Below are 53856 nucleotides of genomic sequence, written 5' to 3' on the forward strand. Positions count from 1 at the left end.
CCGCGGGGCGGGCGCGCAAGACCCAGACGCAACCCGGTGCGCATTCTTTCGGTGAAACTCTGACCGCTCATCCAAACACGCCCGACTGCGGACCTGTCCCGGTCCTTCGGCAGCAGATTACGCGTTCGGATCTCATCTGTCACGCAAGGCCGGACGCGCCCCGGTCACGCGCGTTTCAGAACCGACATGAAGAACCCGTCCATCCCGCCACGGTCGGGCCAGAGATCGGGCAGCAGGCGCAGACCCAAGGCCGATGCGGCGATTTCCGGCAGGCCAAAGGCCGCGGGATCCAGAGGTTCAACCGTCAGCCCGTCGTGGCGCTTGAGCGCGGCGGCGACCTGGTTTTCGCCTTCGACCGGCAACAGAGAACAGGTGCAATAGACGACCCGCCCGCCGGGGCGCACAAACGCCAGGGCGCGGTCCAGAAGCTGATATTGCAGCTTGGTCAAAGCCTCCACGTCGCGGCTGGTCCGAAGGTGGGGCAGGTCGGGATGCCGACGGATGGTGCCGGTGGCGGTGCAGGGCGCATCTAGAAGCACGGCATCGAACGGCTCCTCGGGCGACCATTCCAGCGCATCTGCCTCGATCACCTCGGCCTGCAGGCCCGTCCGCTCGAGGTTTTGGTGAACACGGCGCAACCGCTTGCCCGATACGTCGAGCGCGGTGACATTTGCCCCGCCGGCGGCCAGTTGCATCGTCTTGCCGCCCGGTGCCGCGCACAGATCCAGCACCCGCAAACCGGTCACATCGCCCAGAAGGCGCGCGGGCATGGCGGCGGCGGCGTCCTGCACCCACCAATCCCCCGACTCAAACCCCGGCAGGGTCGAGACCTGACCGCCCGACAGACGCAACGACCCGGTCGGCAGCACCGTAGCGCCGTCGATCTCGGTCGGGCGCTGCGGCGTCAGGTCCAGCGGGGCACCGGCCAGATGCGCCGCTTCGATCCCGACGATCCGATCCTTGCCGAAGGCCTTGGCCACCGGCCCGCGCAGCCATCCCGGCAGGGCGGGGGCCGGCAGCGCGTCCCAAGCGCTGCGGTCGTCCACCATCTTGCGCAGCACGGCGTTGACCAGACCTGATTGCTTGACCGTGCGCGGCGACATCCGCGCCATGGCGACGGCATCGTTCACGACGCCATGCGCGGCGGCCCCGTCCACGAACACCTCCACCAGCGCCAGCCGCAGGATATCGCGCACCTTGGCGGCGGGCTGGCGGTCCATGTGGACCTTCATCATCGCGTCGGCCTGTCCCATGTGGCGCAGCACCAGACCCGCCAGCCGAAGCGCGCGGGCCGCCGCCGGGCCGGTCAGACCGCTGGCCCCGTCGCCCAGCATCCGACCGTCGCGCAGGACGTGGGACAGCAGGCGGATCGCCCCCATCCGCGCCGACAGGCTTTCGGGTATTTCGCGTCTGGCGGCGGGCGGCTGCGACATCGGGCTTCCTTGCAGATAAGGATCCGGGGGGTATATCCATTCCCTGTCCCCGGCAAGGAGAGCCCGATGACCCAGCCGACCCGCATGTCCGTCGACGCCGACGCCATTCCGCAAGCCGCCGATGATGCGCCAGCCTGTCCGACAACGCCGCGCGATCGCGGTATCGACCTGACCCCACTTGACGCCACCGCCGAAGCCGCACGTCGCGCCGCCCTGCCGGACGTCGCACGGCGCGCGTTGGAGGAGGCGGAGGCCCGCAAGCAAGCGGACCTTGACCTGCCCGTCGAACTTGGCGGGCGCAAAGGGCCAGAGCCGGTGCGCTATGGCGATTGGGAACTTAAGGGCATCGCAATCGATTTCTGACGCGACGCGCGCCTCAACGCAGCGTCAGGTCCGCCACATCGCCCGTGCCCTGGTCGGCCTGAAACCGGACCACGTCGCCCTGCACGGCGACGGTCTGGCAATTGCGCGGAAAGCTCCGGATCGCCGAATCCAAGGTGCGGCAAAAGAACGGCCCTTCCCACGTCCAGCCGCCGGTCACCTTGAAGCCAAAGGCCCGACCGGTGATCGCGCCGCCATCGCTGACGATCAGGCCCACGCCGTTGCCGGTCAGGCGCTTGCCGGTCACGATGGCAAGAAACGTGTCGCGGTCGGTGACCGGTTCAAATGCGAAGGCGGCGGTGGGAAAGAACAGGGCGAGAAGCAGGGCGCGCATCATGGGAACTCCGATTGGGTTAGTCGAGGACCTAGCCCGGTGTCACTTCAGGCCCAGCACATCCAGCATGTCATAGGCCCCCGGTGGGCGGCCCGCCGCCCAGCTTGCGGCCTTGAGCGCGCCACGCGCGAAGACGCTGCGATCGGACGCCTGATGGCGCAGGGTGATCCGCTCCCCGTCGGCTATGAACATCACGTCGTGGTCGCCGATCACATCGCCGCCACGGATCGCATGAAAGCCGATGGTGCCGCGCCCGCGCGCGCCCGTGATGCCGTCGCGGCCCCGGTCGGCCACGGCGTCCAGCGTCACACCCCGCCCAGCCGCGGCCGCTTCGCCCAGCATCAGTGCCGTGCCCGAGGGCGCGTCGACTTTGTGCCGGTGATGCGCCTCGACGATTTCGATGTCGTAATCGGCGTCAAGGCTGGCGGCGACCCGTTCCACCAGTTGCGTCAGAAGGTTCACGCCCAGCGACATGTTGCCCGCCCGCACGATGGCCGTCCGGTCGGCGCAGGCGTCAATCGCGTCGATGTCGTCGCCCGTCAGGCCGGTCGTTCCGATGACATGGGCCGTGCCGTGATCCGCACACAGCCGCGCCATGGCGACCGTGGCGGCGGGCGTGGTGAAGTCGATCACCGCATCCGTAGTTGGCAGCACACTTGCCGCATCGTCGGTCACCGGCACACCCGATGGCGCGCCGCCCATGGCTGCGCCAAGATCCTGACCGACCCAATCGTGGCCCGGCGCTTCGGTCACGGCGACGAGGTGCAGGTCATCGGATCCTTCGATCAGCGAACACAGCATCCGGCCCATGCGCCCTGACCCGCCCATCACCACCAGTCCCGTGCCCATCGCGCGTCTCCTTGCCGTTTCGTCCGGTTTGCGGGAACCCGCGTCCCCATGCAACGCTTGCACTCGGGCGATGGCGCAAATATCTGCCACCCCCTTGAGGAGATCGATCCATGGCACGACACCCCAGAGAGAACCGCGGCCCGTCGCAGCGCCAGCTGCGCGTCGGCGAATTGATCCGGCGCAAGCTTTCCGAGATCCTGATGCGCGGCGAGGTGCATGACGAGGAGCTCAATAGTCTGATGATCACCGTGAACGAGGTAACGGTCAGTGCCGACCTGAAGATCGCGACCGCCTGGGTCCTGCCGTTGGGCGGCGACCGCAAGGAGGAGGCGATTGCCGCGCTCAAGCGGTGCAAGGGGCAATTGCGCCACCTGACGGGCAAGGACATGACCCTGCGCCATTCGCCCGACCTGCGGTTCCGCATCGACGAGACGTTCGACCGGATGGACGCCACACGCGCGCTCTTCGCCGACGAGACCGTCGCACGGGACGTCGCCGCCACGGACGATGGCGAGGGGGACGCGGACGGGGACGGCGGGGAATGATCCGCCTTTCGGCCCTGATCCTGATGCTTGCGACCGGGGCCGCGGCCGCCTGCGAGGCGGTGCGCCACCGCGACCGCGCTTTCACCGTCTGCACCGCCGATCTTGCCTCGCAATCGATCGAGTTGGAGCTGTTGGGCGACGACGGCGCACCGCTGGGCAGTTTCGTGGCGCTGGACCGTGCCGTCGACGCTCCGATCGCCTTTGCCATGAATGCCGGGATGTACCACGCCGACCGCCGCCCCGTCGGCCTGTATATTCAGGACGGCGTGCAATCGAAATCCATCGTGACACGCGAGGGGCCGGGCAACTTCGGCCTGCTGCCGAATGGCGTGTTCTGCGTGCGCGGCGACCGCGCCGACGTCATCGAGAGCCGCACCTTCGCCGCCGATCCGCCCGCCTGCGATCAGGCCACGCAATCCGGCCCCATGTTGGTCATCGACGGCGCGCTGCACCCGCGCTTCCTGCCCGAGTCCCCATCGGCCAAAGTGCGCAACGGGGTCGGCGCGACGCCGGACGGACGGACGGTGCATTTCGTCATCTCGGACCAACTGGTGACATTTCACGAGATGGCGACCCTATACCGCGACGTGCTTGGGGTCCGAAATGCGCTGTTCCTCGATGGCTCCGTCTCGCGCCTGTTCCACCCGGCCAGCGGACGCAGCGATGGCGGTCGGCAGATGGGCCCGATCGTCGTCGTGACGGGGCGCTGACATGGGGCGTCGCAAGAAGGGAAACCCGGTCCACGGTTGGATGATCGTGGACAAGCCGGCGGGCGTGACCTCGACCCAGGTCGTGGGCAAGGTCCGCTGGGCGCTGGACGCGCAGAAGGCGGGCCATGCCGGAACCCTGGACCCGGACGCGACGGGCGTGCTGGCGGTCGCGCTGGGCGAGGCGACGAAGACGGTGCCCTTCGTGACCGATGCGCTCAAATGCTACCGCTTCCGCGTGGTCTGGGGGGCGGAAACTTCTACCGACGACGCCTCTGGGACGGTGACGACGACATCGGACGTCCGCCCCGACGCGGACGCGTTGAGCGCCGCGCTGCCCGCGTTCCGCGGTGACATCCGGCAGGTGCCGCCGCAGGTGTCCGCCGTGAAGGTGGAGGGAGAGCGCGCCTACGATCTGGCCCGCGAGGGGGTGGAAATGGACCTGGCCGCGCGCGACCTGTTTGTCGAACGGCTGGAGCTGATCTCGCAGGACGGCACGGGGGTCGAGTTGGAGATGGTCTGCGGCAAGGGCGGCTATGTCCGCGCCATCGCCCGCGATCTGGGTCGCGCGCTGGGCTGTCTGGGCCACGTCGCCTGGCTGCGTCGCACCTGGTCCGGCCCGTTCGAAGCCGACGCCGGTCTGTCGTTGGAGGAGGTGGAGGCCATGGCCCGCACGCCCGATCTGCACGCCCGGCTGTTGCCGCTGGAACTGGGCCTGCACGGCCTGACTGAAATTGCCGTGAACGAGATATCTGCCACGCGCCTGCGCCACGGCAACCCCGGCGATGCGTTGCAAGGTGCGAACTACGGCGAGACCTGTTGGGCGTCGCATCAGGGTCGCGCCGTGGCCGTCGGAACGTACCGCGCCGGGGCGGTGCATCCGTCGAAGGTCTTCCAGACCTGAAACATCCGGCGCGTCGTCGGCGGGCCTTTTGCCATGATTGTTTCAGCGGATCACGCGATTTGGGGTGTGGCGGTCGCGGCGGGTGAAGTGCGCGTGAGGGGGGCTGCCACCAATGGGGTTTGGGGGGCTAGACCGAGTCCAACCCTGCGTCGGCGAACCGCCGATGCGCCGACAGCCAAAAGGAAAAACCCCATGACATCCGCCCGCTCCTTATCCGACACCGCCTGGACGATCCTGATCGCCGGGGCGCTTGCCACGATCGCCTTCGACTTCTTCGGCAAGGGTCTCTCGCCGCTTCTGGGGTTCGCCAAGCTGGCCCCGGTGCCGCTGGCGCAATCGACGCTTAAGGTGGTCTTCGGATCCGTTCCCGCCGGGGCCGCCGATGCGCTGCACATCATCACCGGTTTGATCTTCTATCCTTTGGGATACCTCCTCGTGGCGCGCCCCGTCGCCGCCAAAGTGACGCCCTGGCTGCATTGGTCGGTCGTCGCGACGGCCTATGGCATCGGCCTGTGGATCTTCGCACTCTACGTCATGGCGCATCTGGTCGCCGGTAATCCAGCGTTCCTGGGCTTCACCGGGATCACCTGGGTCGCTTTGTGGGGCCATGTCCTGTTCGGTCTGGTTGCCGCCGCGGTGATCGAACGCCGCCTGCCGAAACCCGGCGCCGCCCCGGCGCTGGCCTGATCCACGCGGCCAGCCCCTTGCCACCGGGGGCACGGGGCTGGCACATCCGGTGAATGATTACCCGAACCCACACAAAGGGGGACGCCCCCTCCACCGCGACCTATTCGGACGATGAGAGTTATCGCTACGTCCTGACCCGAACCTGGGACGGTGCGGGGGACAGGGTCGCCTTCGTCATGCTGAACCCCTCCACCGCGACCGAATTTCAGAATGATCCCACGGTCGAGCGGTGCGAGCGGCGCGCCCGCGCCCTGGGGTTCGGGGCCTTCCGCGTCGTGAATATCTTCGCCTATCGCGCCACCGATCCGCGCGACATGCGGGCGCAGTCCGATCCCGTCGGCGGGCCGGCGAACGACGACGCCATCCGCGAGGCGGCGCTTTGGGCGGATACGACCATCTGTGCCTGGGGCACCCACGGGGCCTATCTGGATCGGGGGCCACGGGTCGAGGCACTGCTGCGCGCGACGGGCAAGCCGCTTGCCACGCTGGGCCTGTCCAAGGATGGCCACCCAAAACATCCGCTCTATATCGCCTATTCCGTGCAGCCGACTCCCTGGGAGGTTGCATGGATCTGACGCGCCACAGCGTCACCGTCGATGACGGCACGACCCTCGCCGTGTACGAGGCGGGGCAGGGCGCACCGCTGATCCTGTTGCATGGGTTTCCGCAGAACCATCGCTGCTGGTTGCCGGTCCTTCCCGAGTTGGCGCGCACCCATCGGTGCATCCTGATCGATCTGCGCGGCTACGGCGACAGCGATGCGCCTGCGGATGATGCGGGCCACACGACGTATTCCAAACGACGGATGGGGCGTGATGTTCTTGCCGTCCTCGATGCGCTTGGCATCGACCGGGCCGATGTGGCTGGCCACGACCGGGGCGCGCGGGTGGCATACCGTTTCGCGCTGGACCATCCCAACCGCCTGCACCGCCTTGCCATTCTGGAGGTCATTCCCACGGTCGCCTTCTGGGATGCGTGGAATGCGGATCTGGCGCAGACGGCCTATCATTGGAATTTCCTCGCGCAGCCCGCGCCATTTCCAGAACGTCTTATCGCCGCCGACCCAAAGTTCTGGGTGGATTGGACGCTCTCGGCCTGGACGCTGGCGAAATCTCTTGCCCCCTTTTCGGATGACGCCCTCCAAAGTTATCGGTCGCAGGCCGCCGATCCGATGCGCGTCGCCGCGATGTGTGCCGACTATCGCGCGGGCTTTCACACCGACCGTGCGATCGACGCAGCCGACCGCGCCGCCGGTCGTCGGATCGCCGCGCCGCTTCACTTCATCTGGGGGGAGCATGGTTTTCCGGCCTCCACCGGCGATCCGGCCGCCGTCTGGCGCGACTGGGCCGACACGGTTACGGACACATCCGTCCCGTCAGGCCATTTCGCCATGGAGGAGGTTCCACGCGCCGTCGGCCGCGCGCTGGCCAGGTTCTTCGCTGATTGACCGATGGCCCTTGGCCAAGTGGACGCGGGCACCGCGTCAAAAACTGATATTGATGTCCCCGTGATCACGCCTGTCGGATCAGTAGGATGTCCGTAGGCTCGATCCCGGTGCTGTCCGCCAGTCTGATGACGGTCACGCCATCGAGCGCGATATCGGTTCCGCCATCACGCTCGAATATGCCGAGTTGCGGTACATCCTGGCCGCTGTAGTCAATCTCGATCGCGTCTTCGGTCGGATCGAAATCTTCGATCACGGAGATATCGTATGCTTGGGTGTTCGCCTGATATGCAGCGGCGGACGGGGCCCGAAACAGAAAAAGGTCCGACCCGTCGCCACCGACAAGGGTATCCGCGGCACCGCCTGCAAGCGTGTCGTCCCCCATGCCTCCGATCAGGCTGTCGCCGTCGTCACGATCCTGTCCACCATCGTCCATAACCGTCCCATCGAGCAGGTCGTCACCCTCGCCGCCAACACCGATATCCCGGCCCTCGCCGCCGATCAGCCGGTCTGCACCATTGCCGCCCGTCAGTGTGTCATCGCCATCGCCACCCGAAATCAGATCGTCGCCGTCATCACCGGTCAGACGATCGTTTCCGGCGTCGCCGTGAAGCATGTCGTCATCGCCGCCGCCCGAAACGCTGTCGTCACCATCACCGCCCATCAGAACGTCGCGGCCGGCGAGGCCCGACAGGGTGTCGTCGCCGCCGTTTCCGATCATCAGATCGCTCGATCCCGTGCCCTCGATCCGGTCCGCGTCGTCGTTCCCCAGGATCGCATCGTTTGGCAAGGCGACGGGGGCGGCGGACGTGTCCACAATCCGATCCGTCAAATGATCGCCACCGATTTGATCGCGAACGGGAAGGTCCGAACGATCGCCGTGGTCTTCGGGACGGGTTGCGTCGGACGCGGCTGGGACCTCGTCAGCACTCGTCGTGGCCCGGTCGTCGGCCGGCACAAGCGACGATATTGGGTCATCGCCCATATCGTGCCGGTCGATACTGGCTTCGGTCCTGGCGGTATCGTCCAGCTCCCCATCCAGCAGATCACCTGACGGCGTGTCGGCTTCGGGGGGGCGCTCCGTCTCCTCGGTCAAGGGATCGGTTTCGTCGTCTTCATCGCCCATGGGAAGCGCGACCATCAGCCCGGACACGAACAACCCTGCAAGACCCGCGATCAACAGCATTGGACACGCCACACGATGCGAAGCAGAGAAGCGTTCATGGTTTGTTCGACCCAACGGTTGCGCGCCAAAATCGTTGAAGAGGACAAGGTCATTCCAATCCGGTAGCACGTCCGGCCGATTCCGCCCAAATGGCAAACGTTTAAAAGGCGCGCGATCTTGCTCGTGTGCTTTCGCGTCAGGGCTTTTCAACGGGATGGAATCGTTGTACGCGCAGCGCTCTCCAAGGGCCTTGCTGGACGACATCCCGGCCTGCGCCATCACACCAACTCTCAAGGAGCCCCCGATGTCGATTACCGTCGAAGAGAAGAACCGCCTGATGAAGGAATTCGCGACCAAGGAAGGCGACACCGGTTCGCCCGAGGTGCAGATCGCGATCCTGACCAGCCGGATCACCACCCTGACCGAGCATTTCAAGACCCACAAGAAGGACAACCACTCCCGTCGTGGCCTTCTGATGATGGTTGCGCAGCGTCGCAAGCTGCTGGATTACGCCCGCGGCAAGAGCGAGGAGCGCTATCAGGATCTGATCAAGCGCCTGGGCATCCGCCGCTGATATCGCGCAGACGATCGAACGCAAAAAAGGGGCCTCGCGGGCCCCTTTTCCTTGTTCTGGACGCGCCGGTCAAAGCCCGATTGTCGCCTCCACCAGCGCCATCCAAAGCGGTATCGCCAAAATCGCCACAGGCGTTCCCAGACCGGTTGACGTGCCGACGTAAGCCGAGGGGTTCGCCTCGGGTAGGGCACCGCGCATGGTCGGCGGCCCGGAAATGTCCGAACTGGACGCCGCCATCACCGACAGAAGAACCACCCCGCCGGCCGAGAAGCCGGTCATCTGGTGGATCACCAGGCCCGCGCCTAAACCGATAAGGCCGTGGACGAGGGGCCCCGCCAATCCATACAAAATATAGGCGTGCGCGACCTTGCGCATCTCGGACAGCCGGGCCCAGGCCTCCATCCCCATGATGAGCATGAGGATCGACAGCAGACCCCGGAACAGCGGCTCGTAGAAGCTCTCGAAGATGGCGTCTGGCCGTGCAAATGTCCCGAGGGCCAGACCGAGGCACAGGGCCGAGATCGCGGGGCTGCGGAATGTATCGCCGATGATTTCGGAAATCATCCCCCCGTTCAGGACAGGGCCGCCGCCGGTGCCGCCGCCCATCGCTATCGTGCCGTCGTGCACGAACGGTGCGGTCCGCCGCTGATCCGCCAGTTTGGCCAGCACGATTGCAGTGACCAGGGCCGCGATGTCCATAAACGGATAGAGCGCGCCGATGAAGCCTTCGTAGGCCACGCCGGCCCCGTCCAGCATCGCCATTCCCGCGGCGAGGGTGGATGCAGAGACCGCCCCGAACAGCCCCGCTGTCGCCAAGCCGTCGACCGGCGCGACACCCTTCCACCGCGCCAGCGTGACCGTGCCGAGGAGGACGATGGCGACGCCGACGAGGGCCGCACCGATGGCCGGAACGGCCAGTTCCACCAGATCGGCCTGTCGCACCGAAATGCCGGCTGACATGCCGACCTTCAGCAAGAGCAACAGCACGATGAACTTGTAGACCGGGGCCGGCACCTCCAATTTGGAGCCCATCGCGGCAAGGACCATGCCGCCGATCAGGAAGGCGAGGGTCGGTTTTTGGGCTTGGGCGACCATCGTGGTCAGAATGTCGATGATGATGTCCATTGCGGGATCCTCGGGTTGCGGTTCCGCTGATCTATTCCGGCACTAGATTCTTTAAAAATACATGTTCGAGAAGGTTTCGTTCGTTATTATAGAACGATGAAAAGTCTCAACTACCATCACCTGCGTTATTTCCATGCGGTTGCGCACCACGGGACGCTCACGCAGGCGGCCGCACATCTCAATGTGTCCCAATCCGCCCTCTCCACTCAGATCGCGGCGCTGGAGGCGCGGTTGGGTCACCCGCTCTTCGATCGGATCGGGCGCGGCCTGAAACTGACCGAAGTGGGTCGGATCGTTCTGGATCATGCCGACCGGATCTTCCGTATCGGCGATGATCTGGCCGTCCTTCTGAACCGCAGCGGCGACGATGCCCCGCCTTTGCGGGTTGGCGCGGCCTCCACCCTGTCTCGCAATTTCCAGTTGCGGTTCCTCGCCCCCCTTCTGGATGGCGAGACCGATCTGGTCCTGCGGTCGGGGGATGAACTTGCCCTGCTCGACGATCTGCGAACCCATGCGCTCGACGTCGTGCTGACCTCCGCGCCGCCCAGCCTGTCTGGCCAGACCGACCTTGCCGCCCATTTGCTGGCCAGCGACCCGGTCGGTATCCACGGTGCCCCGGCTCTGCTGACCGCAGCCACGTTGCGGGACCTGCTGGAGACGGTGCCCTTCATCGTCCCGTCCGAGAGCGGGATCCGCGCGGGGTTCCTCGCGGTTGCGGAACGCCTTGGCGTGCGGCCGAGGATACTGGCCGATGTCGATGATATGGCGATGGTGCGCCTGCTGGTCCGCGAAGGCATCGGGCTGGCCGTGGCACCCGCCGTCGTGATCGCCGACGAATTGTCGGACGGGCGGCTGGCCACCGCGGCGTTTCCCCTGGACATTGCGCTGCGCTTCTATGCCGTCACCCTGCGCCGCGATTTTCCACACCCCGCCCTTGCCGGTCTGCTGACGGGGTGAGGGCCACGGGCCGGGACGCTTCCCTTCCGGTGTCAAACCAAGTAGGAGGCCGCATCTGAGACGTGACGCCCTGACCCCGGCGCATGGCATGATGTAGGGGGTCGGCGGCAATGGGGCCGCCATTCAACGACGCACTGGCAGGGGCCAGCGGGCGTCAGACAGGATACGAAATGTTCAACATCGTCAAAAAAGAGATCGAATGGGGTCACGACACCCTTTCGCTCGAAACCGGAAAAGTCGCGCGTCAGGCCGACGGATGCGTCATCGCCACATACGGCGAAACCTCCGTCATGGCCGCTGTGACTTATGCCAAGCAGCCCAAGCCGGGTCAGGATTTCTTCCCCCTGACCGTGCACTACAACGAAAAATATTATGCGGCCGGTAAGGTTCCGGGTGGCTTCTTCAAGCGTGAAGCCCGCCCGACCGAGAAAGAGACGCTGACGTCGCGTCTCATCGACCGTCCGATCCGCCCGCTGTTCGTCGAAGGCTTCAAGAACGAAGTCCTCGTGATCTGCACCGTGCTGAGCCACGACTTGGAAAACGACCCCGATATGGTCGCCATGATCGCCGCCTCGGCCGCGCTTACGATTTCCGGTGCGCCCTTCATGGGTCCGATCGCCGGTGCGCGCGTCGGCTTCGTCGATGGCGACTACATCCTGAACCCGTCGGTCGACGACATGCAGGACCTCAAGAACAACCCCGAGCAGCGTCTCGACTTGGTCGTCGCCGGCACCAAGGACGCCGTGATGATGGTCGAATCGGAAGCCTACGAGCTGACCGAGTCCGAGATGCTGGGCGCCGTGAAGTTCGGTCATGAGCAGATGCAGCCGGTTCTGGACCTGATCATCGATCTGGCCGAAGCCGCCGCGAAGGAGCCGATGGATTTCCAGGCCCCCGACTATTCCGCCATTCTGGCCCGCGTGAGCGAGCTGGGCGAGCAGAAGATGCGCGACGCCTACGCCATCACCGACAAGCAGGAGCGGACGCATGCCGTCTCCGCCGCCAAGGACGCCATCAAGGCCGAATTGTCCGAAGACGAATTGGGCGATAGCAATCTGGGCACCGCGCTGAAAAAGCTCGAGTCCAAGGTTCTGCGCGGCGATGTCGTCAAGAACGGCAAGCGGATCGATGGGCGTGCCCTCGACACCGTGCGGCCCATCGTCTCCGAAGTCGGCCTTCTGCCGCGGACCCACGGGTCGGCCCTGTTCACCCGTGGTGAAACCCAGGGCCTGGTCGTGACCACGCTGGGCACGGGCGACGACGAGCAGTTCATCGACGCGTTGCACGGCAATTTCAAATCCAACTTCCTGCTGCACTACAACTTCCCGCCCTATTCGGTAGGTGAAGTCGGTCGCTTCGGTCCTCCGGGTCGCCGCGAAATCGGTCACGGCAAGCTGGCGTGGCGTGCGTTGCAGGCGGTCCTGCCGTCGGCGACGGATTTCCCCTACACCATCCGTCTGGTATCCGAGATCACGGAATCGAACGGCTCTTCCTCGATGGCGTCGGTTTGCGGCGGCTCGCTGTCGATGATGGATGCGGGCGTGCCGCTCAAGGCGCCGGTCGCCGGTGTGGCCATGGGCCTCGTGATGGAATCGGACGGGGAATATGCCGTTCTGACCGATATCCTGGGCGATGAGGATCACCTCGGCGACATGGACTTCAAGGTCGCGGGCACCGAAGCCGGTATCACCTCGCTCCAGATGGACATCAAGATCGCGGGCATCACCCCCGACATCATGGAGAAGGCGCTGGATCAGGCCAAGGCCGGTCGTATCCACATCTTGGCCGAGATGGCCAAGGCGTTGACCGAAGCCTCCTCCTTCTCGGAGCATGCGCCCAAGATCGAGACGATGCAGATCCCGACCGACAAGATCCGGGAAGTCATCGGATCGGGCGGCAAGGTCATCCGCGAGATCGTGGAGATGTCCGGTGCCAAGGTCGACATCAACGACGAGGGCATCATCAAGATCGCATCCAACGTGCAGGAGTCGATCCAGAAGGCCTATGACATGATCCATTCGATCGTGGCGGAGCCCGAGGAAGGCAAGGTCTACAAAGGCAAGGTCGTGAAGATCGTCGATTTCGGTGCCTTCGTGAACTTCTTCGGCAAACGCGATGGCCTGGTGCACGTCAGCCAGATCGAGAACCGTCGCCTGAACCATCCGTCCGACGTGCTCAAGGAAGGGCAGGACGTCTGGGTCAAGCTGTTGGGCTTCGACGATCGCGGCAAGGTCCGGTTGGCCATGAAGATGGTCAATCAGGAAACCGGCGAAGAAGAGGCCGCGTCCGAAGACGCCGAGTGATCCGATCCTTTGAATGACGAAGGCCCCGGCAGCGATGCCGGGGCCTTTTCATTTTGCGGATCACCCGTTTACGGGGTCTTGGCAGTTCGCGGCCCTGGTGATGGGGCATTCCGGTGGAGGTTTCCGCTCCAACCGACGCCGTCCCGGCATTGCCCGGGTGGCATACGGTTCGAGACCTCTCGACACCGCAGAAATCTGGTCAAAGCCGGACATCCCGAAAACAACGGTCAACTCCGCATCTCGAACCGACTGACAGGCGAGGCGGCGGCAAATCTGCGGAGTGATCGGGGGAATGGACTGAATACCGCCTCGCCCTGCCTCGAGGCCCGTGATTATTCGCGCCCCGTTTCCAGATCTGCCGACGGGAAAGAAGATCCGGGATGATCTGAAATATCATCCATTCTGCCGGACGTCAGGCCGCTTGCCCGACATCATTTGCGTCGCCGTCGTGGGTGCCGAAATTCTGGATCGCTTTGGACAGGCCATGCGCGCTGGTCCGCAAAGTTTGGCAGGCGGCGGTCGTTTCCTCGAACATGGTGGCATTTTGTTGGGAGACCCGGTCCAGGTCGCGCAACGCTGCGTTGATCCCGTTGACCCCGGTCGCCTGTTCGTCGGAGGTGGCGGCGATCTTGCTGATCCGCGTGGTCACCGTCTCGACCGTTCCGATGATCTTCTCCAAAGCGCCGCCCGTGTCGTGCACCAACGCGACGCCCCGCTCGATCTGGTCGCCGGATTGCGCGATCAGGGCGTTGATCCGGTTCGCCGCTTCGGAGGAACGCTGGGCCAGGGCCCGCACTTCCGACGCGACGACGGCGAAACCGCGCCCTGCGTCGCCGGCCCGCGCCGCTTCCACCCCGGCGTTCAAAGCCAGCAGGTTGGTCTGGAACGCGATGTCCTCGATCATCGACGTGATCTTGCGCACTTCCCCGGCAGATTTTTCGATTTCGCCCATCGCGGCGATCGCCTGGTTCATGACTTCCGCGCCCGTCTGCGCTTCGGTTCCGGTCATGACCATCACCTCTTCCGCCTTGCCCGCATCTTCTGCGGTCGCGCGGATTAACTTGGTCAACTGCTCGGTCGAGCCGGTGATCTCCTCGAGTGTTGCGGCCTGACGTTCCGTGCGGTGCGACAGATCCACGGCTGCTGCCGCGATGTCGTCCGTCTCGCCAGTGATCGTGCCTGAGACGAGCCGGATTTCGCGCAACGCGTTGTCCAAAATCTCCAGCGTGGTGTCGAACCGGTCGCCGAGATCTTCGTAGGTTTGCGGCAATGTGCCGGCAATGCGGGTCTGAAGCTCGCCGCAGGCCAGCCTTTCGAGCGCCTCGCGCAGCACGTCCATCGCCTCTCCCTGCCGGGCCTGATCCTCGGCTTTCCGCCGTTCCTCTCTCAGCTTCAGTTCGGCTGCGACAGCATCCAGTTCTTCGGCGCGTCGGGTTTTCTCCAACCCGGTGGCCAGCGCGTCTTCGGCGTCCCTTCGGGCGCTTTCGGCGGCTGACCTTGCCATTTCCGTCTCGGCCAAGGCCTCGGCCGCGCGTTGCTCGGCGGCCAGCGCGGCTTCCTTGGCGGCATGGGTCGCTTTCTGCTCGCGCGCGGCGGCTGTGACCAGACGAACGCGGGTGTGGATCGTCGCGCCCAAGGCCGCGGCAAGAAGGATCACCGCAGCCCCATGCAATGCCGTCCGCTCCACCAAGGCGAGCGCCGTCGCGTCGGAGACGCCGTAGACCAAGCCGGGCATCGCGACCGTCAGAATGGCATGATGCAGGATGATCGCGACGGCGGCGACGATAAGCGCCCGAAGGTCCACCATCGCCGCGATCGCGCCGAGCGCCACGAAGAAATACATGTGGATATCCAGCTGCCACGGATGCTGTTGCATGGCGGCGGTCAGGAGCATGATCTGACCGGTCAGCGCCAACGCGATCGCGACCCGGCCCAGCCCGACGTCCAGCCGCCGGATCAAGAGGGCCAACGCCGAAAGCGCCACCGACAGGACGACGAGCGGCAGGGGAGCCGTACCGGTTATGAACGCCGCCAGAAGGACCGGGAACACGCACAGGGAGGAGGTGACGAGAAGCAGGTAGGCGGCCTTTTCGCGGCTTTGCGCAAGGAAGAGATCAGGCATTTCGACCACACATGAAGTTGGAAAGCTTGTCGGCATTCAGCAGAAGATATGGCCATTGGGCCCGCAGATCGGACAGGAAGTCCGGGTCTTGCGAATGCACCAGCAGGCCGAGCGGCGGGCGCGTCGGCCCGATGGGATATCCGCCGGCCCGTGACACCATCGCCTCGACGTTCGACAAACCCGGCACACCCACCACCAAGATGGGCTGCGAGGGGACAGCGCGGGGCAGCGACAAAACGAGCGCCGCCAGCCCGACCAGAGGGAAGGCGGTGAACAACAGGCACGCGGCGCAGGTACGGAGACTCATCATTTCTCCGACCTAGCAGCCGAGTCTTTCCGAAGCCTTAAGCGGTGTGTCTAGCCTTCGCGCGGCGGGACATTCAGCCCCGCCTGGACGCCGGGTCGGGCCATGAACCGATCGACATAGGCCTGAAGTCCGGGATGGTCCGACCATCCGACGGCGTCGCGCGCACCGTAGAATTCCAGGGCGTTGAGCCACGGCACGATCGCGATATCGGCGATCGAAAAATCCCCCGCGATCCAGTCCCGATCACCAAGCGCGTCGGCCAGGACACCCAGCAGGCGACGACCTTCGGTAACATATCGTTCCTTGGGGCGTGGGTCCTCGATCTCGGCACCTGCGAACTTCGTGAAATATCCAAGTTGACCGAACATTGGGCCAAGGCCGCCCATCTGCCACATGACCCATTGCGTGATCCGCGCCCGTTCCGCGGCGTCTCCACCGCCCAGCCGGCCTGTCTTATCCGCAAGATACAGAAGGATCGCCCCGCTTTCCCACAGGCCGATCGGCTTGCCGTCGGGGCCGTCCGGGTCGATGATCGCCGGGATCTTGTTGTTGGGATTGAGCGACAGGAATTCCGGCGATTTGACGTCCGCATCCGACAGGGTGACGCGATGCGCCTCATAGGTCAGACCCATCTCCTCCAATGCGATCGACACCTTCAGGCCGTTCGGCGTCGGAAAGCTGAACAGCTGAAGGATGTCGGGAGAGTTCGGTTTCCAACGTTGCGTGATCGGAAAGGCGGACAGGTCGGCCATGATAATCTCCTTTGCAAGTCGGTCACACCTAATGCTGCCGTAAGGGAAGAAAACGGGTGACACGCGGCTTCAAACCGACAAGGTGCTGGGCGCGGTATGTCAAAAAATGTCGCCCGCAACCGGGAATGGAAGATCGAGGGAACACATGATTAACGAATTCAAGGATTTCATCGCCAAGGGCAATGTCATGGACATGGCCGTCGGCATCATCATCGGCGCGGCCTTTACCGCGATCGTCACGTCTCTGGTGGGCGATCTGATCAATCCGATTATCGCGCTCTTCACCGGCGGGATCGACTTCTCGGGCTGGTTTTACGTGCTGGGCGACGGCGAATTCGCCTCGGTCGAGGCCGCGACGGAGGCAGGCGTGGCGGTCTTTGCGATCGGCAAGTTCATCATGGCGGTGATCAATTTCCTGATCGTCGCCTTCGTGGTGTTCATGCTGGTCAAGATGGTGAACCGCATCAAGGCGGCGGCCGAGCGGCCCGACGATGCGGCCCCCGACGTGAAGACCGGCCCGTCGGAACTGGACGTCCTGCTGGAGATCCGCGACGCGCTCAAGCGCAGCGCATGACAGACCTTGCCGATCCGAAGGGCCCGCGCGTGCGGGCCCTTTCTCGTCGCACGACCCTCAGGTCAGCAGCGTGTCGGGGTTGACCGACTTCATCCCCAAGGCCTCGCCCACGGCGGCATAGGTCAGCTGACCTGCATGGACGTTCAATCCGTTCTTCAGATTGACGTCGTCCGCACAGGCCTTTTTCCAGCCCTTGTTGGCCAGATCCAGCAAGAACGGCAGCGTCGCGTTGCCCAGCGCCAGCGTGGACGTGCGCGCCACGGCCCCCGGCATGTTCGCCACGCAGTAATGCATGATGCCGTCGACCTCATAGATCGGGTCCTGGTGCGTGGTCGCCTTCGACGTCTCGAAACATCCGCCCTGGTCGATGGCGACGTCCACGATGGCGGCCCCCGGCTTCATGTGCGCAAGATCCGCCCGCTTGACCAGCTTGGGCGCAGCCGCGCCGGGGATCAGCACGGCGCCGATCACCATATCCGCCTGCATCACCAGCTCGGCGGTATTGCCTGCACTGGCATAGCGCGTCTTGAAAACCGACCCGAAGGCATCATCCAGATACCGCAGCCGCGTCAGCGACCGGTCCAGCACCGTGACGCTGGCCCCCATGCCGGCGGCGATGCGCGCGGCATGGGTGCCGACGACACCGCCGCCGATCACGACGATATCGGCCGGCCCGACACCGGGCACGCCGCCCATCAGGGTGCCCCGGCCGCCATTGGCCTTTTGCAGGGTCCAGGCCCCGACCTGCGGGGCAAGCCGACCGGCCACCTCCGACATCGGGGCCAGCAGGGGCAGGCCGCCCATGCGATCGGTGACCGTCTCATAGGCGATGCAGGTCGCGCCCGACGCCAGCAGGTCCTGCGTCTGGTCGGGGTCGGGGGCCAGGTGCAGATAGGTGAACAGGATCTGCCCCTCGCGCAGCATCTTGCGCTCGCCTGCCTGCGGCTCCTTCACCTTCACGATCATGTCGGCCTTGGCGAAGACCTCCTCGGCGGTGTCGATGATGGTGGCCCCGACCGCTTCGTATTGCGCATCGGCGAAACCGGACCCTTCGCCGGCGCTGGTCTCCACGATGACGGAATGGCCGTGGGCGATCGCCTCCAGCGCGGCCATCGGCGTCATGCCGACGCGAAATTCCTGCGGTTTGATTTCCTTGGGGCAGCCGATGAGCATGTCGTTTCTCCCTGAACAAGCTTTGCGCCAGAATAGGAGCGCCGATCCGAGAATTCATCTCGATGACCGGCGCGTGATCAGGTAAGTCCGCGAGATTACCGCGCCATAAAGCGGAATAAAGGGAAAATATCGCATGCAGGTACAGATCGACGACACGGACGCCCGCCTTCTGCGCCTCGTACAGCGGGATGCGCGACTCACCGCGACGCAATTGTCGGACCGGCTCAACCTCTCACCCTCTGCCTGCCACCGTCGTCTGCAACGGCTGGAGGCGGCGGGCGTGATCGAACGGACGGTCGCGCTGCTCAACGCCCGCGCCGTGGCCCGGCCCACGACCGTCTTCGTGGAAATCAGCCTCGCCACGCAGGCCGATGACGTCCTCGACGCGTTCGAAGCGGCGGTCGCCCGCATACCGGACGTGCTGGAATGTCACCTGATGACCGGATCCTACGATTACCTGCTCAAGGTCGTGGCGCGCGATTCCGAAGATTTCGCGCAAATCCACCGCCGCCACCTTGCCCGCCTGCCCGGCGTGGCCAAGCTGCAATCGTCCTTCGCGCTCAAGACCGTTTTCGCAACGACCGCCTTGCCGGTCTAACCCATTAGACCGTTAAGCACGGCGAAGGTCGCGCCCCCGGCGATCACCGCCTGAATGACATCCTTGCGCCACATGCCCACCGCCAGCGTCACGCCCGCCGCAATCAGGCGCGCGGCGTCCGGCTCCCCCCCTGTCGCGGCGGGCCACAGGATCAGCGGCGCGACCAGCCCCGGCAAAACGGCAACGCCCGTGAACCGCAAATGTCGCAACAGCCACGGCGGCATTTCCCGATCGCCGATCAAACCCAGGAAGACGAAACGCGTCATATAGGTCAGCACGCCAAGGGCCGCGATGATCAGCCAGACGTTGGTATCGCTCATGCCGCCGCCTCCGCCCGTCGGTCCACCTCGGCCCCGACGACCATGCCCAGAACCGCCGCCGCGATCAGCCCCAGGTTCCACGGCACCCACCACAGCGATAGCGCGGCCACCACCGACACGAATGCCGCCGCGACATGCGCCCGGCTTTTCAGCATCGGCCCGACAAGTGCCACGAACGCCAGCGGCATCGCGAAATCCAGCTGCCAGGCATCGGGCACTTGCGCCCCCAGGACCGCGCCGGCCCAGGTCGCCCCGACCCAAGCGGGGAACACCGGCAGGGCGACGCCGGCGAAATACGCGACCTTGTCGGACACGCTCCAACGCGGCTGCGTGTCGAAGGCCGTCTGCGCCAGCGCATAGGTCTGATCCACCAGCAGATAGGCGATCAACCCGCGCTGCCACAGCGGGGCGGCCCCCAGATGCGGTGCCATGCTGGCCGAATACATCACCATCCGCAGATTCACCGCCAGCGCCGAAAGCACCACGATCGCCGCGGGCACCCCGTCGACCATCAGTTGCACGGCCGTGAACTGCGACGCGCCCGCAATCACCAGCACCGAAAACGCCATCACCTGATCCAGCGGCAAACCCGCCTCGACCCCCAGCACGCCGAACAGCGCGCCGAACGGCACCATGATCACGATGAACGGCAGGCCCTCGGCCACGCCGCGCCGAAACGGCGTTCTGTCGGAAGGGGGTCTCATCTTGCATCCGGGGATTGGGGGCGACACGATGGGCCTAGCCCTCGCAACGCCCGGTCTCAAGTGTCCACGCTCACGCCGCCCACCCTGCGGGTCGTTCCCGATCCGACCGACCCGCGTCTCACCCGGCCCGTCACCGGCGTCGACCAGTCGGGGCAGGCCGTCGATCTGCACGTGGTGGAGGAACGTCCGCTGACGATCTACCTCAATTCCCGCGAAATCGTGACCGCCATGACCATCGGCGATCACCCGCGCTGGCTGGCGTTGGGGTTCCTTGCCAATCAGGGAATGGTGTCGGCTGCGGACGAGGTGACGGCCATCGACTACGACGACGAACTGCAAACCGTCGTGGTGCGCACGGCGGTGGAAACCGATCACGAGGCCAAGCTGGCCCGCGCCACGCGCACCTCCGGCTGCGCGGTCGGCACCGTGTTCGGCGACATGATGGAGGGGCTCGACGGTTTGACCCTGCCGGCCACGCCGCTGCGCGTCTCAGACCTGCACGCCCTGTCGAACGCCATCAACCGCACCCCGTCGCTTTATCTTCAGGCGGGCGCGATCCACGGCACCTGCCTGTGCGCAGGCCCCGACCCGATTGCCTATTTCGAGGATGTGGGCCGCCACAATGCCGTCGACAAACTGGCCGGCTGGATGCGCGCCACCGGCACCGATGCCGGTGACAAGACCCTTTATACCACCGGCCGCCTGACGTCCGAGATGGTCATCAAATGCGCCCTGATGGGCATCCCCTGCCTCGTCTCGCGGTCCGGCTTTACCGCGTGGGGTGTGGAGATCGCGCGCCAGGTCGGCCTGACGGTAATCGGCCGGATGAAAGGCAACCGCTTCGTCTGCCTGAGCGGAGAGGAGCGGGTCGTATGGGACGGTTGATCCTGCAGGCGATCTGCGCCGTGGGCATCCTGCTGGCGGGATACGCCGTCTTCGTGTCGATGACGGCGGCCGTCGTTCTGCAAGGCTCGCCCGCCGAACCTCGGGCCGATCCCGGTTTTCCGGACGATTGCCTGCCGGTCGAGGGATGTGGCGTGTCGGTCGATCCGCTCGATCCCGCAACCCGGATCGCCTGGTCCAGGAGCTTGGAGGGGTGCGGGCTCGCCGTTACCGACGGCACATTCAATCCCACCGCCTATCCGTTCTGGAAACCGCGAAAACTGGCCGAGCAGGACATCTGCCTGTCCACCGTGGCCGGGATGCTGGGCGACTGGCGCAGCGTCGCTGCATGGATGCGCGCGACAGGCTTCACAGCGGACGGCGGCGTGAGACTCGTTCCGATAGGTTCTGATCGGCGCTATCACGTGTCGGGACATTTGATTGGCACCCGTGCGCAGACGGGTCTCCCCCAGATCCGCGGCACCCTGCGCAACCGCGCGCGCGACGAGCATCATGGGCCGGTCAAGATGACCGTCTCCCTTGATCCCGACGGCAAGGTGGGCGTGGTGACGCTCCATCCGGTCAGGTGATGATCCGCGCGCTTTGCCTCGTCTCGTTCTCCATGGCACCGGCCCCCTCCTACGCCGATCTGACCCGCAGCTTGGCCGAGGTGGAGGCCGCGCGAACTCCGGTCGTGACCACCAGCTATGGCGCGATGCGCGTGACCGATGCCATTGCCCGCACGCATCCCGCGCCGCCCGACAAAACGCTGGACCGGTTGCAAGGCTGCCTGCGCTCCGGTGCCGTGGGGAACGTCAAGGTCGATCTGGCGGCGTATGATTGGCCGGGCACGCGGGCCGCGCGCGATCACGAGGTCTGCCTGCTGCCGATCTTCGTGGCATTGGGCGATCGGGCGACCGTGCAGGAATGGGTGCAGGCCGTCATCGCGCGGAAGGCCGACCCCGATTGTCCTGCGGTCTGGAACACCAAGCAACCGGCCCGTTGGGGGCCCTCCGTCGTCCATGTCTGGCGCAGCCGACTGCCGGTGCCGCTGGCCATCGACGTGTTCGACCGCACCGCCAGCTGGTCCGAAGACATGCCGGCGCCCGTCCATTCCCTGCTGCGCATCACCTTCGACGACGATGGCTTGCCGCTGGCCGTGAAATACAATGCCTTTACATTCGGCAACCGGTACGGATTGGCGCGCTGTTGACGGGAACCCTGGCGGAAACCAAGCGTTAATCCGTCATTCACGAGTTCCTATCTGGGTTTCAACGATGATGTCGCTCCGCTCTGCTGCCGCTGCTGTTCTGCTCACCCTCGCGGCGGGTCCGTCCGCCTATGCCGATGACCTTGCACCCCTTGGCCCCACGACCGGCGCGATGTTCCATTCGGCGTCTGCCACGCTTCCGGCGGCGATTTGCGCGACCGATCCCGACTGCGGCTTCGCCATTCCGCCGTTTCCCGACACGATCTCCGTGGCCGCGACCGAAACGCTGGACGGATGCGCGCTCGACGCGACGGGCGATGGCTGGGCCGATCCGCTCTCCTACGATCTGTGGCGCAAGCGTAGCTTGCAGGACCACGAGACCTGCATCAGTGGCATCTTCGCCTCGCTCGGCACGTGGCCCGCCATCGCGTCCTGGATGCGCGCCAAGGACTTCGATGCCGACGGCGGCATCCGACTGACGCGGTTTCGCGACGATCCGACCGTCGGTTTCGTCGCGGCCCTGACCGGATCGCGCGCACGCACGGGCCTGCCGCAAATCGTGCCGTCCACCCGCGTGTTGCGCAACGATCTGCACAACGGTCCGCTCCACGTCCACGCCCTGCTGGACCGCAATGGGGCCTTCCTGCGCGTCGTCGTCACCGAAACCCGGCGGCTTTCGGTCGAATCCACGCCGCAATAACTCCGTTTTCCCTTGCGGGGGCAGGTCCGGGGACGGACACTGCGGCCATGTCCAGCCACCGCTTGAACCCTTCCCTCGACGCCCGCAGCGGCCCGCCCCGATGATTCAGCCCCACGGCCTGATCCTCGCCGGTGGGCGGGCGACGCGGATGGGCGGCGGCGACAAGGGACGCCTGCTTCTGGGCAACCGGTCTCTCATCGCCCGCGTCATCGCCACACTCGCCCCGCAGGTCGACCGCCTGGCGCTCAACGCCAACGGCGACGCGACCCGTTGGTCCGATCTGCGCCTGCCGGTTCTGCCCGACACCGCGCCAGACCATCCCGGCCCTTTGGCCGGAGTCCTCGCCGGTCTGGACTGGGCCGCTGGCCTTGGCTGTCCGCACATCGTCACCGCCGCGGCCGACACCCCGTTCCTGCCGCCCGATCTGGTGCCCCGCCTTCTGGCAGCCGCCGGACCGTCCGGCCTGGCCCTGGCCGCCACGCAGGAGGGCGCGAAGACCTGGCCGCAGCCCACCTTCGGCCTGTGGCCCACGGCCCTGCGCGACGATCTGCGCGCGGCCCTCGCCACCGGCACCCGCAAGATATTGCACTGGACCGACCGTCACGACCCCGGCCTTGCGGTCTTTGCGACGACGCCCTGGGACCCGTTCTTCAACGTGAACACCCCCGAAGATCTGGTCCGGGCCGAGGCGATGGCGTGATCCTGATGGGCATCACCGGCCACAAGAATGCCGGCAAGACGACCCTGACGACCGCCCTGATATCCGAATTATCGGCGCGCGGCCTGACCGTCAGCACCCTCAAACGCACGCACCACGCAGTCGATCTGGACACCCCCGGCACCGACACGCACCGCCACCGTACCGCCGGCGCGCATCAGGTGATCCTTGCCACCGACCGCCGCCTGACTGTGATGGAGGAGGTCGCGGCCCCGACATTCGACCACCTGCTGTCGCGCCTGGCCCCCTGCGACGTGGTGCTGGCCGAAGGCTGGAAACACGGGTCCCATCCCCGGATCGAAGTCTGGCGCCCCGAGACCGGCAAGCCGCCCCTCGCGCGCACCGATCCCACCTTCCGGGCCGTCGCCGCCACCGGCGATCCGCAGGTGGCGCAGCCGGTCCTCGACCTCAACGACATCGCGGCCATCGCGGATTTCATATGTTCGACCTGATCCTCGTCGCCGATTGGTCGGCCAGCAGCGCGCGTGGCCCCGCGACACCGAAACCGGACGCGCTGTGGGTCTGCGCCGATCTGCACGGCGACCAAACCGTCGAATACTTCCGCACCCGCGCCGACGCGCTGGCCTTCATCGACGATTGGCTGGGGCGCGGGCACCGCACGCTTCTGGGGTTCGACTTCGCGATGGGCTGGCCCAGGGGCTTCGCCGAAACGCTGACCGGTCGGCCAAGCGCCATGGCCGTCTGGGACTGGCTTGCCACGCATATCACCGACGACGCGGCCAACACCAACAACCGTTTTCACGTGGCGGAGCGGATCAACCGTGCCTTTCCCGGCGTCGGGCCGCTGTGGGGGCGCCCCGCCAGCCACGATCACCCCGATCTGCCCGACAAGGGAACGGCCCGCACCGATCACGGCATCCCCGACCACCGCACCGTCGAAGGCTATGCGCCATCCGCGCAATCGGCGCTCAAGCTGTTCACCACCGGGTCGGTCGGGTCGCAGGCGTTGATGGGCTGCGCCGCCCTTCCTGCGCTGCGGGCCCGTCATCCGGATTTGCGGGTCTGGCCACAGGAAACCGGCTTTGCCCTTCCCGACACCGGCAACCTTCTGGTGGAAATCTACCCCAGCCTGTTTGAACCCGCCCCCCATCCGATCAAGGACGCGGGGCAGGTCATCGCAACGGCGCAGGCCCTGCGCACCGCATCGCGCGATTGGTTCACCGCACCGTCCGTCGAAGCCGACGCCGACAGGATCGCGGTCGAAGAGGGGTGGATTCTGGGCGTCCTGCCCCCGTCCTCCTGTTTTGCACTGCCCGCCGGTACCGACTGGACGCCGGTGGAGACCGCGCTTGAAACGCTGCGGACATCGTGCCCGGCGACCACGCACACCGAGACTCTGCCCATCGCCGAGGCTGCCAATCGCATCCTTGCCGCCGATCTTGTCGCCACCCGCTCCAACCCGCCCGCCGCCAACGCCGCCGTCGATGGATGGGCCTTTGCCCACGCCACGCTGCGCCCCGGTCCGATCCCGGTGCTGCCGGGTCGCGCCGCCGCCGGGGTCCGGTTCGATGGCCGCGTTCCGCCCGGTCACGCCCTGCGCATTCTGACGGGGGCCGAGGTTCCCGACGGCGCCGATACCGTCGCCTTGCAGGAGGATGCCACGCAGGACGGCACGGCCCTGACGTTGAAGGCCGTCCCCAAGGCCGGCGCGAACACCCGCGCCATGGGCGAAGACGTCCGCACGGGCACCGCCGTCTTGCCCCAGGGCACCATCCTGCGCCCCACCGACATCGCCGTCGCGATCGCCGCGGGCCACGGCACACTGCCGGTGCGCAAACGGCTGCGCGTCGGCGTGCTGTCCACCGGCGACGAAATCACCGCCCCCGGCAGTGCGCATGGCATCCCGGACGTGAACCGTCCGATGCTTCTGGCAATGTTGGACGATTGGGGAATGGACGCCGTCGATCTGGGGCACGCGCCCGACGATGCGGCGACACTGACGGCCATGCTCGACGCCGCCGAGACCCATGCCACTCTGACGTCGGGCGGGGCCAGTACGGGGGACGAGGATCATCTGTCCCGCCTGCTGCGCGACAGGGGCGGCGTCCACCACTGGCGCATCGCGATCAAGCCCGGTCGGCCGCTTGTGCTGGGCCACTGGAACGGCGTGCCGCTGTTCGGTCTGCCGGGCAATCCGGTCGCGGCATTCACCTGCGCCACCCTCTTTGCGCGTCCAGCCCTGCTTCAGATGGCGGGGGCGGGGTGGCGTGTGCCCGACACATTGGTCGTCCCGGCTGCCTTTTCCAAACGCAAGAAGGCGGGTCGAACGGAAGTCCTGCGCGCCCGTCTGCGCGGCGGCCAGGCAGAGGTCTTTCGCTCCGAAGGGTCGGGCCTCGTCTCGGGGCTGTCCTGGGCCGAGGGGTTCGTGATGCTGGACGAGGGTGCTGCCCAAATCGAACCGGGCGCGCCGGTCCGCTACCTCCCGTTCACAAGCCTCGGCCTCAAAGGTTAATATCCGCTCTATATCCGACGTGGATCACCCGTCGGTCCGCTGTGCGTTTGCGAACATCGGACTCCTGCCGATCTAGCGGTCGATCCCGTTGGCCTTGGCGACGAAATCCACCAGATGCGGCACGTAATCCTCCGACCCGTCGCCGCCGGTGTTCACCGCCATCGCATAGCTGTTCTTGACCGCCGATTGCACGGGGTTCATCACACCCGATCCGTCCGCCATCGCCGACAGATAGGCCATGTCCTTGAGCGCGTTGGTCAAGGTGAACTTATGCGCCTCGCGGTTGCCCTCGACGGCGTAGCCCATGAACGTTTGATAGAAGCCGCAGTCCATCCGGCTGCCGCGGATCACGCTGTCGAACATCGCCGTGCCCACGCCCGACTTTTCGGCCAGCGCCAGCGCTTCGGCATAAAGCGCGCCGTAGCCCATCGCCAGGAAGTTATTGAGAAGCTTCATCTTGTGCCCCGCGCCCGGCCCGCCGACGCGGACGATCGTCTTGGCCCAGGCACCGATCACCGGCGCGGCCCGTGCGAAGACGTCCTCGCGCGCGCCGACCATTGCCGCCAGCTCTCCGGTGGCGGCCTGCGCGGGCGTGCCGCCCAGCGGCGCATCGACCCAGTGCAGGCCCGCCGCCTCGACCCGGGCGGCCAGCATTTCGGTCGACACGGGGTTGGAGGTGGAGCAATCGACGATCACGCCGCCGGGCGCCATGTTTGCGATCAGGGTGGCGACGATGCCTTCGACCTGCGGCGATCCGGGGGCGCAGATGTGGACGACATCCGATGCTTTGGCCAAGGCGTCCAGATCGTCCGCTTCGGTCGCCCCTTTCGACACTAGATCCTCGACCGGGCCGCGATTTTTGTGTGCGATCACGCACATTGGATAACCCGCCTGCATCAGGCTGGCCGCCATGCCATGCCCCATCAAGCCGACGCCCACGAAACCGATCTTTTCCAAATCACTCTCCCTTGTGCGGTGGGCGGATCAGATCGATCCGGCTTCCACCATGTAATTGTTCGCGCTGCACATTTTCGCATCGTCGGAGGCCAGGAACAGGACCATCCGGGCAACATAGACCGGATCGATCAAATCGGGCAGGCATTGCGCCAGCCGGTGCGCCTCCAACGCTTCGGGCGTGGCCCAGAGGTCTTTTTGCCGGTCCGTCATGATCCAACCGGGAACGACGGTATTCACCCGGATCCGGTGCATCCCCAAATCCCGCGCCATCGTCCGCGTCAGCCCATGAACCGCCGCCTTGGCCGTTGCATATGCAGGGAAATTTCCGACCGTTTCCCACCAGGAATTGGACCCCATGTTCACGATCGACCCACCGCCCGCCGCGATCATGTCGGGGGCGACGGCTTGAATGGCGAAGAACATGTGCCGCAGGTTGGTGTTCATCCGTTCGTCCCAATAGGCGGGCGTCACATCCTTCCAATCGTGGCGGTCATCGCGTGCGGCATTGTTGATCAGCACGTCCGCCGGCCCGATCCGATCGCGAAGGGCAGCGAGGGCGGCCTGCATCGCTTCGACGTCGCGCAGATCGCAGACCTCGTGCGTGACGCCGTCGTGCGCGTTTGACACGGCCGCCGCACCGGTGGCGTCGATGTCCAGAAACCCCACCTGTGCGCCCTGCGCGGCGAAGGCCGCGACGATTTCCGCGCCGATGCCCGACGCGCCGCCGGTCATCACCACGGTCTTGTCGCGCAGGCTGGGATAGATTGCGAATTCGGTCATGGCGTCCTCCCGACAGCGGTTGTGTCAAGCGGCGCGGGTCGTCGCAAGGGCGGTCGGATCAGCGTTTGGCGCGCAGGCGAATGACGATATCAACCTTGGCGATATCCATGCCGTCGGGCGCGTCGGGCAGATTGACGATCTGCAGGGCCTCGCTGCCCGCATCCGACAGCCGGCCCTCGTCCTCCCAATAGAAATGGGGATGATCGTCGAGCTTGGTGTCGAAATAGCTGCCGGTGCCGTCGACCGTGATCTCCTGCACCAGGCCCGCATCGGTGAAGGCGCGCAGGGTATTGTATACGGTGGCGAGTGAAACCTTGTCGCCCGACGCACAGGCCGCATCATGCAGCCATTCCGCCGTCACGTGCCGGTCGCGCCCGTCGCCCACCAGAAGCGACGCAAGCAGAACCCGCTGCCGTGTGGGCCTCAGGTCTGCCCCGGCAAGCCATGCCTCGCCACGGGCCTTTGAAATTTCTGTGGTCGTCATGGGGGTAATATAGGGTCTTGTGCGACTGGTTTTCAAACGGATTCGCGCGGACGGCTTCGACGCCGTGGCAGCGCACGCAGGGTTGCGACGTTGAAACATGGAGTGATAGGGGATCACGAAAGAAAAAGGGGGCGACATGAGCCAGTATCCGACGAGTTTCGACCGCGACGATTTGCTGAAATGCGCCCGGGGGGAGCTGTTCGGCGAAGGGAATGCGCAGTTGCCGGAACCGCCGATGCTGATGATGGATCGGATCACAGACATCTCGGGCGACGGCGGGCTGCACGGCAAGGGCCACGTGGTCGCCGAGTTCGACATCAAGCCCGACCTCTGGTTCTTCGACTGCCACTTTCCCGGCAATCCGATCATGCCCGGATGCCTTGGCCTGGACGGTCTGTGGCAATTGACCGGCTTCAACCTCGGCTGGCGCGGCTGGCAGGGCCGCGGCTATGCGCTGGGGGTGGGCGAGGTGAAGCTGACCGGCATGGTCCGGCCAGACCGCAAGATGTTGACCTATAAGATCGATTTCACCAAGGCGCTGCAGACCCGCCGCCTGACCATGGGCGTCGCCGATGGCATCGTCGAGGCGGACGGCGAGGTGATCTATGTCGTCAAGGACATGAAGGTCGCCCTGTCCGAGAGCTGATCTTCACAAACGCGCATCGGACACGCATGTCATGCGCGACAGAATGAATTGAAGGAGCCGCCATGCTGCGTCGTGTCGTCGTCACCGGGATCGGGATCGTCTCGCCCATCGGAAACACACCCGACGAGGTCGAAGCGTCCCTGCGCGCCGGCAAGTCGGGGATCACCTTCTCGGACAGCTATGCCGATCATGGGTTCCGCAGCCAGGTCCATGGCGTTCCCCAGATTGTCCTGGAAGATCATATCGACAAACGCGACCTGCGGTTCATGGGGCCGGGGGCGGCGTTCAACTTCATCGCGATGGAGCGCGCGATCGCGGACTCCGGGCTGGAGAAGGACGAGGTGTCCAACGAACGCACCGGTCTTGTCATGGGATCGGGCGGGCCGTCCACGTCGAACTTCTTCACCGCCTTCGACACGGTGATCAACAAAGGCAGCCCCAAGCGCATGGGCCCGTTCATGGTGACGCGTTGCATGTCGTCCACGAACTCCGCCTGTCTGGCCACGCCGTTCGGCATCAAGGGCGTGAACTATTCCATCACCTCGGCCTGCACCACGTCGCTGCACTGCATGGGCAATGGGGTCGAGCAGATCCAGTTCGGCAAGCAGGACATCGTCTTCGCCGGCGGCGGGGAGGAGATCGACTGGACGCTGTCGTGCCTGTTCGACGCGATGGGCGCGATGTCGTCCAAGTACAATGACACGCCCGAAACGGCTTCGCGCCCCTATGATGCCACGCGCGACGGGTTCGTCATCGCGGGCGGCGCAGGCGTGGTCGTCCTGGAAGAACGGGACCGCGCCATCGCGCGGGGGGCCAAGATCTACGGTGAGGTGACGGGGTACGGGGCCACGTCGGACGGGGCCGACATGGTCGCGCCGTCGGGCGAAGGCGGGGAGCGGGCGATGCGCCTGGCCTTGTCGCAACTGCCCGAGGATCGAAAGATCGACTACATCAACGCCCACGGCACCTCGACGCCGGTTGGCGACATCAAGGAAGTCGTGGCCTGCCGCAACATCTGGGGCGAAGGGAACACCCCGCCCATCGGATCCACCAAGTCGATGACCGGGCATTCGCTGGGGGCCACCGGCGTGCAGGAGGCGATCTATTCGATGCTGATGATGAACAAGGGGTTCATCGCGCCGTCGATCAACGTCACCACCTTGGACGAGGCGCTGTCCGCATCGGAGATCAACACCGAATTGAAGACGGATGTGGAGATCGACTCGGTCCTGTCCAATTCCTTCGGCTTCGGCGGAACGAACGGGACGGTCATCATCTCGAAGCACCAATCGTGACCGCCTTGGACATGGCCGGTAAGCGCGGCCTGATCATGGGGGTCGCCAACGAGCGGTCCATCGCCTGGGGCATCGCCAAGGCGCTGGCCGGGGCGGGGGCGGAGTTGGCGTTTACCTATCAGGGGGAGGCGTTCGGCAAGCGTCTGACCCCGTTGGCCGAAAACATTGGGGCCACGACCTTGCTGGATGTCGATGTGACCGATGATGCGTCCCTGGATGCGGCGTTCGCGGAACTCGAAAAGGGTGGCAAGCTGGACTTCGTCGTCCACGCCATCGCGTTTTCGGACAAGTCGGAATTGACGGGACGGTTCGTCGATACCAGCCGCGCCAACTTCAAGCATTCACTCGATATTTCCTGCTATTCCCTGATCGAGGTCGCGCGCCGCGCGGCCCCGCTGATGGCCGACGGCGGAACGATCTTGACGCTGACCTTCGATGGCTCGCAGCGGGTGATGCCGTTCTACAACGTGATGGGTGTCGCCAAGGCCGCGCTGGAGGCGACGGTCCGCTATCTGGCCTCCGACCTGGGGGCCGAGGGGATCCGGGTGAACGCCATCTCGCCCGGCCCGATGAAGACGCTGGCCGGGGCGGCGATCGGCGGCGCACGCAAGACATTTCGCCATGCGGAGACGAACGCACCGCTGCGCGCGAACGCGACTTTGGAGGCCGTCGGCGGAACGGCGCTGTACCTGTGTTCGGCCGCGGGTGCCTGTACCACAGGGGAAATCGTCCATGTGGACGGCGGATATCACGTCATGGGAATGCCCCGGCCCGAAAACATTTGAACCGATCGGCCGTTTGCCGCCAGTATGGTTAACGGTAAGGGCGTTTGCGTATTTCCGTTTCGCCCCCGGCAACAAAACGGCATTTTTATGAAAATGATTCAGGCCCTTGGCCCTACCTTCGACGAAATCCGGTGCCATATCTCGGTGGTGACACTGACGCAGGCAAAACAAATGATCGATCGGATCACCGGATTTGCACGGGAAGAACGGGGAGCCGTCTCGGTTGACTGGCTCGTCCTGACGGGTGTGCTGGTTGCGACCGGCATCGCAGTCGTCGGCACCGTTTCCGATGGCGTGGAAACCGCTGCGGTGGACACCGCTGAACAACTTCGCGGTCAGGTCATCCAGCGCAGTTTCGGCCCCGACAATTTGTGTTCGTCTGGCATCGATGGCCTACAAGCGCGCGAGACGGCCCGTGTCGCCGCCGGCGGAGCCGATGCGGTCGATGTCGAGAACTGGCTTTCCAGTTATGCGTCCAGCCTGAGCGATGCCGACCTCATCGCGGAGCGGGACCGGCTTGCCGACAGCGCATCGGGCAGTGGCTGGAGCCGTGACGACACGCTGCAGGGCCTGATCGAATGCGGCATGGCGCAGCGCGGCATCTGACACGTTCGAAGGCGGGCTGTGGACGATGTCCGACCCCCGTGGCAGGATCGCCCCGATCGACTTTCGGGGGAACGGATCATGGCCATCGACACCTGCATCTTCGACGCCTACGGCACGTTGTTCGACGTGAACTCCGCCGCGCGTTTGGCGGCCGAGGACGGGACGTTTCCGCAACTTGCCGACACATGGCAGCGCTTGGCCGCGGACTGGCGCGACAAGCAGCTGCAATATTCCTGGATCCGCGCGATCACCAAGGAACACTGCGACTTCTGGCAGGTGACGCAGGCCGGCCTCGACTACGCCCTGGAGGCGTCGGGTCTGTCGGGTGACGACGCCCTGCGCGACCGCCTGCTCAAGCTCTATTGGGAATTGTCGGTCTATCCGGAAGTGCCGGATATGCTGGGGACGCTCAAGGATGCGGGCAAGGCCACCGGCATCCTGTCCAACGGCTCCCCCGAGATGTTGCAGGGGGCGGTGACGTCCGGCGGGGTGGGGCGACTTCTGGACCATGTGCTTTCCGTCGAAAGCGTCGGGGTCTTTAAACCCGACGCGCGCGTCTACGACATGGTGGGCCGGGCCTTCGGCTGCGAGGCGGGCAACGTCCTGTTCGTGTCGTCGAACGGTTGGGACGCGGCGGCGGCGACGGGATATGGGTTCACCACCGTCTGGGTCAATCGTGGTGGTCTGCCGATGGACAATCTGCCGTGGACACCGGCGCATGTGCTGACCGATCTGACCGGCATCCCCGACCTGGTCGGGAGCCTTTAGATGCCGGAGTACAAATCCTCGGACAACCTGCGCCTGTGGTACGAGGATCAGGGGGAGGGGCAGCCGCTGCTGTGCCTGTCGGGCCTGACCCGCAACTCCACGGATTTCGATTACGTGCTGCCCTATCTGCTGGGTGAACACCGCGTCATCCGGCCCGATTACCGCGGTCGGGGCAAGTCGCAGCGATCGCCCGACTGGCGGACCTATACCATCCCGACCGAGGCGCGGGACGTGATCGAATTGCTCGACCACCTGGGCATCGACCGCGCGCCGATCATCGGCACGTCGCGGGGCGGACTGATCGCGATGGCCTTGGCGCTGATGGCCAAGGATCGTCTGGGCGGTTTGTGTCTGGTGGACATCGGCCCCGACATCGCGCCCGAGGGGATGGACGTCATCAAGGACTACGTCGGGCAACCGCCCACGGCCCGCAACCTGGAGGAAGCCGCGCTGATGCGCGCGACCCTGATGACCGGCTTTGCCAATGTCCGGCCCGAGCGTTGGCGCGACGAGGTCGAAAGACACTACCGCGAAACGGACGAGGGTCTGGTCATCAATTACGACGCCAAGCTGCGCGATGCCGTGCTCGACGCACTGGAGCAGCCCGCGCCGGACCTTTGGCCGCTGTTCGATGCGCTGGAAGGTTTGCCGCTGGCGTGCATCCGGGGGGCGAATTCCGACCTTCTGACCCAAGTGACCCTGGCCGAGATGCAGCGCCGTCGCCCCGACATGATCGTGGCGAACGTGCCCGACCGGGGCCACGTGCCGTTCCTGGACGAAGCCGAAGCGTTGGAGGCCCTGAACGAATGGACGATGTTGATCTAGACGCCATCCGCGCCGCCGCTGGCCGGATCGCCGGACACGCGGTGCGCACGCCGTTGCTGAATGCGCCGACGCTGGACGCGGCGTTTGGGCGGCGGATCTACGTCAAGGCAGAGTGTCTGCAGCGGACCGGCAGTTTCAAGTTCCGCGGGGCTTATAACACGCTTTGCCAGATCGATGGCGACGTCGTCGCCTACTCCTCGGGCAACCACGCGCAGGGCGTGGCCCATGCCGCGCAGCTTCTGGGCAAGCGCGCGACGATCGTCATGCCGTCCGACGCGCCTGCCGTGAAGGTCGCGAACACACGCGGCTATGGCGCAGAGGTTGTGCTTTATGATCGCGCCGGAGAGAGCCGGGAGGAGATCGGCGAGCGTCTGGTGTCCGAACGCGGGCTGACACTGGTGCGGCCCTATGATGACGTGCGCGTCATCGCAGGGCAGGGGACCTGCGGGCTGGAGATTGCCGACGACCTGCCCGAAGATGTCACGGAGGTGATCGTCTGTTGCGGCGGTGGGGGGCTGACGTCGGGTGTGGCACTGGCGCTGGAGGTGCGGGCGACGGTCATTCCGGCGGAACCCGAGGGGTTCGACGACGTCGCGCGGTCGTTGCGCGCGGGCGCGCGTCAGACCAACGATGCGGCCACCGGCTCCCTGTGCGATGCGATCCTGACGCCGTCGCCCGGAGAGATCACGTTTCCCATCATGGCCCGCCTTTGCGCGCCCGGTCTGGTCGTCACCGACGCGGAGGCGTTGCGCGCCATGGCGCTGGCCTGGCAGCATCTGCGCATCGTGTTGGAGCCGGGCGGGGCGGCTGCGCTGGCGGCGGGATTGTTTCACCATGACGGGGACGTGGCCGTGGTGGCGTCGGGTGGAAACGTCGACGCTCAGGTGTTCAGGGAAGCCCTCAGCGATCTCTGACCCCGGTAGAGAAGACCGGCCACCACCATCAAACCACAGGCAGCAAGGAACGGCGCGCCGGGAAAGTGCCGGTCACCGTCGGTCGCGATGTTGAAGATGCGCGTCATCAACAACGGAGAGACGATGGCGGCCACGGCGGTGATCGACGCCAGCACGCCCTGCAATTCGCCCTGCGCGTCATCCGCGGTGACGCGGCTGGCGATGCCTTTGATCGCAGGCTCCACCACCGCGCCCAAGGCCGAAAAGGGTGTGAGCAGGAGCATCAGCCAGCCATAGGGCACGAAAGCGACGCACAGCAGGATCACGGCGTTATAGGGCAGGAACCAGCGTAGCGTGGCGCGTTCGCCCAGGCGCGGAATGATCCACCGGATCAGAACGCCCTGCACCACGACCATCGATGTGCCGTAGACGGCCAGCGATGCACCGACCATGCGTTCGCCCCAACCGAAAGCGGATTGCGTGAAATAGGCCCAGATCGCCGGATAGACCCAATTCGCCACCTGATAGAAAAAGAACACCAGAAGCAGCGCGCCCAGCCCCGGCAGCGCGGTCACCGCGCGCAGGCCACCCAGCGGGTTGGCGCGGGCAAGGTTGAACGGCCGCCGCTGCTTGATCGTTTCCGGCAGGACGAAAAGGCCCAGCGTCAGGTTCGCCCCCGACAGGATCGCCGCCGCCCAGAACGGCGCGCGCGGTCCCCACTCCGCCAGCAGTCCACCCATCGCCGGTCCCAGGACGAAGCCCGCCCCAAAGGCCGCAGATACCAGGCCGAAATTCGCGGCCTTCTTTTCGGGTGGCGATATGTCGGCCATGAAGGCAAAGGCCGTCGACATGGTGGCCGCCGCGATGCCCGCGATGATCCGGCCCAGCAACAGCAGCCAGATCGTATGGGCAAAGGCCATCAGGATATAATCGAGGAAGATCACCGCCATCGACAGCAGCAGCACGGGACGTCGCCCGAACCGGTCGGACAGGTTGCCGATCGTGGGCGAGAAGAGAAACTGCATCAGCGCATAGGTCGACGCCAGCAGGCCACCCCAAAGCGCCGCCTGGCTGAGATCTGTCCCCTGAACTTCCTTCAGCAAGGCGGGCATCACCGGCAGGATCAGACCGATGCCCATCGCTTCGATCACGATGGTCACAAGGATGAAGACGACGGGAAGGCGCGGTGTCATCCGCGGACCCTATCGACGACATCGGGGGGTGTCTGCCCCCGGCGCGACTGCCGTCGGGAGAGGGGTGCCGCCGCGCCGCTCACGCCCTGACGGCGGCGGCGAAGCGGCGCGCCTGGGCCGGGGCCTCGCCCCATTGTGCTTCGGGCGCGAAATCGGCGTCCGGCAGGCCCGACATCTCGATCAAGGACCCACCGTTTTCACGAATTTCGGCGATCCAGGATTTGACCTGCGCCTGCGCTTCGGGGCGCGGCAAATCGAGGGCGAAGCTGATCGCCTCCGCATGGATCAGGCCCGAAGGATCGTCCAGCGGTGCCCGCAGTTGCGCAGCGTCGGGGATGATCGTCATCCCATTGAGAAGTGTCAGCGCGCGGGCCGTCGCGGTCACCAGCTGCGGCAGGGCCAGCCATTCGGCGAACCACTCCGATCCGTCGCGGTGATCCCAAGGCGTGCTAGACAACGCTTGTGTCAGGGCCAGCCCGTGCCACGCCAGCGCGCGGATTTGGCTGGGTGCGACCGGATTCGCCTTCTGCGGCATGGTCGAAGACGCGCCTGCCCCGCCCAATGTGACCGACCCATCGCGGGTCAGCAGCATCAGATCGGTGGCGCATTTATCGAGTGCGGCCAACGTCTGGCCCAGCCAGCCGGCCAGCGCCCGCATATGGCTGCGGTCCGCATGGGGGCTGCCGATGGGATCTGACAGGCCCAGCCCGCGGGCCAGATCGGCGCGGATCGTGGGGCCCGCATCGCCCATCGCCGAAAGGGTGCCCCCCGCCCCGTGCAGCGTCACGATCTGGACCAGATCGCGGATGCGGGCGAGGTCGGCTAGTTGGACCAGCAGACCCTGACCCCATATCGCGACCGTGGCCCCGAAGGTCGTCGGCGTCGCCACTTGCCCATAAGTGCGCGCGGCCATCGGCGTTTCGGCGTGGGCGTCGGCCAGGTCGGCAAGACCGTTCAGCGCGGCCTCCAGCCGGTCGGAGATCAGGCCAAGCGCCTGGCGCAGCCGCAGCGCCAACCCGGTGTCGATGATGTCCTGACTGGTCGCCCCATGGTGCAGCCATTGTGCGTGTTCGGGGGCCTGCATCTCGGACCGGACAGCCACCACGAGGGCGGGGATGCAGACGCCGTTGCGCGCCGTGTCTGCGGCCAGGGCACCGGGATCGATCTGGATCTCCAGCATCGCACGATGGATCGCTTCGGCGCTGTCGTGGGGGATCAGTCCATGGGCGGCCTGCGCACGCGCCAAGGCCCCCCAGATGATGAGCATCGCACGGAGTTCCGCGCTGTCCGAAAACAGGCGGGCGATGTCGACATCGGCGAAGGCGCGACCCTGCAGCGCGCTGTCGAAGGGGGTGATGCTCACAAAAACTCCGTCAGGATGCGCGCGTATTCGGCGGGGTTTTCGACGCATGGAATGTGACCCGCGCGCCGGATCAGCGCGAATTTCGAACCGGGGATCAGATCCGCCGTCTCGCGCACGAGGTCGGGAGGGGTGGAGGCATCCTCGGGTCCGGCGATGGCCAGCGTCGGCAGGCGCAGACCGCTGGTCGAGGTATAGAAATCGGTGCCACTGATCGCGGCGCAGCATCCGGCATAACCCTCGGGCGAGACGTCGCAGAACCGCGCCCGCCAGATCGCCAGCTTAGGCGTGGCGCGAAAGTCGCGGCCGAACCAGCGCTCCATCACGCCGTCGGCGATGGCGGCCATTCCCCGCGCCCGCACGGTGGCGATTCGGTCGTCCCAGAAGGCCGGCGTACCGATCTTGGCGGCGGTGTTCGACAAGACCATCCGCGCGATCAGATCCGGGCGCTTGACCGCCAGACCCTGCGCGATCATCCCCCCGACGCTGAGGCCGACGAAGGTGACGCCGGCAACGTCCAGATGGTCCATCACCGCTTCGGCGTCCGACACGAGCGTGCCCATGGAATAAGGACCGTCGGGCACGTCGGACTGCCCGTGGCCGCGTTTGTCGTAGCGCACGACGCGCAGACCCGTGGGCAGCAGCGGCAGGATCGCATCCCAAAGCCGCATGTCCGTTCCCAACGAATTGGCGAAGACGACGACAGGCCCGTCGCGGGGGCCTTCGTCCGAGACATGAAGGCGGCAGCCGTCTTTCATCGTCACGACCATCAAAACGGCAATCCCACATAGTTTTCGGCCATGACCGTCTGCGCCGCGCGGGAGCTTTCCAGATAATCGATCTCGGCCTGTTTCATGCGCTGGCCGAAATGGCCATCGTCGGGGAACCGGTGCATCAGCGTCGTGAACCACCAGCTGAAGCGCGTGGCCTTCCAGACGCGGGCCAAGGCGCGTTCGGAATATCGCGCGACCCCTTCATCGTCGCCTGCGTAATGCTCGATCAGTGCCTGGCTTAGATAATGCACGTCCGACACCGCCAGGTTCAGGCCCTTGGCCCCGGTTGGCGGCACGATATGGGCGGCGTCCCCGACCAGGAACAGGCGATTCCAGCGCATCGGCTCGGCCACGAAGGACCGCAGGGGCGCGATGCTCTTTTCGATGCTGGGGCCGGTTTCCATCGCTTGCGCGACATCATCGGGCAGGCGACGGCGCAATTCGTCCCAGAAGGCGTCATCGCTCCACTTGTCTAGCGGATCATCGACCGGGGCTTGGATGTAGTACCGGCTCAGCTGATCGTTGCGCATCGAGGCCAGCGCGAAGCCGCGGTCGTGATTGGCGTAGATGAGTTCGGGAGCGGCGGGTTTCGTCCGGCTCAAAATGCCCAGCCAGCCGAAGGGATAGACCTGCTCGGTCGTGCGCAGCACATCGTCGGGAATGGCCTTGCGACTGACACCGTGGAACCCGTCGCACCCGGCGATCCAATCGCAATCGACGCGATGCTGCGCTCCGTCGCGGCGGTAGGTGACGTGGGGCGTGCCGCCCGCATCGTGGATCGCGACATCCGCCGCATCGTGGATCACCGTGCCGCCCATCGCGTCGCGCGCGTCATAAAGGTCCTTGGTCACTTCGGTCTGGCCATAGACGATGACCTGCTTGCCGGTCATCGCCTGGAAATCGACACGGAAACCGCGATTGCGCGTGGCGACGTAGGTGCCGGAATGCACGAATCCTTCCGCGTCCATCCGTGCGCCCACGCCCGCATCGCGTAGCATCTGCATCGTGCCGCCCTCCAACACGCCGGCGCGGATACGACCGAGCACATAGTCCCGGTTGCGGCGTTCCAGGACGATCGTGTCGACGCCAGCGCGGTGCAAAATCTGCGACAGCAGCAGACCCGATGGCCCGCCCCCGATGATGCAGACCTGTGTGCGTGTCGTCGTCATGCCGGTTCCCTTTCGCATCGTTCATGGACCGGGCGGCGTACGGGGGGCAAGCGTCGCGGTGGCATGGGTTGCGCAGGTGCGTTCTGTATGCGCTGATTTACCGGACGGCCGAACGGAGAGAGAACGATGCGTCAGATCAAGGCGGCGGTGTGCCGGGACCACGGAACGCCGCTTTCGATCGAGACGGTGACCCTGCCCGACCCGGGCCCCGGCGCGGTCGAAGTGGAAATCGAGGCCTGCGCCATCTGCCATTCCGACATCACCTTCATCGACGGCGGTTGGGGCGGAAGCCTGCCTGCGGTCTACGGTCACGAAGCGGTTGGGCGCATCTCGGCCCTGGGACCGGAGGTGCGGGGATATGCGCTGGGCGATCGCGTTCTTGTCACCCTGATCCGGGCCTGCGGGGCCTGTCCGACCTGCGCGGGTGGTCGGCCCACGCAATGTGCCGACCCCGGCGATGGGCCGGGCCTGTCGGACGGGACGATCGTGGCGGCCATGAACTGCGGTGCCTTTGCCGAGGCGGTCGTGGTCGACGCCAGCCAGCTTGCCCCCGTCCCCGATACGCTGCCGGCCGAGGCGGCTTGCATCCTGTCGTGTGGGGTGGTCACCGGTCTTGGATCGGTCGTGAATACCGCGCGGGTCCGGCCCGGTGACTGGGTCGTGGTCATCGGCACCGGCGGCGTGGGTTTGAACGCGGTGCAGGCGGCGCGGCTTTCGGGGGCCGCGCGCATCGTGGCGGTGGATCTGACGCAGGACAAGCTTGACGCGGCCCGCGCGTTCGGCGCGACCGATCGCGTCCTGGCCGAAACGGATGGGCGGGCGGCGATGGAAGGGCTGGGCCGTCTGGCGGACCATGTTTTCGTGACCGTCGGCGCGGGCCCGGTGATCGACGGCGCGCTCGACTGGCTGGCGCCGCATGGCACGGCCTATCTGGTCGGGATGCCCCATGCCGGGACGGTCGGCCATTTCGATCCCGTCGCGGCCAGCTACTACGGCCAGGGTCTGCGGGGTACGCGGATGGGCGATGTGGTTCTGGCGCGCGACATCCCGTGGCTGATCGACCTGCACGCGCAGGGTCGGTTGAAGCTGGAGGAGTTGGTGTCCGCAACCTTTCCGCTGGACCGGATCAACGACGCCATCGCCGCGACCCGCGCGGGGCAGGGGCGGCGCAACGTGGTGGTGATGACATGAAGCTTGCCGATCTGGAGATCTTCTTCGTCGCACCACCGGCACCCGGTTGGGGCGGACGGTACTGGGTCATCCCGAAGCTGACGACGGCCTGCGGCATCGTGGGCTACGGCGAATGCTATGCCAGCGCGGTGGGTCCGACGGCAATGCGCGCGGTGATCGAGGATGTCTTCGCCCGCCATGTCGAGGGCGAGAACCCGGAGGACATCGAGCTGATGGCGCGCCGGGTCTGGGGCGCGGGCTTTACCGGGCGGCCCGACCCGACGGTCTGGGGGGCCTTCGCGGGGCTGGAAATCGCCTGCTGGGATATCCTGGGCAAGGCGCGCGACAGGCCGGTTTGGGCGTTGATGGGGGGGCGGCTGAACGAACGAGTCCGGGCCTACACGTATCTCTATCCAGATGCGGGCATGGGCGATACCTTCTGGACCGATCCAGACATGCAGGCGCAGGTCGCTTCCGACCGCGTGGCCGAAGGATGGACGGCGGTAAAATTCGATCCCGCGGGGCCTTATACCATCTTCGGCGGCCACCAGCCGGCCGGCCGCGACATAACCCTGTCGGTGGAGATGTGTCGCGCCATCCGGGGGGCCGTGGGCGACCGGGCCGATCTGCTCTTCGGCACGCACGGCCAGTTCACCGCGGCCGGTGCAATCCGCCTGGGGCGTGCCATCGCCGAATTCGACCCCCTGTGGTTCGAGGAACCGGTCCCCCCCGACACCCCCCACGCCATGGCGGAAGTCGTGCGCGCCGTCCCGATCCCGGTGGCGGGGGGCGAGCGGCTGTGCGGTCTGTCGGAATTCGCCACGCTTCTGCGTCTTGGCGGAGCGGCGATCGTGCAACCGGCGCTGGGGCGGTTGGGGGGACTGCTGGCCGGTCGCAAACTGGCGGCCTTGGCAGAAGGGTTCGCCGCGCAGGTGGCCCCGCATCTTTACTGTGGTCCGGTGGAATTCGCGGCGAACGTCGCGCTGGGCACCACGATCCCGAACCTGCTGATGGTCGAGGCGATCGAGTCGCCGTTCCATCACGCGCTGGGCGACGGGCCTGTGGTCGAGGATGGCTATGTCATTCCGCCCGAGGCACCGGGTCTGGGCATCACCTTCGATGAGGATCTGGCCCGCGCGCATCCCTACACTGGGACAGAACTGCATTTGGAGATGCAGGACACGCCTTGTGATTATGCCCGTGGCAATGCGTTTACCGGTGGGGCGAGCGACGGCTGACATGGCCCGCCGCTCCAAACCCACCCGCCTGCCCGCGCCCTTCCTGCAACGGCTGAGCGTTCTCGACGATGTGCTGGCCAAGCAGTCAGCCTATCCATTCGACCTCCCGTGGCTCCGCCCGGCATTCGAGTTGACGTTCGATACCCCCGTAACCGTTATCGTGGGCGAGAACGGGACTGGAAAATCGACCCTGATCGAAGCGATCGCGGCGCTTGCGGGGTATTCAGAAGGCGGTGGCGCAAAGGGGTTCGGCGCGGTCGACAGTCAGGAGGCCCGTGAAAGTGGCGGTCGTGCACTGGTACCGGCCTTGCGGGCAGGATGGCTGCCGAAAGTCACAGCAGGGTGGTTCTTCCGGGCGGAGACGTTTTTCTCCGTCGCCCGTTGGATGGACAGCGTCGGTTCCGACGCCGACTACCTTAGCTGGAGCCATGGCGAGGGCTTCATGCGGCTTTTTCAGGAGCGAATGAACCGACAGGGCCTGTTCATTCTAGACGAGCCCGAAAGCGCGCTGTTCCCCCGGCGGCAACTTGAGTTTCTGCGGATGCTGGACCGGGTTCAGCGTGATGCGACTGCGCAGATCATCATGGCGACCCATTCGCCGATCCTGATGGCCGTGCCCGGCGCGCGCGTCCTTCAGGTCAGGCGGCATGGCATCGACCCGGTTGATTACCGCGAAACGCGGCACTTCAGGCTGTATCAGGATTTCACAGTGGACCCCGAGGGCTTCGTTGCCGAAGCCCTGAGGGATGAAGATCAATCGCAGTTCTGACGGCGGTGTCAGCTTTCGCCGCGCCGCTCCTCGAAGCTCATCTCGATGAAGCCGGGGACATGATCGCCAAGGCCGACGACACGCGGCCCGCGATCGTCGCCCCGCCCCCGGCCGCCGCGTGACCGGCCACCGGTTCGCGCGTCGCTTGCGTCACGATCCTGCCGGTCGTCCTTGTGGGGTGCGTTGCGCGGTGTCTGTGCACGCGGCGCATCGCCCTTGGGGGCCTCCGGCGCGGGTGCCGACACAGGGGCCTCTGCCGTTTTGTCCTCGACGGGCTTTCTGCTGCGCGACCGGGTGCGCGACGTGCTGCGCTTGGCCGTCGCTTCCTCTTCTTCCACCTCGTTGCGGGCGGGGCGGGCACCGGCGGCTCCGGGCGGGGACCATGGGTTTTCCCCGCGCGGAAGCGTGGATTTCGTCAGGCTTTCGATCGCATCCAGATACTTCTGATCCGACGGGACCGAGAGGGTGTAGGCCGTGCCCAGCTTGCCCGCGCGCCCGGTCCGTCCGATGCGGTGGACATAGTCTTCGGCGTGGCTGGGAACGTCATAGTTGAAGACGTGGCTCACGTTCGGAATGTCGAGGCCGCGGGCCGCCACGTCGGAGGCGACGAGGAATGTGATCGACCCGTCGCGGAACCCATCGAGGGTGCGCGTGCGGTGCGATTGTTCAAGATCGCCGTGGATCGGCTCGGCGTTGTAGCCGCTTTTCTTGAGGGATTTGGCGACGATATCGACGTCGACCTTCCGATTGCAGAAGATGATTGCATTGCGCAGCGGATTGTCGGCCAGCGCCTTATCGCGGTCGATGATCGCCCGCAGGATATCGCGCTTGTCCTTGGCCGCCATCGCCTTCGTCTTGGGGGTGTGTTCGACCAGGACCTGCGTGATGGTCTCGGACGTGGAATTCTGACGCTCGACCTCGATCTTCTCGGGGTTGGACAGGAACTTGTTAGTGATCCGCTCGATCTCCGGGGCCATCGTGGCGCTGAAGAACAGGGTTTGACGGGTAAAGGGCGTCATCTCGAAGATGCGCTCGATATCCGGGATGAACCCCATGTCGAGCATGCGGTCCGCCTCGTCGACGACCATGATTTCCACGCCGGTCAGCAGCAGCTTGCCCCGCTCGTGGTGGTCGATCAGGCGGCCGGGCGTCGCGATCAGAACATCGACGCCCCGGTCGATCAGGCGGTCCTGTTCCTTGAACGATACGCCGCCGATCAGCAGGGCCTTCTTGAGGCGGCTGCCCTTGGCATAGGTGTCGAAATTCTCGGCCACTTGCGCAGCCAATTCGCGGGTGGGGGCTAGGACCAGACTGCGGGGCATCCGCGCCCGTGCGCGGCCCTTGCCCAGCAAGGTGATCATCGGAAGGGTAAAGGCGGCGGTCTTGCCGGTCCCGGTCTGCGCGATGCCGAGAACGTCGCGCCCCAAGAGGGCGGGCCCGATGGCCCCCTTCTGGATCGGGGTGGGGGTCGTGTAACCGGTGGCCTCGATGGCCTTGAGAACCTTGGGGTCCAAGTTCAGGTCGGAAAAACTGGTCATGTGCGTCCTGGTTGGAGCCGGGCCGGATGCCCGCTGCTCTGGGGGTGGCGGGACGCCGCATTCACCTTGCGCCCCAGTCTCTTCGTCGTGCGCGCCCGTCGGGCCGCGCCGCTGCCCTAACAAAGGCAGTGGATGCGGTCAACTTCGCCTTGTTTTCATGGAACGCAATTGGTGTGCCCGGTGTTCCTGAAAGAACGCTTTTACATCCGGAGACTACAGCGATGCCCAAAAATCATGGAACGGCCCACTGGGAAGGCGGGCTCAAGGACGGCAAGGGGCGGGTCTCGATGCAATCGGGTGCCCTCACCGACCAACCCTACGGCTTCAATACGCGGTTCGAGGATGCGCCGGGCACCAACCCCGAAGAGATGATCGCCGCCGCCCATGCCGCCTGTTTCTCGATGGCGTTGTCGATGGTGCTGGGCGAGGACGGTCTGACCGCCGGTGCGATCGACACCAAGGCGACCGTTACGCTGGACCAGGTCGACGGTGGATATGCCGTCACGAAGTCGCATCTGGACGTCCGCATCTCGGTCCCCGGTGCGGACGGTTCCGCAGTGATGAAGGCGGCGGAAACGGCAAAGGCGAATTGCCCGATTTCGAAGCTGCTGACGGCGGAGATCACTATGGACGCGACGGTGGTCTGACCGACTCCGGATGAGATGGGGCCGGGTGTGGATTGCGCCCGGCCCCCTTGTTTCGGCTAAGGGCGGGCGGCCGATGAATGCAGCCGCGGACGATAGCCCGCTGCAAGGATATCCCGAAAGACCGGATTGGTCAGCGCCGTGATTTGCCCGTCCGGCAAAAGGGTCGGATCGCCATACCCCTTGGGCCCGTAGGGCAGGGCCGTCCCGTGCCATTTAAGATAAATATCGGATCCCGTCCGAAACATGGCTCCATCTGGCAGATCGCCGACGTAGGCAGTGCCGTGTTTCAGATTTTGCGCGCCGGGATGGGCGCGGGCGGCATGGATCGTCGCGTCGGCGGCCTGCGACCCGGGCCATGGGCCGAACGCCCGATCCCAAGCCGTGACGAATGCGCGATAGTCGGCGTGACGACACTGACCGCAAGGCCGATGCCCGGCGGCCATCGCCACCGCTTCATCCAGAAAGAACAAGGCGGTCCACTGGCGCGGCGGCATGATCGCGCGATGCCGTCCGCGAAATGCCAACTCGCAACTGACCCAGGCGCGATGTTTCCACCGGGCGGGCCCGATCGTCTGCCCGTCGTGCAATACGCCCCGATTGCCGGTCAGCGTTCCACGCGCGGGCGTGGCAAGGAAGGCCCCGTCCGGTTGCACGCGGTTTGGATGGGTCACTCGTCTTCGGTTGCGGCGATCAGGGCCGTCAGATGGGGGTCCGATCCGGCCCGTTTTTCGATCATGCGCTGTGTGGCCGCATCGCGTTCACCAAGGTCCGCCAGCGCGTCCGACAGGACGCTGGCCCCATCCAGCCGAGCCCCTTCGCATAGCGCGTCGAGCGCGAGTTCGGGGTCCTCGGCGATCAGCCGGTCCATGACGGCCCCGGTCCAGGCGTCCGGCGTTTCCGCATCCGCGTCCGGCGTCGACAGATAGCCGATCAGGCGGGCGGCAAAGCGGTCGAGCGGCAGATCGCCGGGCGGCAGCGCGTCGGTTGTTTCGGGCAGGCCAAGGGCTTCGGCCACGCGGGCGCGGGGAATCAAACCATCATCTCCTTCGTCGCACTCAACGTCACGTCCGGGTGGTCGCGTTCGATCCGGTCGATGTCCCATTGCAGGCGCGTGAGGAACACCGGGTCACCGTCGTTGTCGTGGGCGATGTGCTGGGTGTTCTTCTTGATGACGTCGTCCACAGCATCGCGCGGACCGGAGAGCCAGCGGGCCGACTGGAACTGCGAATTGTCGAACCGGACGGGCAGGCCGTACTCCAGCTCGATCCGGCTGGCCAGAACCTCGAACTGCAACGCGCCGACGACGCCGACGATGAACCCGGACCCGATGGCCGGTTTGAAGACCTTGGCCGCGCCTTCTTCGGCGAATTGCATCAGCGCCTTTTCCAGATGCTTGGCCTTCATCGGATCGCCCGCGCGCACGCCCTGCAACAGTTCGGGCGCGAAGCTGGGGATGCCGGTGAAGCGCAACGCCTCGCCTTCGGTCAGGGCGTCGCCGATGCGTAATTGCCCGTGGTTCGGAATGCCGATAATGTCACCGGCCCAAGCCTCCTCGGCCAATTCGCGGTCGGCGGCCAGGAACAGGACGGGGTTGGAGATGGCCATCGGCTTTTTGGTACGCACGTGGGTCATCTTCATGCCCCGTTCGAAATGTCCCGACGCAAGCCGCACGAAGGCCACGCGGTCGCGGTGCTTGGGGTCCATGTTGGCCTGGACCTTGAAGACGAAGCCGGTCACGGCCTTTTCGTCTGCGGACACCTGCCGGGGCTGGGCCATCTGCGGTTGCGGTTCGGGGCCGTATTCCGCGATGCCCGCCATCAGTTCCTGCACCCCGAAGCTGTTGATCGCAGATCCGAACCAGATCGGGGTGAGCGAGCCTTCCAAAAACGCGTCGCGGTCGAAGGCGGGCATCAATTCGCGCACCATCTCGACGTCCTCGCGCAGCTTCGCCAACAGGTCGGCGGGCACGCGCTCGGCCAGTTGCGGATCGTCCAGCCCCTCGATCTTGACGCTTTCGGCCACCTTGTTGCGATCGGCTCGATCCATCAATTCCAGGCGATCATGGAGCAGGTCGTAACAGCCGATGAAATCACGGCCTACGCCGATGGGCCAAGACGCGGGCGTCACGTCGATGGCCAGATTCTCCTGAATTTCGTCGATGATCTCGAAGGTGTCGCGGCTTTCGCGGTCCATCTTGTTGCAGAACGTCAGGATCGGAAGGTCGCGCATCCGACAGACCTCGAACAGCTTCTGTGTCTGACTTTCAACGCCCTTCGCACCGTCGATGACCATCACCGCGGCGTCCACGGCCGTCAGCGTGCGATAGGTGTCTTCGGAGAAGTCGCTGTGGCCCGGCGTGTCCACCAGGTTGAAGCGGAAATCGCGCGTCGTCGTGTGGAAGTCGAACGACATGGCCGAGGCGGAAACGGAAATGCCGCGATCCTGCTCCATTTTCATGAAGTCCGACCGCGTGCGCCGCGCCTCGCCCTTGGCACGCACCTGACCGGCCATTTGGATCGCCCCGCCATAGAGCAGGAATTTCTCGGTCAGGGTGGTTTTGCCCGCGTCCGGGTGGCTGATGATCGCGAAGGTCCGGCGGCGCCCGATTTCGGGCGGCAGGGCGGGGCGGTTCGTCTGGGGGGCGTCTGACATGGCCGGGGATATAGGCGTGTGGTCGGGCCGCCGCAATCGCGCAGGGTGCGTTAACGAATTGGTTAGCTTCGGATCCTAGGATTAAGCCGGAAGACAGGGAGGATGCATATGCAGGCATACCGAAGCACGGCGGGCCTGATCGAAGGCGTTATCATCTTCCTTGCGCGTAGCCTTGTCTGGGGGCTGACGTTGTTCGTCCGAAATCGACCTGATCCACCTTTCGTGGGACACACCGCGCCGTGCCGCAATGGCGGGTAAGCAATCCGCGCCCGTCCCGTCGACCCGACTGGACGAAGGTGCCGCAGCGATGCCGAAACGCGGTTCGGCTAGCCGGCCTTTTAGCGGCTTCGATCCGTTTGCCGCCCGTCTCTTAGGCCACTGAACGACTTTGGTCGGGATCAAAATAGTGAAGAGTGAAGGCAGCTACTCAAAACAATTAGGGAGAGCGGATCTGAACGCATTTACCCGCGAATGGCGCTTGTCCGGCTTGTCTCTCCGATCGCTACACACAATAGATTGCGGATGCTGTGCGGCATTATGATCGAGGGCCCGCAGGATCTTCCTCCCGGTCATTGATGCCCGTTCGGCGAGACCGATCAGATCACAGTGGTGGGCACTGCTATCCGGGCCGGTTTCCACCAGACCGGGCGATATCAATGGGCGGTGTCGACGACCGGGTCGATCAAGGTACGGCCCCCGTCCACCGTCAGGATCTGCCCGGTCATGAAGCCAGATGCGTCGGAGGCAAGAAATTGCACCGTTTCCGCAAGCTCCGACGGGGCCGCGATCCGGCCCATCGGGGTGGCGTCGACGATGGCTTTGCGTAGGCCCTCCTGTTCGCCCAGCCGGGTTTGAAGATTGGCGGACATGATCGAGCCGACACCGACACCGTTTACCCGAATACGCTCCTGCGCGAGCGAAACGGCAAGACATCGCGTTGCCTGATCCAAGGCTGCGGCGCTGATGGAGTAGGCCAGCAATTCCGGCTGCGTGCGCCGCCCCGCGATAGAGCTGATGTTGACGATCGTACCGACCATATCGTCGGGACGCGCGTCTTCCGCGGCCTGTGCGATCATCCGCTTGGCGACCGCCTGGCTGAGCCGCAGGGCCGTCATCAGGTTCTGGTCCAGCAACTTGGCCACGCTGGTATCCTCGGGGTCCAGCGGATCGGTCACCATGATCTGACGGGATGCATTCACCAGAATATCGACCCTGTCGTAGGCGTCGATCGTCGCCGACAGAAGGTTCGCGATCGTCAGCCGTTCGCGCAGATCACCCGCGAAATACCGCAGCTTGGCCCCGTCTTCCGTCTGTGCGTCGCCGACTTCGATGTGCAGCCGTTCTTCATCTCGATCGGCAAACATCACATTTGCCCCCTGTTCGACGAAGTGCCGGGCGATGGCCAGACCGACGCCATTGGCCGCCCCCGTGACGATCGCCGTCTTGCCTTCGATCGAATTGCTCATGTGCGGCCCCGCTGGCGCTTGGGTTTCTTCGCTTCGATCACCTTGAAGCCGTCTTTGTCGGTCAAAACGGCCACGGCCCCGAAAGTCGCATTCAATGTCTCTTCATACGGAAGATGCCGGTTCGCCACCATCAGCAGCCGTCCACCGGGCGTCAACAGGCGCGCGGCAGCCGTGATGAAAGCGCGCCCCAGCGACGGATCGGCCCGGCGTGCGGTGTGGAACGGCGGGTTGGATACGACCACGTCGAACGGTCCGCCCGTCCACGTTGTCGCATCCGCCCAGTGAAATGCGGCGCGGGGGTCGACGACGTTCAGGCGGGCGCAGGTCATCGCGTCATGCTCCGCCTCGATCAGGGCGCAGGCAGTCACGCCTTCGTTCTGCAACACCACACGCGACAGGTGTCCCCATCCCGCGCCCAAGTCGCAGACACGGCCCGAAAGTCCCGTCAGATGTGACGCCAGAAGGGCCGATCCGGCATCCACGCCATCGGCCGAGAATACACCGACCCCGGTGACGAAACCATCGACCTGCTGCGGTTCGGCCGCCCATCCATCGGGGATGGGACCGGCGGGAAAGGAGAACGTCTTGCCATGCGCCTTGGCGAAGACATCGCCGATATCGAACGCCTTGCGGCAAAGCCTGACGATCGAATCCGCGCCATCGACCTTCTGTCCATCGACGATAATGGGTGCGCCCGGCGGGACAGCCGTTATGGCCTGCGCGATCATATCAAGGGTCTGCGCTTTGGCGCGGGCGATGAACACAACGGCGGCGTCGAACCGTCCCTCCAGCCGGGGGGCGACGTCGATATCGCGCGCGGCAAGACGGTCATGATCTGGTTTGAACCCATGCACGGCGGTGATCTGACCGGGCAGATCGCCCACATCCAGGTCAGCGGGTGGACGCAAAAGCAGGATCCGACCCTCGGGCAGGGTGACGGCATCGGCGGCAAGGGCCAAGGACAGGCGGTCGTTCATGGGAGGCGAGGACCTAGTCCTCTTTCTCCATCGTGCACTGCAGCGGATGCTGGTGCCGGCGCGCGAAGTCCATGACTTGCGTCACCTTGGTTTCCGCGATCTCGTGGCTGAACACGCCGACGATGGCCAGGCCTTTCTTGTGGACCGTCAGCATGATCTCGACCGCCTGACCGTGATTGATGCCGAAGAATTTCTCCAACACGATCACCACGAATTCCATCGGAGTGTAATCATCGTTGAGGAGCAGTACCTTGTAGAGCGGCGGCTTGGCGGTCTTCGGGCGCGTCTTGGTGACGACGGCGGTGTCGCCATCGCCATCGTCGGGCGTATCGCTCATCGAGATCGGCAGGGGGCGCATATGGGAATCCGTGTCAGGGGGGTGACGGGTCTGGCGGCACAATATAGTCAGCCCTGTGCAAAGGAAAAGGGGCAGGCCGGTGACGATCACGACAATCGGATTCGATGCCGACGACACGCTTTGGCACAATGAGGTCTTCTTCAAGGGGACGCAGGCCCGGTTCGCCGCGCTGTTGGCCGATCATGCCGATCCCGATCACTTGATGGACCGGCTTCTGGCGGCGGAGCGTCGAAATCTTGGCCATTACGGGTTCGGAATAAAGGGTTTCACGCTGTCCATGATCGAGACCGCGATCGAGGTTACCGAAGGTCGTGTCCCCGCCACCGTCATCGCGGAAATCCTGGCCGACGGGCGCGAGATGCTCCGCCATCCGGTCGATCTGATGCCGGGGGTGGCGGATTGCGTCGAGACGTTGGCCGCCGACTTCACTCTCGTCCTCATCACCAAGGGCGATCTGCTGGATCAGGAACGCAAGCTTGCCGAGTCCGGTCTGGGGGAAATGTTCGATGGCATCGAGATCGTGTCCGACAAGACGCCTTCCACATATGCCCAAGCTTTCGATGTGCACGGCGAAGGCGCGCATCGGTCGCTGATGGTGGGCAATTCGATGAAATCGGATGTTGTTCCGGCAATCGATGCCGGGGCCTGGGGCGTGTTCTGTCCATCCGAACATGAGTGGGAGCTGGAGCGCGCGAAGGAGCCTGCGGACCATCCCCGGTACCGCCGCATCGTGACCCTTGCCGATCTGCCGCCGCTTCTGGCAACGCTTTGACGGTCAGATCAGCGTGCCGTCCGCGCCCAGCGTCGTCTTGCCGCGCAGATAAGGGTGCAGCGCCTTCGGCAGACTGACCGATCCGTCTGCCTGCTGCCCGTTTTCCAGTACCGCAATCAGGCAGCGGCCGACGGCCAGACCCGACCCGTTGAGGGTATGCACGAACGCCGGTTTGCCCCCCGCGGCGGGCTTGAACCGCGCATTCATGCGGCGGGCCTGGAAATCGCCCGTCGTCGAACAGCTGGAGATTTCGCGGTAGGTGTCCTGACCCGGCAGCCAGACTTCGATGTCATGGGTGCGCCGCGCGCCGAACCCCATATCGCCAGTGCACAGGACGATCGTGCGATACGGCAGTTCCAGGGCTTCCAGAATACCTTCGGCACATTTCGTCATCCGGTCCAGCTCCGCCCGGCTGTGGTCGGGGTGCGTGACGGAGACCATCTCTACCTTCTCGAATTGGTGCTGGCGCAGCATCCCTGCGGTGTCGCGGCCCGCTGATCCGGCTTCGGACCGGAAGCACAGCGTATGCGCGACCATCCGGCGGGGCAGGGCCGCCTCCTCCAACACGTCGCCCGCCACGGAATAGGTCAACGTGACCTCGCTGGTTGGAATCAACCAGAACCCCTCGCGCGTCAGAAAGCTGTCGTCGCCGAACTTCGGCAGTTTGTCGGTGCCCAGCATCGCGTCATCGCGGACCAGAACAGGGGTCATATGCTCCACCAGACCGTTCTCTTCGGTGTGGATGTCGAGCATGAATTGCGCCAGCGCCCGGTGGATACGCGCGACCGCGCCACGCAGCACGACGAACCGCGCCCCCGACAGCTTGGCCGCCGTCTCGAAATCCATGCCGGGTTTGACGCCGGCGATGTCGTAATGTTCGATGGGCGCGAATTCGAGGGTGCGGGGCGTGCCCCAGCGGTTCACTTCGACATTGTCGTCTTCGGATGCGCCGTCCGGGACATCCGCGTCGGGCAGGTTCGGGATTTCGAGCAGGGCGGCGCGCAGGGCGGCGTCGGCGGTCCGGCTTTCGTCCTCCAGGCGGGCGATCTCTTCCTTCTTGGCGGCGACCAATGCGCGCAAGCGCTCGAACTCCGCCTCGTTCCCGCCGGCCTTGGCCGCGCCGACCTGCTTGGACGCGGCGTTGCGGTCGGCCAAGGCTGCTTCGGCCCCGGTGATCGCCGCGCGCCGCGTCTCGTCCAGTGCCACAAGCGAGGCCGACATCGGCTTCAGTCCCCGGCGGGCCAGCCCCGCGTCGAAGGCTTCGGGGTTTTCGCGGATCTGTCGGATGTCGTGCATGGCGCCCTCGGGTGGTGTCCTGACTGCCACATGCCACAGGCCTGCCGTCCGTGCCAGAGGTTGCGCCGCGCGCTTGCGCCCCCCAGATGGCCCGCATAGGTTGCCGCGACTTCAAGACGGGCGCGTCACCGCCCCGAGACAGCACAGGGATCCACCATGTTCGCAACCCCCGCCTATGCGCAGGCAGCCGGTGGTGCCGCCGGCACCTTCGGAAGCTTCATTCCCCTCATCGCGATTTTCGCGATCATGTACTTCCTGCTCATCCGTCCACAGCAGAAGAAGATGAAGGAGCACAAGGCTCTGGTTGCCGGATTGCGGCGCGGGGATCAGGTGGTCACGCAGGGCGGCGTCATCGGCAAGGTCACCAAGATCAAGGACGAGGCCGAGGTCGAGGTCGAAATCGCCGAAGGCGTGAAGGTGCGTGTCGTCCGCGCGACGATCACACAGGTTTTGTCGAAGACCGATCCGGCCGCCTGACATGCTCGAAATCGCGCTCTGGAAACGGCTGACGATCCTTCTCGTTTGCCTGGCCGGTCTGGCGATGGCCTTGCCGAACGTCTTCTATACTTCGGCGGAGCGGCACAACGACGCGATCACCGCGGTCGAACGCGGCGCGGTCGTCACCGATGACCTGCAAGCCGACCTCGATGCATGGCCAGAGTTTCTGCCGTCATCAGTCGTGAACCTGGGCCTCGATCTGCGGGGCGGGGCGCATCTTCTGGCCGAGGTGCAGTTGGAGGATGTCTATGCCTCGCGGATGGACAGCTATTGGCCGGAGGTCCGTACCGTTCTTGTTGCTGCTGGTTATCGCGTAAGAGAAGTCGATGGGCCTGCAGACGAGCTTCGGGTCCGCATTGTCAACGGTACACTGGATCAGGCCGCTGTCGATGCCGTGCGCACTTTGGCCCAGCCGATCGTGTCACTTTCCGGCGTTGGCCAGAACGATATCGAGGTGTCCAGTGCGGGCGACATCATCACCCTGCGCCTGTCCGATGCGGAACGCGCCGCGACCGACGATCGCACGATGGCGCAATCGCTTGAAATCATTCGCCGCCGCGTGGACGAGGCCGGAACGCGAGAGCCGACGATCCAGCGACAGGGCAACGACCGCATCCTGATCCAGGTTCCGGGCATCGGTTCGGCGCAGGAGTTGAAAGATCTGATCGGCACCACCGCCAAGCTGACGTTCCACCACGTCATTCGGCAGACGACGGATGCGAACGAACGGGTGCTCAGCGATGAACTGCTTGCCCCGTCGCTGGACGATGCGGGCGTGTTCTACGTTCTTGAACGTGTGCCCGTCGTCACCGGCGACGACCTGACCGACAGCCAGCCCGCCTTCGACCAGTCGGGGCAGCCCGCCGTCACGTTCCGCTTCAACCCCGCCGGCGCGCGGGCTTTCGGGGTCTATACGGCCGAAAACGTCGGCGCGCTTTTTGCCGTCGTGCTCGACAATGAGGTCGTAACCGCCCCGCGCATCAACGAGGCGATCCCAGGCGGCTCGGGCCAGATCACCGGCAACTTCTCGGTCGAGGAGGCGAACCGCCAGGCGATCCTGCTGCGCGCCGGCGCCTTGCCCGCCGGCATGGAATTCCTGGAGGAACGCACGGTCGGCCCGGAATTGGGCCAAGACAGCATCGATGCAGGCAAGACCGCATCTTTGGTTGCGATGTCCGCCGTCGTCGTCTTCATGATCCTCAGCTATGGATTGTTCGGTGCCTTCGCGACCGTCGCGCTCGGCATCAACGTGGCGCTTCTGTTCGGGGTTCTGTCCGTGATCGGCGGCACGCTGACCTTGCCGGGGATCGCGGGCATCGTCCTGACCATCGGCATGGCAGTGGACGCCAACGTCCTGGTATTCGAGCGTATCCGGGAAGAGTTGAAGACCGCGCGCGGACCAGCCCGCGCCATCGCGCTGGGCTACGAAAAGGCGCTGTCTGCCATCGTGGACGCCAACATCACCACCTTCATCGTTGCCACGATCCTGTTCACGCTGGGGTCCGGCCCGGTCCGCGGGTTCGCCGTGACGCTTGGCATTGGGATCCTGACATCGGTCTTCACCGCGATCTTCGTGACGCGTCTTTTGATCGTGTTCTGGTTCGAACGCCGCCGCCCCAAGAAGATCGAGGTCTGACATGCGCCTGAGACTCGTGCCCCAAAACACCAACTGGGATTTCATGAAGTACCGCAAGTTCACCTTCGGGGCGTCCATCGTCGCGATGATCGCGTCGGTCATCATCTGGCTGTCGGTGGGTCTGAACTTCGGCATTGACTTTCTCGGCGGTACGACCATCCGGACGGAATCCGCGCAGACGATCGATGTCGGAGCCTACCGCGACGCGCTGACGCCGCTGGGACTGGGCGATGTGGTCATCACGGAGGTGTCCGACCCCACGTTCCGCGACGATCAGAACGTGGCACTCGTCCGTATCCAGGCGCAGGACGGGGCCGAGGCGGTGACGACAGATACCATCACGGCCGTCGAAGGTGCGCTTCGG

The 53856-nt window shown here is 65.4% G+C and carries 61 protein-coding genes (2 of these 61 only partly in view); 34 read left to right on the top strand and 27 right to left on the bottom strand.

Annotation, left to right across the window (positions count from 1 at the left end):
* Together JDO7802_RS01740 and JDO7802_RS01745 are read right to left on the bottom strand one after the other, a co-directional pair.
* A protein-coding gene (locus JDO7802_RS01740; protein ID WP_055082004.1) for a heparinase II/III family protein crosses the window boundary here: on the bottom strand, positions 1 to 71 show its 5' portion. It extends 1648 nt beyond the left edge of the window; 71 of the gene's 1719 nt are visible here — the first part of the coding sequence; the start codon lies at positions 69 to 71; the stop codon falls past the left edge of the window.
* 93 nt (positions 72 to 164) lie between these two features.
* Positions 165 to 1433: an RsmB/NOP family class I SAM-dependent RNA methyltransferase gene (locus JDO7802_RS01745; protein WP_055082006.1), complete on the bottom strand. Its 1269-nt coding sequence runs from the start codon at positions 1431 to 1433 to the stop codon at positions 165 to 167.
* A 66-nt stretch (positions 1434 to 1499) separates the two neighbouring features.
* Here JDO7802_RS01745 and JDO7802_RS01750 point away from each other — a divergent pair, with 66 nt between their 5' ends.
* A complete protein-coding gene (locus JDO7802_RS01750; protein ID WP_245624084.1) occupies positions 1500 to 1796 on the top strand; it encodes a DUF1674 domain-containing protein in 297 nt (98 codons plus the stop codon).
* A 13-nt stretch (positions 1797 to 1809) separates the two neighbouring features.
* On the opposite strand, the gene JDO7802_RS01755 is transcribed toward JDO7802_RS01750, so the two are convergent.
* Complete coding sequence (locus JDO7802_RS01755) at positions 1810 to 2151, bottom strand: hypothetical protein (RefSeq protein ID WP_055082008.1); 342 nt, start codon at positions 2149 to 2151, stop codon at positions 1810 to 1812.
* A gap of 39 nt (positions 2152 to 2190) precedes the next feature.
* Positions 2191 to 2997, bottom strand: a complete 807-nt coding sequence (gene dapB / locus JDO7802_RS01760) for a 4-hydroxy-tetrahydrodipicolinate reductase (protein ID WP_055082009.1) — start codon at positions 2995 to 2997, stop codon at positions 2191 to 2193.
* A gap of 110 nt (positions 2998 to 3107) precedes the next feature.
* Here dapB and rbfA point away from each other — a divergent pair, with 110 nt between their 5' ends.
* The 6 genes from rbfA to JDO7802_RS01790 all read left to right on the top strand — a co-directional run bounded on the left by rbfA (position 3108) and on the right by JDO7802_RS01790 (position 7287).
* A complete protein-coding gene (gene rbfA / locus JDO7802_RS01765) occupies positions 3108 to 3542 on the top strand; it encodes a 30S ribosome-binding factor RbfA (protein ID WP_055082011.1) in 435 nt (144 codons plus the stop codon).
* Positions 3539 to 4252: a phosphodiester glycosidase family protein gene (locus JDO7802_RS01770; protein WP_144430476.1), complete on the top strand. Its 714-nt coding sequence runs from the start codon at positions 3539 to 3541 to the stop codon at positions 4250 to 4252. Before rbfA ends, JDO7802_RS01770 begins: the two co-directional genes overlap by 4 nt.
* A 1-nt stretch (position 4253) precedes the next feature.
* Positions 4254 to 5153, top strand: a complete 900-nt coding sequence (truB, locus tag JDO7802_RS01775) for a tRNA pseudouridine(55) synthase TruB (RefSeq protein ID WP_055082013.1) — start codon at positions 4254 to 4256, stop codon at positions 5151 to 5153.
* Between the two features lie 192 nt (positions 5154 to 5345).
* Positions 5346 to 5840 (top strand): hypothetical protein, encoded by a 495-nt coding sequence (locus JDO7802_RS01780; RefSeq protein WP_055082015.1) that lies wholly within the window; start codon positions 5346 to 5348, stop codon positions 5838 to 5840.
* A 53-nt stretch (positions 5841 to 5893) separates the two neighbouring features.
* On the top strand, positions 5894 to 6415 hold the full coding sequence (locus JDO7802_RS01785; RefSeq protein WP_055082017.1) for a DUF1643 domain-containing protein: 522 nt from the start codon (positions 5894 to 5896) through the stop codon (positions 6413 to 6415).
* Complete coding sequence (locus tag JDO7802_RS01790; RefSeq protein ID WP_055082018.1) at positions 6406 to 7287, top strand: alpha/beta fold hydrolase; 882 nt, start codon at positions 6406 to 6408, stop codon at positions 7285 to 7287. Before JDO7802_RS01785 ends, JDO7802_RS01790 begins: the two co-directional genes overlap by 10 nt.
* A gap of 64 nt (positions 7288 to 7351) precedes the next feature.
* On the opposite strand, the gene JDO7802_RS01795 is transcribed toward JDO7802_RS01790, so the two are convergent.
* Positions 7352 to 8425, bottom strand: a complete 1074-nt coding sequence (locus tag JDO7802_RS01795; protein WP_187298073.1) for a calcium-binding protein — start codon at positions 8423 to 8425, stop codon at positions 7352 to 7354.
* 328 nt (positions 8426 to 8753) lie between these two features.
* Between JDO7802_RS01795 and rpsO the strand changes: the two genes are divergently transcribed.
* Positions 8754 to 9023, top strand: a complete 270-nt coding sequence (gene rpsO / locus JDO7802_RS01800) for a 30S ribosomal protein S15 (protein ID WP_055082021.1) — start codon at positions 8754 to 8756, stop codon at positions 9021 to 9023.
* A gap of 69 nt (positions 9024 to 9092) precedes the next feature.
* Here rpsO and JDO7802_RS01805 read toward each other — a convergent pair whose 3' ends face one another.
* Entirely contained in the window at positions 9093 to 10148 is a 1056-nt protein-coding gene (locus tag JDO7802_RS01805; protein ID WP_055082023.1) for a sodium-dependent bicarbonate transport family permease, read from the bottom strand.
* A 96-nt stretch (positions 10149 to 10244) separates the two neighbouring features.
* Here JDO7802_RS01805 and JDO7802_RS01810 point away from each other — a divergent pair, with 96 nt between their 5' ends.
* Together JDO7802_RS01810 and pnp are read left to right on the top strand one after the other, a co-directional pair.
* A complete protein-coding gene (locus tag JDO7802_RS01810; protein ID WP_055082025.1) occupies positions 10245 to 11105 on the top strand; it encodes a LysR family transcriptional regulator in 861 nt (286 codons plus the stop codon).
* A gap of 170 nt (positions 11106 to 11275) precedes the next feature.
* Positions 11276 to 13408, top strand: coding sequence for a polyribonucleotide nucleotidyltransferase (gene pnp, locus JDO7802_RS01815; protein WP_055082027.1), 2133 nt, complete (start codon positions 11276 to 11278; stop codon positions 13406 to 13408).
* 412 nt (positions 13409 to 13820) lie between these two features.
* Here pnp and JDO7802_RS01820 read toward each other — a convergent pair whose 3' ends face one another.
* The 3 genes from JDO7802_RS01820 to JDO7802_RS01830 are packed head-to-tail and all read right to left on the bottom strand — an operon-like array spanning position 13821 to position 16589.
* Positions 13821 to 15530: a methyl-accepting chemotaxis protein gene (locus JDO7802_RS01820; protein WP_055082029.1), complete on the bottom strand. Its 1710-nt coding sequence runs from the start codon at positions 15528 to 15530 to the stop codon at positions 13821 to 13823.
* Positions 15523 to 15837: a hypothetical protein gene (locus JDO7802_RS01825; RefSeq protein ID WP_055082030.1), complete on the bottom strand. Its 315-nt coding sequence runs from the start codon at positions 15835 to 15837 to the stop codon at positions 15523 to 15525. Before JDO7802_RS01825 ends, JDO7802_RS01820 begins: the two co-directional genes overlap by 8 nt.
* 50 nt (positions 15838 to 15887) lie before the next feature.
* Positions 15888 to 16589 (bottom strand): glutathione S-transferase family protein, encoded by a 702-nt coding sequence (locus JDO7802_RS01830; protein ID WP_055082032.1) that lies wholly within the window; start codon positions 16587 to 16589, stop codon positions 15888 to 15890.
* Between the two features lie 145 nt (positions 16590 to 16734).
* On the opposite strand from JDO7802_RS01830, the gene mscL reads away from it, so the two are divergent.
* On the top strand, positions 16735 to 17163 hold the full coding sequence (gene mscL, locus JDO7802_RS01835) for a large conductance mechanosensitive channel protein MscL (protein ID WP_055082034.1): 429 nt from the start codon (positions 16735 to 16737) through the stop codon (positions 17161 to 17163).
* Between the two features lie 57 nt (positions 17164 to 17220).
* On the opposite strand, the gene ald is transcribed toward mscL, so the two are convergent.
* Positions 17221 to 18336 (bottom strand): alanine dehydrogenase, encoded by a 1116-nt coding sequence (ald, locus tag JDO7802_RS01840; RefSeq protein WP_055082036.1) that lies wholly within the window; start codon positions 18334 to 18336, stop codon positions 17221 to 17223.
* Positions 18337 to 18469: 133 nt separating this feature from the next.
* Here ald and JDO7802_RS01845 point away from each other — a divergent pair, with 133 nt between their 5' ends.
* Entirely contained in the window at positions 18470 to 18934 is a 465-nt protein-coding gene (locus JDO7802_RS01845) for an Lrp/AsnC family transcriptional regulator (RefSeq protein WP_055082038.1), read from the top strand.
* Here JDO7802_RS01845 and JDO7802_RS01850 read toward each other — a convergent pair.
* Positions 18931 to 19254: an AzlD domain-containing protein gene (locus JDO7802_RS01850; RefSeq protein WP_055082040.1), complete on the bottom strand. Its 324-nt coding sequence runs from the start codon at positions 19252 to 19254 to the stop codon at positions 18931 to 18933. The genes JDO7802_RS01845 and JDO7802_RS01850 overlap by 4 nt on opposite strands.
* Positions 19251 to 19958 (bottom strand): AzlC family ABC transporter permease, encoded by a 708-nt coding sequence (locus JDO7802_RS01855; protein ID WP_055082042.1) that lies wholly within the window; start codon positions 19956 to 19958, stop codon positions 19251 to 19253. The genes JDO7802_RS01850 and JDO7802_RS01855 overlap by 4 nt, the downstream gene beginning before the upstream one ends.
* A 60-nt stretch (positions 19959 to 20018) precedes the next feature.
* On the opposite strand from JDO7802_RS01855, the gene JDO7802_RS01860 reads away from it, so the two are divergent.
* The 7 genes from JDO7802_RS01860 to JDO7802_RS01890 all read left to right on the top strand — a co-directional run bounded on the left by JDO7802_RS01860 (position 20019) and on the right by JDO7802_RS01890 (position 25941).
* On the top strand, positions 20019 to 20843 hold the full coding sequence (locus JDO7802_RS01860) for a formate dehydrogenase accessory sulfurtransferase FdhD (protein ID WP_055082044.1): 825 nt from the start codon (positions 20019 to 20021) through the stop codon (positions 20841 to 20843).
* Entirely contained in the window at positions 20831 to 21430 is a 600-nt protein-coding gene (locus JDO7802_RS01865; RefSeq protein ID WP_055082046.1) for a hypothetical protein, read from the top strand. Before JDO7802_RS01860 ends, JDO7802_RS01865 begins: the two co-directional genes overlap by 13 nt.
* Positions 21430 to 22053, top strand: coding sequence for a hypothetical protein (locus JDO7802_RS01870; RefSeq protein WP_055082047.1), 624 nt, complete (start codon positions 21430 to 21432; stop codon positions 22051 to 22053). Before JDO7802_RS01865 ends, JDO7802_RS01870 begins: the two co-directional genes overlap by 1 nt.
* A 67-nt stretch (positions 22054 to 22120) precedes the next feature.
* The gene (locus JDO7802_RS01875) at positions 22121 to 22750 is read left to right on the top strand and encodes a hypothetical protein (protein ID WP_144430478.1); all 630 of its coding nucleotides are present in this window, start codon (positions 22121 to 22123) and stop codon (positions 22748 to 22750) included.
* Positions 22751 to 22850: 100 nt separating this feature from the next.
* On the top strand, positions 22851 to 23450 hold the full coding sequence (mobA, locus tag JDO7802_RS01880) for a molybdenum cofactor guanylyltransferase MobA (protein WP_055082051.1): 600 nt from the start codon (positions 22851 to 22853) through the stop codon (positions 23448 to 23450).
* 5 nt (positions 23451 to 23455) lie between these two features.
* Positions 23456 to 23920 (top strand): molybdopterin-guanine dinucleotide biosynthesis protein B, encoded by a 465-nt coding sequence (gene mobB / locus JDO7802_RS01885; RefSeq protein WP_306455348.1) that lies wholly within the window; start codon positions 23456 to 23458, stop codon positions 23918 to 23920.
* Positions 23908 to 25941, top strand: a complete 2034-nt coding sequence (locus tag JDO7802_RS01890) for a molybdopterin-binding protein (protein WP_055082055.1) — start codon at positions 23908 to 23910, stop codon at positions 25939 to 25941. Before mobB ends, JDO7802_RS01890 begins: the two co-directional genes overlap by 13 nt.
* Before the next feature lie 72 nt (positions 25942 to 26013).
* Here the strand turns inward: JDO7802_RS01890 and JDO7802_RS01895 are convergent, their stop codons facing one another.
* The 3 genes from JDO7802_RS01895 to irrA are packed head-to-tail and all read right to left on the bottom strand — an operon-like array spanning position 26014 to position 28162.
* Complete coding sequence (locus JDO7802_RS01895) at positions 26014 to 26898, bottom strand: NAD(P)-dependent oxidoreductase (protein ID WP_083480967.1); 885 nt, start codon at positions 26896 to 26898, stop codon at positions 26014 to 26016.
* A gap of 27 nt (positions 26899 to 26925) precedes the next feature.
* Positions 26926 to 27678, bottom strand: coding sequence for an SDR family NAD(P)-dependent oxidoreductase (locus tag JDO7802_RS01900; RefSeq protein WP_055082057.1), 753 nt, complete (start codon positions 27676 to 27678; stop codon positions 26926 to 26928).
* 58 nt (positions 27679 to 27736) lie between these two features.
* Complete coding sequence (gene irrA / locus JDO7802_RS01905; RefSeq protein WP_055082059.1) at positions 27737 to 28162, bottom strand: iron response transcriptional regulator IrrA; 426 nt, start codon at positions 28160 to 28162, stop codon at positions 27737 to 27739.
* Positions 28163 to 28298: 136 nt separating this feature from the next.
* Here irrA and fabA point away from each other — a divergent pair, with 136 nt between their 5' ends.
* The 7 genes from fabA (at position 28299) to JDO7802_RS01940 (ending at position 34001) form a co-directional block, all read left to right on the top strand.
* On the top strand, positions 28299 to 28808 hold the full coding sequence (gene fabA, locus JDO7802_RS01910; protein WP_055082061.1) for a bifunctional 3-hydroxydecanoyl-ACP dehydratase/trans-2-decenoyl-ACP isomerase: 510 nt from the start codon (positions 28299 to 28301) through the stop codon (positions 28806 to 28808).
* Between the two features lie 65 nt (positions 28809 to 28873).
* Entirely contained in the window at positions 28874 to 30103 is a 1230-nt protein-coding gene (fabB, locus tag JDO7802_RS01915) for a beta-ketoacyl-ACP synthase I (protein ID WP_055082970.1), read from the top strand.
* 11 nt (positions 30104 to 30114) lie between these two features.
* Positions 30115 to 30888 carry an enoyl-ACP reductase FabI gene (locus JDO7802_RS01920; protein ID WP_055082972.1) on the top strand — a complete coding sequence of 258 codons (774 nt, stop codon included), beginning with the start codon at positions 30115 to 30117 and terminating at the stop codon, positions 30886 to 30888.
* Between the two features lie 87 nt (positions 30889 to 30975).
* Positions 30976 to 31494 (top strand): Flp family type IVb pilin, encoded by a 519-nt coding sequence (locus JDO7802_RS18140; RefSeq protein ID WP_055082063.1) that lies wholly within the window; start codon positions 30976 to 30978, stop codon positions 31492 to 31494.
* Positions 31495 to 31572: 78 nt separating this feature from the next.
* Positions 31573 to 32262, top strand: coding sequence for a haloacid dehalogenase type II (locus JDO7802_RS01930; RefSeq protein WP_055082064.1), 690 nt, complete (start codon positions 31573 to 31575; stop codon positions 32260 to 32262).
* Positions 32263 to 33087 (top strand): alpha/beta fold hydrolase, encoded by an 825-nt coding sequence (locus JDO7802_RS01935; protein ID WP_055082066.1) that lies wholly within the window; start codon positions 32263 to 32265, stop codon positions 33085 to 33087.
* Positions 33069 to 34001 (top strand): threonine ammonia-lyase, encoded by a 933-nt coding sequence (locus JDO7802_RS01940; RefSeq protein ID WP_055082068.1) that lies wholly within the window; start codon positions 33069 to 33071, stop codon positions 33999 to 34001. The genes JDO7802_RS01935 and JDO7802_RS01940 overlap by 19 nt, the downstream gene beginning before the upstream one ends.
* On the opposite strand, the gene JDO7802_RS01945 is transcribed toward JDO7802_RS01940, so the two are convergent.
* The 4 genes from JDO7802_RS01945 to pobA form a co-directional block, all read right to left on the bottom strand.
* Entirely contained in the window at positions 33968 to 35173 is a 1206-nt protein-coding gene (locus tag JDO7802_RS01945) for a TCR/Tet family MFS transporter (RefSeq protein WP_055082070.1), read from the bottom strand. The genes JDO7802_RS01940 and JDO7802_RS01945 overlap by 34 nt on opposite strands.
* A gap of 79 nt (positions 35174 to 35252) precedes the next feature.
* Positions 35253 to 36536 carry a lyase family protein gene (locus JDO7802_RS01950; protein ID WP_055082072.1) on the bottom strand — a complete coding sequence of 428 codons (1284 nt, stop codon included), beginning with the start codon at positions 36534 to 36536 and terminating at the stop codon, positions 35253 to 35255.
* Positions 36533 to 37303 (bottom strand): 3-oxoadipate enol-lactonase, encoded by a 771-nt coding sequence (pcaD, locus tag JDO7802_RS01955; RefSeq protein ID WP_055082074.1) that lies wholly within the window; start codon positions 37301 to 37303, stop codon positions 36533 to 36535. The genes JDO7802_RS01950 and pcaD overlap by 4 nt, the downstream gene beginning before the upstream one ends.
* Positions 37303 to 38475 carry a 4-hydroxybenzoate 3-monooxygenase gene (gene pobA, locus JDO7802_RS01960; protein WP_055082075.1) on the bottom strand — a complete coding sequence of 391 codons (1173 nt, stop codon included), beginning with the start codon at positions 38473 to 38475 and terminating at the stop codon, positions 37303 to 37305. The genes pcaD and pobA overlap by 1 nt, the downstream gene beginning before the upstream one ends.
* A gap of 126 nt (positions 38476 to 38601) precedes the next feature.
* Between pobA and JDO7802_RS01965 the strand changes: the two genes are divergently transcribed.
* The 3 genes from JDO7802_RS01965 to JDO7802_RS01975 are packed head-to-tail and all read left to right on the top strand — an operon-like array spanning position 38602 to position 41652.
* Positions 38602 to 39666 carry an alcohol dehydrogenase catalytic domain-containing protein gene (locus JDO7802_RS01965; RefSeq protein WP_055082077.1) on the top strand — a complete coding sequence of 355 codons (1065 nt, stop codon included), beginning with the start codon at positions 38602 to 38604 and terminating at the stop codon, positions 39664 to 39666.
* Positions 39663 to 40883 carry a mandelate racemase/muconate lactonizing enzyme family protein gene (locus tag JDO7802_RS01970; RefSeq protein WP_055082079.1) on the top strand — a complete coding sequence of 407 codons (1221 nt, stop codon included), beginning with the start codon at positions 39663 to 39665 and terminating at the stop codon, positions 40881 to 40883. The genes JDO7802_RS01965 and JDO7802_RS01970 overlap by 4 nt, the downstream gene beginning before the upstream one ends.
* Before the next feature lies 1 nt (position 40884).
* Positions 40885 to 41652, top strand: a complete 768-nt coding sequence (locus tag JDO7802_RS01975; RefSeq protein WP_055082080.1) for an AAA family ATPase — start codon at positions 40885 to 40887, stop codon at positions 41650 to 41652.
* Between the two features lie 8 nt (positions 41653 to 41660).
* Here JDO7802_RS01975 and JDO7802_RS01980 read toward each other — a convergent pair whose 3' ends face one another.
* Positions 41661 to 43190: a DEAD/DEAH box helicase gene (locus JDO7802_RS01980; protein WP_055082082.1), complete on the bottom strand. Its 1530-nt coding sequence runs from the start codon at positions 43188 to 43190 to the stop codon at positions 41661 to 41663.
* A 221-nt stretch (positions 43191 to 43411) separates the two neighbouring features.
* On the opposite strand from JDO7802_RS01980, the gene JDO7802_RS01985 reads away from it, so the two are divergent.
* A complete protein-coding gene (locus tag JDO7802_RS01985) occupies positions 43412 to 43837 on the top strand; it encodes an OsmC family protein (RefSeq protein WP_055082084.1) in 426 nt (141 codons plus the stop codon).
* A 56-nt stretch (positions 43838 to 43893) separates the two neighbouring features.
* Here JDO7802_RS01985 and JDO7802_RS01990 read toward each other — a convergent pair whose 3' ends face one another.
* The 6 genes from JDO7802_RS01990 to clpS all read right to left on the bottom strand — a co-directional run bounded on the left by JDO7802_RS01990 (position 43894) and on the right by clpS (position 49290).
* A complete protein-coding gene (locus JDO7802_RS01990; RefSeq protein WP_055082086.1) occupies positions 43894 to 44508 on the bottom strand; it encodes a hypothetical protein in 615 nt (204 codons plus the stop codon).
* Positions 44505 to 44870: a hypothetical protein gene (locus JDO7802_RS01995; RefSeq protein WP_055082088.1), complete on the bottom strand. Its 366-nt coding sequence runs from the start codon at positions 44868 to 44870 to the stop codon at positions 44505 to 44507. The genes JDO7802_RS01990 and JDO7802_RS01995 overlap by 4 nt, the downstream gene beginning before the upstream one ends.
* A complete protein-coding gene (locus JDO7802_RS02000) occupies positions 44867 to 46489 on the bottom strand; it encodes a peptide chain release factor 3 (protein WP_055082090.1) in 1623 nt (540 codons plus the stop codon). Before JDO7802_RS02000 ends, JDO7802_RS01995 begins: the two co-directional genes overlap by 4 nt.
* A gap of 653 nt (positions 46490 to 47142) precedes the next feature.
* Positions 47143 to 47955 (bottom strand): SDR family NAD(P)-dependent oxidoreductase, encoded by an 813-nt coding sequence (locus tag JDO7802_RS02005; protein WP_055082092.1) that lies wholly within the window; start codon positions 47953 to 47955, stop codon positions 47143 to 47145.
* On the bottom strand, positions 47952 to 48932 hold the full coding sequence (locus JDO7802_RS02010) for a class I SAM-dependent methyltransferase (RefSeq protein WP_055082094.1): 981 nt from the start codon (positions 48930 to 48932) through the stop codon (positions 47952 to 47954). Before JDO7802_RS02010 ends, JDO7802_RS02005 begins: the two co-directional genes overlap by 4 nt.
* 13 nt (positions 48933 to 48945) lie before the next feature.
* Positions 48946 to 49290, bottom strand: a complete 345-nt coding sequence (gene clpS / locus JDO7802_RS02015; RefSeq protein WP_055082096.1) for an ATP-dependent Clp protease adapter ClpS — start codon at positions 49288 to 49290, stop codon at positions 48946 to 48948.
* A gap of 79 nt (positions 49291 to 49369) precedes the next feature.
* On the opposite strand from clpS, the gene JDO7802_RS02020 reads away from it, so the two are divergent.
* Positions 49370 to 50062: an HAD family hydrolase gene (locus tag JDO7802_RS02020; RefSeq protein WP_144430480.1), complete on the top strand. Its 693-nt coding sequence runs from the start codon at positions 49370 to 49372 to the stop codon at positions 50060 to 50062.
* Between the two features lie 3 nt (positions 50063 to 50065).
* Here the strand turns inward: JDO7802_RS02020 and serS are convergent, their stop codons facing one another.
* Positions 50066 to 51358 (bottom strand): serine--tRNA ligase, encoded by a 1293-nt coding sequence (gene serS, locus JDO7802_RS02025; protein ID WP_055082100.1) that lies wholly within the window; start codon positions 51356 to 51358, stop codon positions 50066 to 50068.
* Between the two features lie 156 nt (positions 51359 to 51514).
* Between serS and yajC the strand changes: the two genes are divergently transcribed.
* The 3 genes in view from yajC to secF are tightly spaced (at most 1 nt apart) and all read left to right on the top strand, a layout consistent with a single transcriptional unit that may run on beyond the window.
* Positions 51515 to 51835, top strand: coding sequence for a preprotein translocase subunit YajC (gene yajC, locus JDO7802_RS02030; RefSeq protein ID WP_055082101.1), 321 nt, complete (start codon positions 51515 to 51517; stop codon positions 51833 to 51835).
* 1 nt (position 51836) lies between these two features.
* Positions 51837 to 53492 (top strand): protein translocase subunit SecD, encoded by a 1656-nt coding sequence (gene secD / locus JDO7802_RS02035; RefSeq protein ID WP_055082103.1) that lies wholly within the window; start codon positions 51837 to 51839, stop codon positions 53490 to 53492.
* Between the two features lies 1 nt (position 53493).
* Positions 53494 to 53856: the 5' portion of a protein translocase subunit SecF gene (gene secF, locus JDO7802_RS02040; RefSeq protein ID WP_055082105.1), read on the top strand. Its footprint extends 603 nt past the window's final position; the window shows 363 of its 966 coding nt (coding positions 1-363); its start codon is at positions 53494 to 53496; the stop codon falls past the right edge of the window.

Origin of the sequence: Jannaschia donghaensis (assembly GCF_001403795.1) — a bacterium.
GTDB classification, from domain to species: Bacteria; Pseudomonadota; Alphaproteobacteria; order Rhodobacterales; family Rhodobacteraceae; genus Jannaschia; species Jannaschia donghaensis.

Bases quoted from the DNA above. Each gene is read 5' to 3' on its own strand.
- JDO7802_RS01745 (WP_055082006.1), bottom strand. From the start codon at position 1,433: ATGTCGCAGCCGCCCGCCGCCAGACGCGAAATACCCGAAAGCCTGTCG.
- JDO7802_RS01750 (WP_245624084.1), top strand. From the start codon at position 1,500: ATGACCCAGCCGACCCGCATGTCCGTCGACGCCGACGCCATTCCGCAA.
- JDO7802_RS01755 (WP_055082008.1), bottom strand. From the start codon at position 2,151: ATGATGCGCGCCCTGCTTCTCGCCCTGTTCTTTCCCACCGCCGCCTTC.
- dapB (WP_055082009.1), bottom strand. From the start codon at position 2,997: ATGGGCACGGGACTGGTGGTGATGGGCGGGTCAGGGCGCATGGGCCGG.
- rbfA (WP_055082011.1), top strand. From the start codon at position 3,108: ATGGCACGACACCCCAGAGAGAACCGCGGCCCGTCGCAGCGCCAGCTG.
- JDO7802_RS01770 (WP_144430476.1), top strand. From the start codon at position 3,539: ATGATCCGCCTTTCGGCCCTGATCCTGATGCTTGCGACCGGGGCCGCG.
- truB (WP_055082013.1), top strand. From the start codon at position 4,254: ATGGGGCGTCGCAAGAAGGGAAACCCGGTCCACGGTTGGATGATCGTG.
- JDO7802_RS01780 (WP_055082015.1), top strand. From the start codon at position 5,346: ATGACATCCGCCCGCTCCTTATCCGACACCGCCTGGACGATCCTGATC.
- JDO7802_RS01785 (WP_055082017.1), top strand. From the start codon at position 5,894: ATGATTACCCGAACCCACACAAAGGGGGACGCCCCCTCCACCGCGACC.
- JDO7802_RS01790 (WP_055082018.1), top strand. From the start codon at position 6,406: ATGGATCTGACGCGCCACAGCGTCACCGTCGATGACGGCACGACCCTC.
- JDO7802_RS01795 (WP_187298073.1), bottom strand. From the start codon at position 8,425: ATGGTCGCGCTTCCCATGGGCGATGAAGACGACGAAACCGATCCCTTG.
- rpsO (WP_055082021.1), top strand. From the start codon at position 8,754: ATGTCGATTACCGTCGAAGAGAAGAACCGCCTGATGAAGGAATTCGCG.
- JDO7802_RS01805 (WP_055082023.1), bottom strand. From the start codon at position 10,148: ATGGACATCATCATCGACATTCTGACCACGATGGTCGCCCAAGCCCAA.
- JDO7802_RS01810 (WP_055082025.1), top strand. From the start codon at position 10,245: ATGAAAAGTCTCAACTACCATCACCTGCGTTATTTCCATGCGGTTGCG.
- pnp (WP_055082027.1), top strand. From the start codon at position 11,276: ATGTTCAACATCGTCAAAAAAGAGATCGAATGGGGTCACGACACCCTT.
- JDO7802_RS01820 (WP_055082029.1), bottom strand. From the start codon at position 15,530: ATGCCTGATCTCTTCCTTGCGCAAAGCCGCGAAAAGGCCGCCTACCTG.
- JDO7802_RS01825 (WP_055082030.1), bottom strand. From the start codon at position 15,837: ATGAGTCTCCGTACCTGCGCCGCGTGCCTGTTGTTCACCGCCTTCCCT.
- JDO7802_RS01830 (WP_055082032.1), bottom strand. From the start codon at position 16,589: ATGGCCGACCTGTCCGCCTTTCCGATCACGCAACGTTGGAAACCGAAC.
- mscL (WP_055082034.1), top strand. From the start codon at position 16,735: ATGATTAACGAATTCAAGGATTTCATCGCCAAGGGCAATGTCATGGAC.
- ald (WP_055082036.1), bottom strand. From the start codon at position 18,336: ATGCTCATCGGCTGCCCCAAGGAAATCAAACCGCAGGAATTTCGCGTC.
- JDO7802_RS01845 (WP_055082038.1), top strand. From the start codon at position 18,470: ATGCAGGTACAGATCGACGACACGGACGCCCGCCTTCTGCGCCTCGTA.
- JDO7802_RS01850 (WP_055082040.1), bottom strand. From the start codon at position 19,254: ATGAGCGATACCAACGTCTGGCTGATCATCGCGGCCCTTGGCGTGCTG.
- JDO7802_RS01855 (WP_055082042.1), bottom strand. From the start codon at position 19,958: ATGAGACCCCCTTCCGACAGAACGCCGTTTCGGCGCGGCGTGGCCGAG.
- JDO7802_RS01865 (WP_055082046.1), top strand. From the start codon at position 20,831: ATGGGACGGTTGATCCTGCAGGCGATCTGCGCCGTGGGCATCCTGCTG.
- JDO7802_RS01870 (WP_055082047.1), top strand. From the start codon at position 21,430: ATGATCCGCGCGCTTTGCCTCGTCTCGTTCTCCATGGCACCGGCCCCC.
- JDO7802_RS01875 (WP_144430478.1), top strand. From the start codon at position 22,121: ATGTCGCTCCGCTCTGCTGCCGCTGCTGTTCTGCTCACCCTCGCGGCG.
- mobA (WP_055082051.1), top strand. From the start codon at position 22,851: ATGATTCAGCCCCACGGCCTGATCCTCGCCGGTGGGCGGGCGACGCGG.
- mobB (WP_306455348.1), top strand. From the start codon at position 23,456: ATGGGCATCACCGGCCACAAGAATGCCGGCAAGACGACCCTGACGACC.
- JDO7802_RS01890 (WP_055082055.1), top strand. From the start codon at position 23,908: ATGTTCGACCTGATCCTCGTCGCCGATTGGTCGGCCAGCAGCGCGCGT.
- JDO7802_RS01900 (WP_055082057.1), bottom strand. From the start codon at position 27,678: ATGACCGAATTCGCAATCTATCCCAGCCTGCGCGACAAGACCGTGGTG.
- irrA (WP_055082059.1), bottom strand. From the start codon at position 28,162: ATGACGACCACAGAAATTTCAAAGGCCCGTGGCGAGGCATGGCTTGCC.
- fabA (WP_055082061.1), top strand. From the start codon at position 28,299: ATGAGCCAGTATCCGACGAGTTTCGACCGCGACGATTTGCTGAAATGC.
- JDO7802_RS01920 (WP_055082972.1), top strand. From the start codon at position 30,115: ATGGCCGGTAAGCGCGGCCTGATCATGGGGGTCGCCAACGAGCGGTCC.
- JDO7802_RS18140 (WP_055082063.1), top strand. From the start codon at position 30,976: ATGAAAATGATTCAGGCCCTTGGCCCTACCTTCGACGAAATCCGGTGC.
- JDO7802_RS01930 (WP_055082064.1), top strand. From the start codon at position 31,573: ATGGCCATCGACACCTGCATCTTCGACGCCTACGGCACGTTGTTCGAC.
- JDO7802_RS01935 (WP_055082066.1), top strand. From the start codon at position 32,263: ATGCCGGAGTACAAATCCTCGGACAACCTGCGCCTGTGGTACGAGGAT.
- JDO7802_RS01940 (WP_055082068.1), top strand. From the start codon at position 33,069: ATGGACGATGTTGATCTAGACGCCATCCGCGCCGCCGCTGGCCGGATC.
- JDO7802_RS01945 (WP_055082070.1), bottom strand. From the start codon at position 35,173: ATGACACCGCGCCTTCCCGTCGTCTTCATCCTTGTGACCATCGTGATC.
- pcaD (WP_055082074.1), bottom strand. From the start codon at position 37,303: ATGGTCGTGACGATGAAAGACGGCTGCCGCCTTCATGTCTCGGACGAA.
- pobA (WP_055082075.1), bottom strand. From the start codon at position 38,475: ATGACGACGACACGCACACAGGTCTGCATCATCGGGGGCGGGCCATCG.
- JDO7802_RS01965 (WP_055082077.1), top strand. From the start codon at position 38,602: ATGCGTCAGATCAAGGCGGCGGTGTGCCGGGACCACGGAACGCCGCTT.
- JDO7802_RS01970 (WP_055082079.1), top strand. From the start codon at position 39,663: ATGAAGCTTGCCGATCTGGAGATCTTCTTCGTCGCACCACCGGCACCC.
- JDO7802_RS01975 (WP_055082080.1), top strand. From the start codon at position 40,885: ATGGCCCGCCGCTCCAAACCCACCCGCCTGCCCGCGCCCTTCCTGCAA.
- JDO7802_RS01980 (WP_055082082.1), bottom strand. From the start codon at position 43,190: ATGACCAGTTTTTCCGACCTGAACTTGGACCCCAAGGTTCTCAAGGCC.
- JDO7802_RS01985 (WP_055082084.1), top strand. From the start codon at position 43,412: ATGCCCAAAAATCATGGAACGGCCCACTGGGAAGGCGGGCTCAAGGAC.
- JDO7802_RS02000 (WP_055082090.1), bottom strand. From the start codon at position 46,489: ATGTCAGACGCCCCCCAGACGAACCGCCCCGCCCTGCCGCCCGAAATC.
- JDO7802_RS02005 (WP_055082092.1), bottom strand. From the start codon at position 47,955: ATGAGCAATTCGATCGAAGGCAAGACGGCGATCGTCACGGGGGCGGCC.
- JDO7802_RS02010 (WP_055082094.1), bottom strand. From the start codon at position 48,932: ATGAACGACCGCCTGTCCTTGGCCCTTGCCGCCGATGCCGTCACCCTG.
- clpS (WP_055082096.1), bottom strand. From the start codon at position 49,290: ATGCGCCCCCTGCCGATCTCGATGAGCGATACGCCCGACGATGGCGAT.
- serS (WP_055082100.1), bottom strand. From the start codon at position 51,358: ATGCACGACATCCGACAGATCCGCGAAAACCCCGAAGCCTTCGACGCG.
- yajC (WP_055082101.1), top strand. From the start codon at position 51,515: ATGTTCGCAACCCCCGCCTATGCGCAGGCAGCCGGTGGTGCCGCCGGC.
- secD (WP_055082103.1), top strand. From the start codon at position 51,837: ATGCTCGAAATCGCGCTCTGGAAACGGCTGACGATCCTTCTCGTTTGC.